Annotated in this window: 39 protein-coding genes and 2 pseudogenes; 23 read left to right on the forward strand and 18 right to left on the reverse strand. The window is 69.0% G+C overall.

What is annotated here, in order from left to right; translation table 11 throughout:
• The first annotated feature begins 53 nt into the window (after nt 1-53).
• From A5773_RS11050 to A5773_RS11060, 3 genes are all read left to right on the forward strand, one after another.
• Nucleotides 54-920, forward strand: coding sequence for a L,D-transpeptidase family protein (locus A5773_RS11050; RefSeq protein ID WP_067790929.1), 867 nt, complete (start codon nt 54-56; stop codon nt 918-920).
• 146 nt (nt 921-1066) lie between these two features.
• The gene (locus tag A5773_RS11055) at nt 1067-1648 is read left to right on the forward strand and encodes a TetR/AcrR family transcriptional regulator (RefSeq protein ID WP_067790907.1); all 582 of its coding nucleotides are present in this window, start codon (nt 1067-1069) and stop codon (nt 1646-1648) included.
• Nucleotides 1645-3891, forward strand: coding sequence for a molybdopterin-dependent oxidoreductase (locus tag A5773_RS11060; protein ID WP_067790909.1), 2247 nt, complete (start codon nt 1645-1647; stop codon nt 3889-3891). Before A5773_RS11055 ends, A5773_RS11060 begins: the two co-directional genes overlap by 4 nt.
• Here A5773_RS11060 and A5773_RS11065 read toward each other — a convergent pair.
• Entirely contained in the window at nt 3875-5860 is a 1986-nt protein-coding gene (locus A5773_RS11065) for a M13 family metallopeptidase (RefSeq protein WP_066947068.1), read from the reverse strand. The genes A5773_RS11060 and A5773_RS11065 overlap by 17 nt on opposite strands.
• A 41-nt stretch (nt 5861-5901) precedes the next feature.
• Between A5773_RS11065 and A5773_RS11070 the strand changes: the two genes are divergently transcribed.
• Complete coding sequence (locus A5773_RS11070) at nt 5902-6558, forward strand: hypothetical protein (RefSeq protein WP_066947072.1); 657 nt, start codon at nt 5902-5904, stop codon at nt 6556-6558.
• On the forward strand, nt 6555-7238 hold the full coding sequence (locus A5773_RS11075) for a hypothetical protein (protein ID WP_066947075.1): 684 nt from the start codon (nt 6555-6557) through the stop codon (nt 7236-7238). The genes A5773_RS11070 and A5773_RS11075 overlap by 4 nt, the downstream gene beginning before the upstream one ends.
• Here the strand turns inward: A5773_RS11075 and A5773_RS11080 are convergent, their stop codons facing one another.
• Nucleotides 7239-7727 carry a hypothetical protein gene (locus tag A5773_RS11080; RefSeq protein WP_066947078.1) on the reverse strand — a complete coding sequence of 163 codons (489 nt, stop codon included), beginning with the start codon at nt 7725-7727 and terminating at the stop codon, nt 7239-7241. It lies immediately after the preceding gene.
• Nucleotides 7728-7786: 59 nt separating this feature from the next.
• Nucleotides 7787-10831: an efflux RND transporter permease subunit gene (locus A5773_RS11085; RefSeq protein WP_066947082.1), complete on the reverse strand. Its 3045-nt coding sequence runs from the start codon at nt 10829-10831 to the stop codon at nt 7787-7789.
• A gap of 328 nt (nt 10832-11159) precedes the next feature.
• Between A5773_RS11085 and A5773_RS11090 the strand changes: the two genes are divergently transcribed.
• Nucleotides 11160-11696 (forward strand): hemophore, encoded by a 537-nt coding sequence (locus A5773_RS11090; protein ID WP_067790911.1) that lies wholly within the window; start codon nt 11160-11162, stop codon nt 11694-11696.
• On the opposite strand, the gene A5773_RS11095 is transcribed toward A5773_RS11090, so the two are convergent.
• Nucleotides 11693-12862 (reverse strand): TIGR00374 family protein, encoded by a 1170-nt coding sequence (locus tag A5773_RS11095; protein ID WP_067790913.1) that lies wholly within the window; start codon nt 12860-12862, stop codon nt 11693-11695. The genes A5773_RS11090 and A5773_RS11095 overlap by 4 nt on opposite strands.
• A gap of 168 nt (nt 12863-13030) precedes the next feature.
• Here A5773_RS11095 and A5773_RS11100 point away from each other — a divergent pair, with 168 nt between their 5' ends.
• Nucleotides 13031-14173 carry an AI-2E family transporter gene (locus tag A5773_RS11100; RefSeq protein ID WP_066947089.1) on the forward strand — a complete coding sequence of 381 codons (1143 nt, stop codon included), beginning with the start codon at nt 13031-13033 and terminating at the stop codon, nt 14171-14173.
• Nucleotides 14174-14176: 3 nt separating this feature from the next.
• Here the strand turns inward: A5773_RS11100 and A5773_RS11105 are convergent, their stop codons facing one another.
• Genes A5773_RS11105 through trmB form a run of 3 tightly spaced genes read right to left on the reverse strand, consistent with a single transcriptional unit; the run spans nt 14177 to nt 18650 of the window.
• On the reverse strand, nt 14177-17104 hold the full coding sequence (locus A5773_RS11105; RefSeq protein WP_066947092.1) for an MMPL family transporter: 2928 nt from the start codon (nt 17102-17104) through the stop codon (nt 14177-14179).
• A 49-nt stretch (nt 17105-17153) separates the two neighbouring features.
• The gene (locus tag A5773_RS11110; protein WP_066947642.1) at nt 17154-17858 is read right to left on the reverse strand and encodes an NYN domain-containing protein; all 705 of its coding nucleotides are present in this window, start codon (nt 17856-17858) and stop codon (nt 17154-17156) included.
• 9 nt (nt 17859-17867) lie between these two features.
• On the reverse strand, nt 17868-18650 hold the full coding sequence (gene trmB / locus A5773_RS11115; RefSeq protein ID WP_067790915.1) for a tRNA (guanosine(46)-N7)-methyltransferase TrmB: 783 nt from the start codon (nt 18648-18650) through the stop codon (nt 17868-17870).
• Nucleotides 18651-18820: 170 nt separating this feature from the next.
• Here trmB and A5773_RS11120 point away from each other — a divergent pair, with 170 nt between their 5' ends.
• The 5 genes from A5773_RS11120 (at nt 18821) to A5773_RS11140 (ending at nt 26024) form a co-directional block, all read left to right on the forward strand.
• Nucleotides 18821-19915 carry a hypothetical protein gene (locus tag A5773_RS11120; protein ID WP_067790917.1) on the forward strand — a complete coding sequence of 365 codons (1095 nt, stop codon included), beginning with the start codon at nt 18821-18823 and terminating at the stop codon, nt 19913-19915.
• On the forward strand, nt 19912-21489 hold the full coding sequence (locus A5773_RS11125) for a hypothetical protein (protein ID WP_067790931.1): 1578 nt from the start codon (nt 19912-19914) through the stop codon (nt 21487-21489). The genes A5773_RS11120 and A5773_RS11125 overlap by 4 nt, the downstream gene beginning before the upstream one ends.
• A 148-nt stretch (nt 21490-21637) precedes the next feature.
• Complete coding sequence (locus A5773_RS11130) at nt 21638-23467, forward strand: phosphoenolpyruvate carboxykinase (GTP) (RefSeq protein ID WP_066947108.1); 1830 nt, start codon at nt 21638-21640, stop codon at nt 23465-23467.
• 76 nt (nt 23468-23543) lie between these two features.
• A complete protein-coding gene (gene fadD4, locus A5773_RS11135; RefSeq protein ID WP_067790920.1) occupies nt 23544-25061 on the forward strand; it encodes a fatty-acid--CoA ligase FadD4 in 1518 nt (505 codons plus the stop codon).
• A 3-nt stretch (nt 25062-25064) separates the two neighbouring features.
• Entirely contained in the window at nt 25065-26024 is a 960-nt protein-coding gene (locus A5773_RS11140) for an enoyl-CoA hydratase/isomerase family protein (RefSeq protein ID WP_067790922.1), read from the forward strand.
• A 7-nt stretch (nt 26025-26031) separates the two neighbouring features.
• Here A5773_RS11140 and A5773_RS11145 read toward each other — a convergent pair whose 3' ends face one another.
• Entirely contained in the window at nt 26032-26478 is a 447-nt protein-coding gene (locus A5773_RS11145; RefSeq protein WP_066947122.1) for a CD225/dispanin family protein, read from the reverse strand.
• Between the two features lie 113 nt (nt 26479-26591).
• Complete coding sequence (locus A5773_RS11150; protein ID WP_066947124.1) at nt 26592-27752, reverse strand: acyl-CoA dehydrogenase family protein; 1161 nt, start codon at nt 27750-27752, stop codon at nt 26592-26594.
• Between the two features lie 168 nt (nt 27753-27920).
• Between A5773_RS11150 and A5773_RS11155 the strand changes: the two genes are divergently transcribed.
• Genes A5773_RS11155 through A5773_RS11165 form a run of 3 tightly spaced genes read left to right on the forward strand, consistent with a single transcriptional unit; the run spans nt 27921 to nt 31444 of the window.
• Nucleotides 27921-28937, forward strand: coding sequence for a MaoC family dehydratase (locus A5773_RS11155; RefSeq protein ID WP_067790924.1), 1017 nt, complete (start codon nt 27921-27923; stop codon nt 28935-28937).
• An 18-nt stretch (nt 28938-28955) separates the two neighbouring features.
• A complete protein-coding gene (locus A5773_RS11160; RefSeq protein WP_066947130.1) occupies nt 28956-30146 on the forward strand; it encodes a CoA transferase in 1191 nt (396 codons plus the stop codon).
• Entirely contained in the window at nt 30140-31444 is a 1305-nt protein-coding gene (locus A5773_RS11165) for an amidohydrolase family protein (protein ID WP_066947147.1), read from the forward strand. The genes A5773_RS11160 and A5773_RS11165 overlap by 7 nt, the downstream gene beginning before the upstream one ends.
• 7 nt (nt 31445-31451) lie before the next feature.
• On the opposite strand, the gene A5773_RS11170 is transcribed toward A5773_RS11165, so the two are convergent.
• On the reverse strand, nt 31452-32351 hold the full coding sequence (locus tag A5773_RS11170) for an alpha/beta hydrolase (RefSeq protein ID WP_066947152.1): 900 nt from the start codon (nt 32349-32351) through the stop codon (nt 31452-31454).
• A 349-nt stretch (nt 32352-32700) separates the two neighbouring features.
• Between A5773_RS11170 and A5773_RS11175 the strand changes: the two genes are divergently transcribed.
• The 6 genes from A5773_RS11175 (at nt 32701) to A5773_RS11200 (ending at nt 38940) form a co-directional block, all read left to right on the forward strand.
• A complete protein-coding gene (locus A5773_RS11175; RefSeq protein WP_066947155.1) occupies nt 32701-33369 on the forward strand; it encodes an SAM-dependent methyltransferase in 669 nt (222 codons plus the stop codon).
• A gap of 188 nt (nt 33370-33557) precedes the next feature.
• Nucleotides 33558-34739 (forward strand): alpha/beta hydrolase, encoded by a 1182-nt coding sequence (locus A5773_RS11180; RefSeq protein ID WP_066947158.1) that lies wholly within the window; start codon nt 33558-33560, stop codon nt 34737-34739.
• 44 nt (nt 34740-34783) lie between these two features.
• Nucleotides 34784-36193 (forward strand): wax ester/triacylglycerol synthase family O-acyltransferase, encoded by a 1410-nt coding sequence (locus A5773_RS11185; RefSeq protein ID WP_066947162.1) that lies wholly within the window; start codon nt 34784-34786, stop codon nt 36191-36193.
• A gap of 117 nt (nt 36194-36310) precedes the next feature.
• The gene (locus tag A5773_RS11190; RefSeq protein WP_066947648.1) at nt 36311-37087 is read left to right on the forward strand and encodes a crotonase/enoyl-CoA hydratase family protein; all 777 of its coding nucleotides are present in this window, start codon (nt 36311-36313) and stop codon (nt 37085-37087) included.
• 66 nt (nt 37088-37153) lie between these two features.
• Nucleotides 37154-38647, forward strand: a complete 1494-nt coding sequence (locus tag A5773_RS11195; protein WP_066947166.1) for a class I adenylate-forming enzyme family protein — start codon at nt 37154-37156, stop codon at nt 38645-38647.
• Complete coding sequence (locus tag A5773_RS11200) at nt 38644-38940, forward strand: hypothetical protein (protein ID WP_066947170.1); 297 nt, start codon at nt 38644-38646, stop codon at nt 38938-38940. The genes A5773_RS11195 and A5773_RS11200 overlap by 4 nt, the downstream gene beginning before the upstream one ends.
• Nucleotides 38941-38944: 4 nt before the next feature.
• Here the strand turns inward: A5773_RS11200 and A5773_RS11205 are convergent, their stop codons facing one another.
• The 4 genes from A5773_RS11205 to A5773_RS11215 form a co-directional block, all read right to left on the reverse strand.
• Complete coding sequence (locus A5773_RS11205) at nt 38945-39511, reverse strand: TetR/AcrR family transcriptional regulator (protein WP_066947651.1); 567 nt, start codon at nt 39509-39511, stop codon at nt 38945-38947.
• Between the two features lie 89 nt (nt 39512-39600).
• Nucleotides 39601-39732, reverse strand: a complete 132-nt coding sequence (locus tag A5773_RS26655) for a hypothetical protein (protein ID WP_255360740.1) — start codon at nt 39730-39732, stop codon at nt 39601-39603.
• A gap of 312 nt (nt 39733-40044) precedes the next feature.
• A complete protein-coding gene (locus A5773_RS11210) occupies nt 40045-41517 on the reverse strand; it encodes an aldehyde dehydrogenase (protein WP_066947175.1) in 1473 nt (490 codons plus the stop codon).
• A 94-nt stretch (nt 41518-41611) separates the two neighbouring features.
• Nucleotides 41612-42379, reverse strand: coding sequence for a class I SAM-dependent methyltransferase (locus A5773_RS11215; protein WP_066947181.1), 768 nt, complete (start codon nt 42377-42379; stop codon nt 41612-41614).
• Nucleotides 42380-42502: 123 nt separating this feature from the next.
• Here A5773_RS11215 and A5773_RS11220 point away from each other — a divergent pair, with 123 nt between their 5' ends.
• Entirely contained in the window at nt 42503-43657 is a 1155-nt protein-coding gene (locus A5773_RS11220; protein WP_067264325.1) for a glycosyltransferase family 4 protein, read from the forward strand.
• Between the two features lie 18 nt (nt 43658-43675).
• Here the strand turns inward: A5773_RS11220 and A5773_RS11225 are convergent, their stop codons facing one another.
• Both A5773_RS11225 and A5773_RS11230 read right to left on the reverse strand, forming a co-directional pair.
• Complete coding sequence (locus A5773_RS11225; protein WP_067790926.1) at nt 43676-45409, reverse strand: hypothetical protein; 1734 nt, start codon at nt 45407-45409, stop codon at nt 43676-43678.
• 8 nt (nt 45410-45417) lie between these two features.
• On the reverse strand, nt 45418-46695 hold the full coding sequence (locus A5773_RS11230) for a DUF3068 domain-containing protein (protein WP_197505447.1): 1278 nt from the start codon (nt 46693-46695) through the stop codon (nt 45418-45420).
• Between the two features lie 154 nt (nt 46696-46849).
• On the opposite strand from A5773_RS11230, the pseudogene A5773_RS11235 reads away from it, so the two are divergent.
• Nucleotides 46850-48053, forward strand: a pseudogene (locus A5773_RS11235) (acyltransferase family protein).
• Here A5773_RS11235 and A5773_RS11240 read toward each other — a convergent pair.
• Nucleotides 48050-48526 (reverse strand): YbjN domain-containing protein, encoded by a 477-nt coding sequence (locus A5773_RS11240; RefSeq protein WP_066947191.1) that lies wholly within the window; start codon nt 48524-48526, stop codon nt 48050-48052. The pseudogene A5773_RS11235 and the gene A5773_RS11240 sit on opposite strands and share 4 nt — an antisense overlap.
• Nucleotides 48527-48758: 232 nt before the next feature.
• Nucleotides 48759-49116: pseudogene (locus A5773_RS11245) on the reverse strand (hypothetical protein); the annotation flags it as partial.

Genomic DNA, 49116 nt, shown 5'->3' on the forward strand with positions numbered 1-49116 from the left:
CAAAGTTGACCTGGCGCCCGGGGCGCTCGGGTTCCGCTACGACACCGGGCTGTATCTGCAGTTCCGCGCCGCCACCCGACCCGTTCGCGCCCGCGCCTCCGCCCGACGGGCAGGCGCCGCCACCCCCTCCGCCGCCGTGGATGCCCCCGGTGGCACAGCCGGCCGCGGCCTCGGCCGACGGGCAGAATCCCGCCCCCTTCACCGGCACGCCGCCGTTCGGGCCGCCCTCGTTCGTCCCGAAAACCGGCTCGACGGTGGGTGTGGCCCAGCCGATCATCGTCAACTTCCCCGGAACGGTTGAGGACGCCGGCGCGGCCATCAACGCCGTGCACGTCTCGTCCGTGCCGCCGGTGCCGGGCAAGTTCTACTGGATGACGCCGACCCAGCTGCGCTGGCGTCCGCTGAGCTTCTGGCCCGCGCACACCGCGGTGACCGTCGACGCCGGCGGTACGGTGACCAACTTCCAGACCGGCGACACGCTGGTGGCGACGGCCGACGACGCCACCCACCAGCTGACCGTTACGCGCAACGGCACGGTGGAGAAGACCTTCCCGATGTCGATGGGCATGACGTCCGGTAATCACCAGACCCCCAATGGCACCTACTACGTGCAGGACAAGAAGGCGTCCGTGGTGATGGACTCCTCGACCTACGGGGTCCCGGTCAACTCGACCTACGGCTACAAGGTGACGGTGGAGGACGCGGTTCGCTTCGACAATGTCGGCGACTACGTGCACAGCGCGCCATGGTCGGTGGACGATCAGGGCAAGCGCGACGTCAGCCACGGCTGCATCAACATCAGCCCCACCAATGCCAAGTGGTTCTTCGACAATTTCGGCCCGGGTGATCCCATCATCGTGAAGAACTCCAGCGGCGGAAACTACAAGAAGAACGACGGCTCGGCCGACTGGATCAACTAGCCTTCAGCCCAGCAGACGCAAAATCGCCCATTCCGTCCCGGAACTGGGCGATTTTGCGTCTGTTCGCGAGTGCAAGCGGCTGGGGCTTTCGCCGGGCCGCGGATTATGTATAGCATCATACATAAGCCAGGCCCGAAGGAGCGGCGATGCGCAGTCCACGCGAGCGGATGGTGATCTCCGCCGCGCTGTTGATCAGGGAGCGGGGCGCGCACGCGACCGCGATCTCGGACGTCCTCGAGCACAGCGGCGCGCCGCGCGGATCGGCCTACCACTACTTCCCGGGCGGGCGAACCCAACTGCTTTGCGAGGCGGTGGATTTCGCCGGTGAGCACGTCGCCGCGATCATCGCCGAGGCCGAGAACGGGCCTGAGCTGATGGACACCCTGATCGAGAAGTATCGCCGCCAACTGCTCGACAGCGACTTCCGCGCGGGCTGCCCCGTGGTCGCGGTTTCCGTGGAGGCCGGCGAGGAAGAGCGGATGGCGCCCGTCGTCGAACGGGCGGCATCGGTGTTCGACCGCTGGACCGACCTGATCGCGCAGCGCTTCATCGCCGACGGCATCCCGCGCGCACGGGCTGCCGACCTGGCGATGCTGGCCACCAGCGCGCTGGAGGGCGCGATCGTGCTGGCCAGGGTGCGCCGCGACCTCACCCCCCTCGACGTCGTGCACCGCCAGCTACGTGACCTGCTGTCGGCCGAGGCGAACAGAAAGGGCGTCCCGCGATGACCGGTGAATGGAAGTCCACGGCGTGCATCCTGTGCGAGTGCAACTGCGGCATCGTCGTCCAAGTCGAAGATCGCCGGCTGGCCCGCATCAGGGGCGATAAGGCCCACCCGGCGTCGCAGGGTTACACCTGCAACAAAGCCTTGCGGCTGGACCACTATCAGAACAGCGGCGCCCGATTGACCTCTCCGCTGCGCCGGCGTGCCGACGGCACCTTCGAGGAGATCGGCTGGGACACCGCGATTGTCGAGATCGCCGAGGGTTTCAAGCACATCCGCGACGCTTACGGCGGGGACAAGATCTTCTACTACGGCGGCGGCGGCCAGGGCAATCACCTGGGCGGGGCCTACAGCGGCGCGTTCCTCAAAGCCCTCGGTTCGCGCTACCGGTCAAATGCCTTGGCGCAGGAGAAGACCGGTGAAGCCTGGATCGACGGTCAGCTGTACGGCGGCCACACGCGAGGCGAATTCGAGCACGCCGAAGTGTCGGTGTTCGTCGGGAAGAACCCGTGGATGTCGCAGAGCTTTCCCCGCGCCCGGGTGGTGCTCAACGAGATCGCCAAGGACCCGAAGCGGTCGATGATCGTCATCGATCCGGTCGTCACCGACACCGCCAAGATGTCCGACTTCCATCTACGAGTGCAACCCGGCACCGACGCGTGGTGTCTGGCCGCGCTGGCGGCCGTCCTCGTCCAGGAAAACCTCTGTGACGAAAAGTTTCTGGCCGAACACGTGCGCGGCGCCGAGTCCGTCCGCGCCGAGCTGCGCGAGGTGCCGGTGGCCGAGTACTCGCAACGGTGCGGGGTGGACGAGGAGTTGTTGCGCGCGGCGGCGCGGCGCATCGGCGCGGGGGCCAGCGTATCGGTGTTCGAGGACCTCGGTGTGCAGCAGGCGCCCAACAGCACGCTCTGCTCGTACCTGAACAAGCTGCTGTGGATCTTTACCGGCAACTTCGCGAAAAAGGGTGGCCAGCATCTACATTCGGCGTTCGGGCCGCTGTTCGGCCAGTTCTCCGGGCGCACGCCGGTGACCGGCGCCCCCATCATCTCCGGATTGGTGCCCAGCAACGTCGTGCCCGAGGAGATCCTGACCGATCACCCGGACCGGTTCCGGGCCATGATCGTGGAGAGCAGCAATCCCGCGCATTCGCTGGCCAACTCGGCCGCGTGCCGGGAGGCCTTTCAGGCGCTGGAACTGATGGTCGTCATCGACGTCGCGATGACCGAGACCGCCCGGCTCGCGCACTACGTGCTGCCCGCGGCCTCCCAGTTCGAGAAGCCGGAAGCCACGTTCTTCAATCTGGAGTTCCCGCACAACGCTTTTCAGCTGCGCCGGCCGTTGCTCGAACCGTTGCCGGGGACGCTGCCCGAGCCGGAGATCTGGGCGCGGCTGGTGCGCGCCCTGGGCATGGTCGACGACGCGGATCTGCGGCCATTGTCCGAAGCCGCCCGGCGCGGGCGAGCGGCCTACACCGAAGCCTTCCTCACCGCCACCGCAACCAACCCGACCGTCGCCAAGCTGCTTCCCTACGTCCTCTACGAGACGCTCGGGCCCACGCTGCCGGAAGGTCTGCGCGGCGCCGCCGCGCTGTGGGGGCTCGCCCAGAAGGCCGCCCTGACCTATCCCGAGGCGGTGCGCCGGGCCGGTCACGCCGACGGCAACGCGCTGTTCGACGCGATCCTCGACACCCCGTCCGGGGTGACGTTCACCGTCCACAACTACGAGGACGACTTCGCCTTGATCAGCCACGCCGACCACAAGATCGCGCTCGAAATTCCCGCCATGCTCGACGATTTGCGTGCGCTGACCGCGGCCCCGCCGCGGCTGACCACACCGGATTTCCCGATCGTGCTGTCGGTGGGCGAGCGCCGGGCCTACACCGCCAACGACATCTTCCGCGACCCCTCCTGGCGCAAGCGCGACGCGGACGGGGCGTTGCGCGTCAGCGTCGAGGACGCCCAGGCGCTCGGACTCGTCGACCGAGGCCGCGCCCGCATCAGCACCGCGGCCGGCAGTGCCGAGGCCACCGTCGAGATCACCGAGACCATGCTGGCCGGACATGCGGCCCTGCCCAACGGATTTGGGCTCGACTACGTCGACGGCGACGGGCATACCGTGGTCCCGGGCGTCGCCCCGAACGCACTCACCTCGACGGAATGGCGCGACCCCTACGCCGGCACGCCATGGCACAAGCACGTGCCCGCCCGGATCGAGCCGGCGGGAGTGCCCGTCAGTTCCAGATCCTGACCCGGCGCTGCGGCTCGAGGAACAAGCCGTCGTCCTCGGACACCTCGAAGGCGTCGTAGAACGCGTCCATGTTGCGGATGACGCCGTTGCAGCGGAACTCCGGCGGCGAGTGCGGATCGGTTGCCAACCGCCGGATCGCTTCCGCCTGACGGGATTTGGTGCGCCACACCTGGGCCCAGCCGTAAAACACCCGTTGCACTCCGGTGAGACCGTCGATGACGGGCGCGGGCCGGCCGTTCAGGGACAGCTGGTAGGCCAGCAGGGCGATCGACAACCCGCCCAGGTCACCGATGTTCTCGCCGACGGTGAATGCGCCGTTCACGTGGTGGCCGGCATCCAGCCCCCGGGGCGTGTACGCGTCGTACTGGTCGATGAGCGCTTTGGTGCGGGCGCCGAATTCGGCGCGGTCGGCGTCGGTCCACCAGTCCACCAGGTTGCCGTCCCCGTCGTACTTCGCGCCTTGGTCGTCGAAACCGTGCCCGATCTCGTGCCCGATCACCGAGCCGATCCCGCCGTAGTTGGCGGCGTCGTCGGCCTCGGCGTCGAAGAACGGCGGCTGCAAAATTGCTGCCGGGAAAACGATTTCGTTCATCCCCGGGTTGTAATAGGCGTTGACCGTCTGGGGAGTCATGAACCACTCGTCTTTGTCGACCGGGCCGCCCAGCTTGGCCAGTTCGCGGTCGTGGTTGACCGCGTAGCCGCGCTGGAAGTTGCCGTAGAGGTCGGTGCGGTCGATCACCACCTTGGAGTAGTCCCGCCACGTGGCCGGGTAGCCGACCTTGGCGACGAACTTGTCCAGCTTGGCCAGCGCACGCTCCCGGGTTTGCGGCGTCATCCAGTCCAGCTCGTTGATGGACAGCCGATACGCCGCCTTCAAGTTCTCCACCAACGCGTCGATGCGGGCCTTGGCGTCCGGCGGGAAATACCGCTGCACGTAGAGCTTTCCGACGGCATCGCCCATCAGGTGTTCCACCAGCGACACCGCCCGCTTCCAGCGTTCCCGGATCTGCTCTGCCCCGGTGAGCAGGCGGCCATAGAAGTCGAAATCCGCGGCGACCAGCTCGTCGGTCAGCCAGGACGCGCGGGCGCGGATCAACCGCCAACGGGCCCAATCCTTCCAGTCCGCCAGGTCGGCGCTGGACCACAGGGCGGCGAAGGCGGTGAGGTAATCGGGTTGGCGCAGAATGGTTTCCGCGAAGTCCTGCGGTGTGGCGCCCAGCGCGTTCACCCAGCCGGTCCAGTCGAAGCCCTTCCCTTCGGTCTGCAGCTCGGCGAAGGTGCGCAGGTTGTAGCTGAGCTCGGCGTCCCGCCGCTTGACCACGTCCCAGTGCGCGGCGGCCAGCTTGCCCTCCAGCGCCACGATGCGGGCCGCGGTCTCGGCGTGCGCGTCCGGGGTCCCGCCGTACACCAGGTGAAACATCCGCGCGATGTGACCGGGGTAGGCCGCCAGCACCTCGGCGTGCCGCTCTTCGCGGAAGTAGGACTCGTCGGGCAATCCGATGCCGGACTGGGTGACATGCACCAGATACCGGGCCGAGTTCTTGGCGTCGGTATCGATATACAGCGCGACGCCACCGCCCACTCCGGTGCGCTGCAGCGCACCCACCGCCGCGGCCAACGCGTCCGGGTCCGCGGCGTCGTCGATGGTGGCCAGCTCGTCGAGGAGCGGTTGCAGGCCGCGGCGCTTGACGGCCTCCTCGTCGAGGAAGCTCGCGTAGAGGTCGCCGATGCGTTGCTGATCGGTGCCCGGCGGGGCGCCCGTCTCGCTGGCCTCGATGATCAAGTCGCGCACCTGTTCTTCGGCGCGGTCGTAAAGGTGGCGGAACGCGCCGTCAGTCGCCCGGTCCGCCGGGATCTCGTAATCGGCCAGCCAGCGGCCGTTGACATGACCGAACAGGTCGTCTTGGGGGCGGGTGTTGGCGTCGACATGGCTCAGGTCGATCCCCGAGCGAATGGCCTCTACAGTCACCCCGCCATCCTTCCATCTTTGTCGGGTGCGACGATCGGGCCATGTCCGACGGCGAGCGCACCGAGCCAGCAATCCAGGAAACGGAAGAGGCAGACCTCGCCGAACCCGACGAAGCCCTCGACGACGAATCCGAGGTCGCCGACGGCCCGATGTTCTCCCCGTACGGCATCGCGTCGGCCGTCCTGGGCGTGCTGTCGGTGGCCGCGATCGTGTTCGGGTTCTTCCTCTGGTCCGGGCATCGCGACGACACGGGTGAACGCCGCTACCTCACCCGCGTCATGCAAACCGCCGCCGACTGGACGGGCGTGCTGATCAACATGAACAGCGGCAACGTCGACTCCAGCCTGCAACACCTGCACGACGGGACGGTCGGCGAACTCAACACCGACTTCGACGCCGCCATGCAGCCCTACCGGCAGGTGGTGGAGAAGCTGCAGTCCAAGAGCGCCGGGCGCATCGACGCGGTGGCGGTCGAGGCCGTGCGCCACGACCTGGACACCCAGCCCGGCGTTTCCCGGCCCGTGGTCACCACCAAGTTGCCGCCCTTCGCGAGCCGCCTGGATTCGGTCATGCTGGTCGCGACGTCGGTCAGCGAGAACGCCGGAGCGAAACCGCAGACGGTGCACTGGAACCTGCGGCTCGACGTCGTCAACGTGGACGGCAAGCTGATGATCTCGGGACTGGAATCGATCCGATGAGAAATTTGTGGCGCCTGCTCGCGTTCGACATCCTGGCCCCGGTGGCCGCGATCGCGGGGTTGCTGGCGATCGGCCTGATTCTGAGTTGGCCGCTGTGGTGGGTTTCGGCGTGCTCGGTGCTGGTGCTGTTGATCGTCGAGGGTGTATTGGTCAATTTTTGGCTGCTGCGCCGTGATTCGGTCAGCGTCGGTACCGATGACGACGCGCCGGGCCTGCGATTGGCCGTCGTCTTGCTCTGCACGGCCGCGCTGGTGGCCGCGGTGGTCACCGGATACACGCACTGGACGCGCTCGGACCGCGAGTTCAAGGACGACTCCCGCGACGTGGTTCGGGTCGCCACGGGCATGGCGGAGGCGATGGCGTCGTTCACCCCCGCCGACCCGAACAGCTCCATCGACCGCGCCACGGCGTTGATCGTCCCCGACCACGCCGCCGCGTTCAAAGAGCAGTACACGAAGACCAGCGCCGAGCTGGCCCAGCACAACGTCACCGCTCAGGCCGCGACGCTGGCGGCCGGGGTCGAGGCCCTCGGGCCATCGGCCGCCAGTGTGGCGGTGATCCTGCGGGTCACCCAGAACGCTCCGGGCCAGCCCGCCAGCCGGTCGGCGCCCGCGCTGCGGGTGGCGCTGACCAAGCACGGCGACGCGTGGCTGGTATCGGACGTGCTGCCGATCAGGTGATCAGTTGGAGTCCGCCGAGCGCGTCGACTTCACCTTGACGAACCGGTCCGACAGTCGGCGCATCCGGATCATCAGCGCGGCCGACGGGCTGGTGCTGCCGTCCAGGTAGGCGATGAGCTCCTCGGCGGTCACCCCGATGCGGGAGGCGAATTCCTGCTCGGCCAGGCCCGATCGGTCGATGAGCAGCCGCACGTGGCGGGCCACCTCGGCCCGTTCGTTGGCCTCCAGGTGGGTGCGGGCGCGTTCCAGCACTTCCCACAGCGCTTTGGAGATGCCGTAGGGGCGGGTGCCTTCGAGCACCTCTTCGACCTGGCGGGCGGTGCGCCCGAACGGATCGCGCTTCAAAGCCGCGGCGATACGCTTCCAGGTGGCGATGTCGCCGCCTTGCAGCGCGGCGCGAATGGCGGACGTCGGCCAGAACTCCACCGGCTGGTCGGCGTCTTGAACAGGTCCACTGCGAGATCCACCGCCGGCGCCGCCCTCGCGCATGTGCGGATCGGGGCCCGGCCGGTGGGACGGCAGTGTGGAGCGTCGGTCAGGTGCCAACGTCACCTCGCCTCCTCCAGCATCGCTACGGCCACCGACAGGCAGCGCTGCCTGATCTCCTCCCAGTCCGGGTGGGCGTCGGCCTCGGACGACCCCTGCTCGTCGTTTAAATCACAGGGATCCGGATCAGCGAGGCGACGCACCAACTGGGTGGCGATCCATTCCCGCCTGGGCGACTGACAACAGTAATACCTGTCCATGCCGGCCAGCACCACAGCGGCGGTCTCGGGCTCCAACGTTTCAACCATATCGGCAAAGTCGGCGTAATCGCGGCGACTGTTACGGCACATGATGAGGTACCCCTTCAGCCGCAGCGTCTCGGCGCCGGTCGGGACCAGCAGCCGGTCGCCGGTGGGCAGCTGAACGTGGGTGGTTTCCACCGGGCTGCGGCGTTCGTACACCGGCCGGTCCGCGGTGTCGGTCTCGCTCTCCAGTGCGTCGATGGCGACCGAAAGCCGCCCTCGCCACAACGTGACCGGGTGGACGGGCCGGTCCGACCCCACGATCGCCTTGGCGATGCCGTTGCGTGACGTCAGGCCACCGACGAGCTTCTTGGCCGTGCCGTTGGTGTGACCGTTGCTGCCGGTCCTGCGGTCGGCGGCGCCCACCGCGACGCCCGCCTTCTCGTCGTCGATGTTGACCTGGTGGGGAATCTGGCCGGGGTCACGGCCGCGATCCTGGTCCGGTCCCCGCAGCTGCGCGGCCTGCCGCTCCCTGGCGCTGCGCCCGCAGCCGGTGAACGCCAGCGGATCGGTCACGCAGATGGCGTCGGGCGCCAGGTGCTTGAGCTTGGCCGCCGACTTGAGCACCATCCGCAGGTCGGCGTTGGGCGCCGTCAGCGCCGATATGTCGTCGGGAATGACCACGACGTCGCCGAGATCGACCTCCGGCAGCGGCCGGTCGAAGTCGACCGACGGCAGCACGCGCGACAGCCACGGCGGGATCCACCAGTTCCACTGCGCGAACATCGCCATCAGCGCCGGCACCAAGACCAGCCGCACCACGGTCGCGTCCACGGCGATCGCCACCGCACACGCCACGCCGATCTCGGCCACCAGCGGCATGCCGGCGAACGCGAAGCCGATGAAGACGGCGATCATGATCAGCGCCGCGCTGGTGATGGTGCGGGCGCTGGTGCTCACGCCGTACGCGACGGCGTCGCGGGTGTTGCCGGAATGCAGGAAGCGTTCCCTGATGCGGGTCAGCAGGAAGATCTCGTAGTCCATCGACAACCCGAAGGTCATCGCGAGCACCAGCGGGGGGACCGTGCTGTCGATCGAGCTGATCTGGGCGAACCCGAGGTCCTTCAGCCAGCCCCACTGGAACACCATCACCAGGCTGCCGTAGGCGGCCGCGACCGACAGCAGGGTCATCAGCACGCCCTTGAGCGCCAGGAACACCGAGTGGACCGAGAGCAGCAGCATCACGAACGCGATGAGCGCCACGATGGCCAGCACCAGCGGCTCGGTCTTGGACACCTGGTCGTCGAAGTCCTTGATCAGCGCGGTCGGGCCGCCGACGTCCACTCGTGCGGTTCCCCGGTCGGGCACCTTGGGCAGCTGCGCGCGCATCCAGCCGACGGTCTCGCGGGCGCGCATGTCCTCGGGGTCGACCGACAACACCGCGGACAGCAGGGTGCTGCCGTTGTCCTCGGCGAATTGCGGCGGCGCCACCGAGACGATGTTCGGGGCCTGCGTCATCCGCTGCCGGATCGCGCTGATGGTCTGGCTGTGTTCGGGCGAGGCGGCCCCGCCGTCCGGGAAGGTGACGAGCACCCGAATCGGGCCGAGCGCGCCGGGGCCCAGGGCCTGGGCCGCCGCGCCCACCCCGGCGCGGATTTCGTGCGACGAGTCGAACTGGCGCAGCAGGCTGTTGCCCAACACCATCGAGGAGGCCGGTGCGGCCATGACGAGCAGGACCAGCGAGGCGGCCAGCGCCGATATCCACGGCCGGCGCATCACCCAGCCGATCCAGCGGTTCCAGAACCGGGATTGGGCACCCTCCGGCCCGCGCGACCAATGCAGGAATGCCGATCGCTTGGCGGCCGAGCGTCCGAACGTCGCCAGGGCCGCGGGGGTCAGCGTGGTCGACGTCAGCATCGCGACCGCGACGGCCAGAATGGCGCCGGTGGCCATCGACTTCAGCGCCGGGGTGTTGATCACGTAGATCCCGGTGAGCGAGGCGACGACGGTCATCCCGGACAGCACCACGGCCAGCCCCGAGGTGGCCATCGCGGCATCGACGGCCTCACGCGGCTCGCGGCCGGACCGCAGCTCCTCGCGGAAACGCATCAAGATGAACAGCGAATAGTCCACGGCGAGGGCGATGCCGAACATGGAGACCGTCGAGGTCACGAACACCGACATGGTCGTGTAGGCCGACAGCAGGTAGACCAGGCCCATGGTGACCACGACCGTGCAGACGCCGAGCGCAAGCGGGATGGCCGCGGCGGCCAGCGAGCCGAACACCGCGAGCAGGACGATGAGGATCACCGGCAGGTTCCAGCGCTCGGCGGCGGCGATGTCGTGCTTGGTGTTCTGCGCCGCGGCGGCGGAGAGCGCGCCCTGGCCGATCACGTACAGCCGCACCCGCCCGTCCGCGGTCTGGCCGGGCTGGTCGCCGTTGACGCCGACCTTCTTGCGCAGCTGTTTGGCGACGTCGCTGGTGTTCCGCGAATCCAGCCGCAGCGAAAGCACGTACGGTCGGTCGGGTTGCGGTGGCCGCTGGGTGGGGTTGGGCACCTCCGAGACGCCGGGAACCTCGGCGGCGGTTTGCCTCAGCAGCGCGACCGCGTCGTTGATGTCCGAGTAGCTGGCGTCCGGGCGCGGGGCCGCCACCAGGGCGAGCGACGACGACCCCTGGTCGTGGTACAGCTCCTCGAGCTGATCGTGGACGAGCAGCGACTGCGAGCCGGCCACCTCGAAACCGCCGCCGGTCAGATTCCCCGACTGCGTCAAGGCCAGATAGACCGCCGGAACCAAAGCCAGCAACCAGCCGGTGAAGACCAACCAGCGGTACTTACGCAGGCTGCGGCTGAGGCGCATCATTAACTGCTGGATTTCGTCACTCCCCGTGTATCGCGTAACGCGTGTTGGCGAGAATACCGCAGCGACCTGTGGATGATGTGAGCTTTCTAGTTCCTGAGCTGCAACGACGGCGTTGTTGCCAAGACGCTGCCAAGCCGTTGTGAGCCGGTGACCGGCGGGACTTTCCCCACAGGGCCGCGCTCGGGCTGGCAGGGGTGCCGCCGGCGATGGCAGGATGTCGGATGGCCCGCGGAGCCCTGGGGAGTTCCGCTATCGATGAGGCCGTCCATTGCAGCCGTTTGCGAGGTGTCGATGCTGCGTGCGACGTCGCAAACACTAAGGAGTTTCCATGACGAGAGGCACCGCGACCGGGCGCCGCAGAATCTTCGCCGGGCTGATCGCCGCCACCCTGCCGTGCGCCGCCCTCGCGGTCCTGGCGGGGCCGCCGGCCACGGGCGCTACCGACCCGTGCTCGGCCAGCGAAGTCGCCCGGACGATCGGTTCGGTCTCCAAGTCGATGGGGGACTACCTGGACTCGCATCCCGAGACCAACCAGAAGATGACCTCGATGCTGCAGCAGCAGGCGGGCCCGCAGTCGATGACCGGGCTGAAGTCCTACTTCGAGGCCAACCCCAAGGTGGCCGGCGACATGACGTCGATCGCCCAGCCCCTGACCAACCTGTCGCTGCAGTGCAAGTTGCCGATCTCGCCCACCCAGGCGATGGGCATGATGCAGCAGGCGCAGGGCGCCGCCGGCGGGCTGCCCGCCCTGCCGGGTAATGCGGCGGGGGCGTCACCGCTGGCCGGCACGCCGGCCACCGGCCCCGTCGCACCGGCGCCGGCCAACACGCTGTCGGGCCCGCCGCGCGGCAACACCGCCGGCTAGTTCCCGGTTTCCGGGCTGCGATCGGGCGGCAACGGGCCCTGCAGCGCGGTCTCGGTCGGATCGTTGGTGGGCTGGTTCTGCGGCGGGGTCGGTTCGGTGTCGGGCACGGGCTCCTCGTCGTCCGGGACGGCGACGTTCTCCGTGCGGAACACGAAGAAGAACACCACCCACCCGATTGCGGACATCAGCAACCAGCTGATCAGCCGGTAGATCAGCATGGCCGAGATCGCGTTGGGCAGCGACATGCCGCTGGACACCAGCCCGGGCACCAGCACCGCCTCCACCACCAACAACCCGCCCGGCATCAGCGGTATGGTGCCGACGGCGCGGGCGGCCGCGTAGGCCACCGTGAGCCCGGCGACCGACGCGTGGTCCCCGGCGGCGTACGCCGCGAAGCCGAGGCACGCCACGTCGGCGACCCAGTTGAACATCGACCAACCGAACGCCACCCCCATGTCGCGACGGCCCAGGCTCACCGATTCCAGCTGCATCAGGGTCTGGCGCCATCTGTCCAGGCCGGTGTCGGCGGGCCGCCCGCGGACGGAGTTGACCCAGGACAACACCCGGCAGCCGATGCCGTCGATCAGCTCCGGCCGTGACGCGACGGCCTGGGCGAGAATCAGCAACGCGACGAAGCCGCCGAGGGTGAACAGCAACGAGAACGGGTTGTTCTTCGCACCGAGAAAGAACGCCCCGCCCAGCCCCAGCAGCGCAAGACCGACGGCCTGCAGGACGCCACCCATCACCAGCTGCCACGACGCGATCACCGTCGAGGCGCCCCAAAGCCGTTGCTGCCGAAGCAAAAACGTGGCGGAAAGCACCGGCCCTCCGGGCAGCGTGGTGCTCAGCGAGTTGGCGGCATAAATGGCGGCTTCGGATCGCAATTGTTTGACGTGCACGCCGGCCGACCGCAGCAGGGTGCGCTGGATTTGCGCGAAGCTATGCATCGACGCGGCCGACGCCACCACCGCCGCCAGCAGCCACCACCAGTTCGCCTCGTAGAGGCTCATCCACGCCTTGGCCAGCTGATGCCAGCCCAGGGCGACCTCCGCGGCAAGCACGATGGCGACGATCCCGAGGATGACCCACCGCAGCCACCAGTACTTCCCGCGCGGGGCCTCTTCGCGCGGGAAGTCGAGATTGCGGGCGGGTGCGTCGTGCGACACGTGATTTAGGGTAACGGTGCAGGTGGCGCGGGGATCGCCGCGCGTCGCCGACCGTGTCGTGGAAGTTCCGGGGTCGTAACCGGATCGTGCCGGGGTGGCCGCGTCGGGCCCACGTTGCGGACGGGTCTGCCACGTTTGGCGGTGCCCCGCGCCGGATAGGCTCACCCAATGCCGGCAAACACCGACGACGCTTCGGTCGAACCGCTCGTCCGCAAGACCGCAGCCTGGGCCTGGCGTTTGCTGGTGATCCTCGTCGCGGTCGTCGCCCTGCTCTGGGTGGTGAAAAAGCTCGAGATCATCGTCGTGCCGGTGCTGGTGGCTTTGCTGGTCAGCGCGCTGCTGCTGCCGGTGGTGGACTGGCTGGATCGGCGGGGCCTGCCCCGCGGCGGCGCGGTGGCGATGGTGTTGCTGGGCGGCTTCGCGATACTGGGCGGCATCCTGGCGTTCGTCGTCATCCAGTTCATCGACGGTGTGCCCGGCCTGACCGAGCAGGTGACCCGCAGCATCGAGTCCACCCGGCGCTGGCTGATCCACGGGCCCGCGCACCTGCGCAGCGAACAGATCGACAACGCGGGCAACGCCGCGATCGAGGCGTTGCGCAACAACCAGGCCAAGCTGGAAAGCGGTGCCCTGTCGACCGCGGCCACCATCACCGAGCTGGTCACCGCGGCGGTGTTGGTGCTGTTCACGTTGATCTTCTTCCTCTACGGCGGCCGCAACATCTGGGCATACGTGGTCAAGATCTTCCCGGCCGACGTCCGGGACCGGGTGAGCGAGGCGGGCCGCGCCGGCTACGGATCGCTGACCGGGTATGTGCGGGCCACCTTTCTGGTGGCCCTGACCGACGCGGCCGGGGTGGGCACGGGCCTTGCGATCATGGGCATCCCGCTCGCGCTGCCGCTGGCGTCCCTGGTGTTCCTGGGGGCCTTCATCCCGCTCGTCGGTGCGTTGATCTCGGGTCTGCTGGCCGTGGTGGTCGCCCTGCTGGCCAAAGGCGTTGTGTACGCGCTGATTACCCTGGGTCTGCTGATCGCGGTGAACCAGCTCGAGGCCCATGTGCTGCAGCCGCTGGTGATGGGCCGCGCCGTCTCGATTCACCCGCTCGGGGTGGTGTTGGCCATCTCCGCCGGTGGCGTGCTCGCCGGGATCGTCGGTGCGCTGCTGGCCGTGCCGACGGTCGCGTTCCTCAACAACGCGATGCAGGTGCTGCTCGCCCCGGATCCGGCCGCCGAAGCCGAGAAGCAGACCGAAGAGGCCGACGAGGGCAGCATCCTGCAGGCCGAACCGGACGAACCCGCAAAGGCCGACTAAGGCCTACAGCCGACCCTCGCGGCGCAGCAGATCCTGGGCGGACAAGCCGCCGCCCGAACGCCGGCGCTGGCGCGCGTCGCCGTTATCGGCCTGTCCGCGGGGGTTCAGCTTCTCCGTGGCGGCGTCGGCTTCGTCGCCCTCCGGCCGCGCGGACGGGAAGGCGGTGGTGGGTTCGACGGCGTCGCCCGTGTCGTCAGAACGGTTGGGGGGCACCGGGATCGCCCGGGTTTCGCCGCCGGACGGTGGTGCCGGCGGCGCGGCCGGCCCAGGGGCGGGAGGTCGCGCCGGCGGGGCGGCGTTGGCCGGCCGCTCGTGGGCCGGGTGGTGCGCTGGGCTGGCGGGAGCGGCGTTGGGCACCGAGAGGCGCGTCGTCTTGGCCTCCGTCGGCGCACCCGGGCGGGTCTGCAGCCGCGTGGTGTTGGCGGCATCGGACGGGGGCGCCGCGGGGCGCATCGCCGCGCCCGCGGGCACTTCCGTGCCGGGCTTGGGTTCGGCCGGCCCCGGACGGGTTGCGCGTGACGGCTCGAGGGCCGCGGGGTGGGTGGGGTCGTGCGGCTGGCGCGGCGCGGCCGCGACCAGGCTAGCCGCCACCGGGGGTCGCGCGGGCCGCCCGTTGAGGGTCGGCCGCTTGCGCTCGTCGGGAAGGTCGATCTCGCCCAGCCCGATCTTGTTTTGCAGGCGCCTCGCCCAGCGCGGGGCCCACCAGCAGTCGTCGCCGAGCAGTTTCATCACCGACGGCACCAGGAACATCCGGACCACGGTGGCGTCCAGCAACAGCGCCGCCATCAGGCCGAACGCCAGGTATTTCATCAGCACCAGGTCGGAGAACACGAAGGAACCGGCGACCACCGCGAGCACGAGCGCGGCGGCCGTGATCAGGCGACCGGTCGTCGCGGTGCCGATCCGGATGGCCTCGGCGGTCGACATGCCACGTTCGCGCGCCTCGACCATGCGCGAGACCAGGAACACCTCGTAGTCGGTGGCCAGACCGAACCCGACGGCGACCACGAGCGCGATCACCACCACCATCAGCGGGGTCGGCGTGAAGTTCAGCACGCCCGATAGGTGCCCGTCGACGAAGATCCAGGTCAGGATGCCCATCGTGGATCCGAGCGTCAACGCGCTCATCACCGCGGCCTTGACCGGCAACACCACCGACCCGAACGCCAGGAACATCAACAGCATGGTCGCGCCCAGCAGCAGCACCAGCATCAGCGGAGCCTTATCGAACAGGCTGTGAATGCTGTCCTGTTCTAGGGCGGGCGTGCCGCCGACATAGAGGTTGAGCCCCTTCGGGGGGTTCACGGCCCGCAGTTCGGCGATCTTCTTGGCGGCATCGTTCTTGTTGAGCAGGCCGTTCTGGATCACCCGCACCGAGCCGTCCTTGGGCACGGTCGTCCCATTGGGGCCGGCGACGCAAGGGTTGCCGGCGATGGCCGGACACGGCCGCTCCTGCCACTGCTTGTCGGTGAACCCGCCGATCGAGGAAATCCGGTTGCGGATGTCGGCCACCTGCTGGTCGGTCACCTTGCTGCCATTGGTGCTCTGGATCACCATGGTCAACTGTTCGGTCCGGTAGCCGGGGAATTGCTTGTCGAAGTGTTCCTGCGCCAGGCGCACCGAATTGTTTGGCGGCAAATACTTTTCGCTCATGCCGCCGAACGACAGGTTGCCCAGCGGGATGACCAGCAAGATCATGCCGACGGCGATCGGGATGGCGAACGCCAGCGGTCGCTTCATCACCCAGTTGACCAGCTTGCCCCAGAAGCCGGCCTCGACCTCTTCGCGGGTCTTGGTCTTCTGCAGCCGGTCGGCGAGCCAGTTCAGGTAGGCGCGCGACCACTTCCAGTTCCGCAGGAACGGCACCCGGAACGCGGTCCGCACGCCGAGCGCGTCGACGTGGCGGCCCAGGATGCCCAGGCAGGCCGGCAGGAACGTGATCGATAGCAACGCGGCAAGGCCCACCGCGGCGAAGATCGCATAGGTCAGCGAATGCACGAAGCCCTGCGGCAGCACCAGCAGGCTGGCGCTGGACGCGATGATCAGCACCGCCGAGAACGTCACGGTGCGCCCGGCCGTCATCACGGTTCTTCGCACCGCGGCCTCGGTGTCGTAGCCCTCGGCGATCTCCTCTCGGAACCGGCTCACCACGAAGAGTCCGTAGTCGATGGCGATACCCAGGCCGATCAGGGACACCACCGGTTGCGCGAAGAAGTGCACCGGGCCGAACACGGCGACCAGGCGCAGGATCCCGAGCGAGCCGGCGATGCTCAGGCCGCCGACGATGGCCGGTAGTCCGGCCGCGATGGCGCCGCCGAACACCAGGAACAGCACGACGGCCACCAGCGGCACCGCAAGGACCTCCATGCGACGCTGGTCGGTCGCGATGGTGCCGGTCAGGGCGTTGGCGATCGGCTCCAGGCCGGCGAGTTCCACCGCGCCGCCGTTGAGCTTCTGCAGACCCGGCGCGATGGCCTTGTAATTATTGAGAATGCTGTCGTCGTCGTCGCCCTTGAGCGGGATGGACACGAAGGTGTGCTTCTTGTCATCGCTGACCATTCCCTTGATGACCGGGTTCGTGCTGTCCGGTGCCGCCAGCCAGCCGGCCCAGCCGACGACCTGGTCGGGATGGTCGGTCTTGAACTTGTTGAGCTCGCCGACGACCTTGTCCCGCCACGCCGTGTCATCGACCGTCTGGCCGTTGGGAGCCGTAAAGGTGGCCACCACGTGGCTGGTCCGGTCCCGGCCGTAGGTCTTGTCGCCCAGCACCGAGGCCTTGACCGATTGGCTGCCGTCGTCGTAGAAGCCGCTCTGGGTGACATGCTTGCCGAGGCTGACCCCGAAGACGCCGCCGAGGAGGCACAGAGCTACCGTGACCCCGATAACGATGTACCGGTAGCGGTACACAGTTCGACCCCACCAGGCGAACACGCAAGCTCCTTACTGGATCGTTAACGACCCGCGCATCGGTTTTCCAGTGTCACACACGCGCGGTCAACAGAGCGGACAGCGGCCGGAACGGCTGCAGCCATGCTCCCTGGTCAGGCAGCGAATCTAGGCCGATTCGCGGCAAGGGCTCCCGGAACACACCGCTGATGTCTTCCAGGTCGACAAAGTCCAAGGTATCCGACGCTAGCGCCCAACTCGCATGTTCGCGAAATCCGATGACTTGAACCGTGACCCCGGAGCGTGCTATCTCCTCCAGCGGTTGACGAAAGGCCTGGCCGTCGGCGGAAGCCACCACCAGCGCCGCCAGCCCTTCGCTGCGTCGCAGTTCGATGTGGGCGAGCATGTCGCGGTCGACGTCGCTGTCCTCGTCGATCTTCGGTTTGGCGAACACCGCGAATCCCACGTTGCGCAGGGCGTCCACCCAGGGCCGCACGACCTCGGCGCTGGCGGGCGCGATGTTGGTGAAGACGGTGGCCTCGGGTTCGACCACGACGCCCGGGCGGCCGGCACTGATCTCTGCCGTGCGGCCCAGCAACCAACGCCCGAGGGCGTCGAACCGCGGACGCTCCAGGGCGGTGGGGCGTCGCCCCAGGATCGACCCGAGTCCCATGTCGAGGTTGGGCGCGTCCCAGACCAGCAAAACGCGTCCGCCCGGCGGTGAGAAGCTTCCGAGCGCATCATCGGGCAACGCCGGCAAAGGTTCAGCTGCCGCGGTCTGTTCTTCCGCCAGGCTCATGGTCATCGCCTACTCATGTCGTAGCCAGATGAATTCGGTCACGGCGCTGCCCGCCTCGTGGGCCTTCGTCTCGTATTTCGTGGTGGGCCGCGCCACCGAGATCGGCAGCCGGCTGCCGGCATCGGCGCGACGCAGCCGCGGCTCGGCGTCGCCGAGCGCGCCGATATGTTCGGCGTACCCGGGATGGTCCGTCGCGGCGTGCAGGACACCACCAGGGAGTAACCGGTCGGCGATGAGGCCAACCGTGCCCGGTTGCAGAAACCGGCGCTTGTGGTGACGGGCCTTGGGCCAGGGATCGGGAAAGAACACGCGCACCCCGGTCAGCGAACCGGACGGGATCAGCCGCTGCAGCACCTCGACCCCGTTGCCGCGGATCAAGCGGATGTTGCCGACCCCGTCGCGGTCGATCGCGCACAGCAGTTGCGCGAGCCCGCGTTTGTAAATTTCCACCGCGATCACATCGACATCCGGCTCATCCTTGGCCATCGCCAGCGTGGATATGCCGCTGCCGCAACCGATTTCGAGCACCAGCGGCGCCTGGCGGCCAAACCATGCGCGGGTGTCCAGCCGCGGATCCCCGCCGCCCTCGCCCGGGGCGTCCAGGGATAGGCCAAGCTCCGGCCACAGCCGCTCCCAGGTTTGCCGCTGGGCGTCGGAAAGGGCGGATCGTCGGGAGCGAAAGCTCGATGCCGGAAGGTAGCGCTGGCCGCGACGGTCGTCCGACTCCTCCTCAGGCGCGTCGGGGAAAGCTCCCGCCCGGGGTTGCGCATGCATTTGTCCATGGTGGCCCATAACCGAGTGATGTAGCCGCCCCTGGTCCAGATTGATACCCAACAGTTGCCTTCGGCTGGTAACAGTCAAACGGTGGCTCGCATCAAAGTGACGCAAGTGCCACCATTCGGTGGGACCCGACCGGCCCCCGGGTCGGATCCATCGAACCGAACGCAGGACATGAGGGGACGATGAGCGGACAAGGACACCAAGATTTCGTCGACGAGCTGGCGCGATTCGCCGCCGGCCACGCCGACCCTCGCGTGACGGCCATCGCCGAGCGAACGGCCGCGCCCCTGCGCGCGCTGGTCCGGGGACGCCGTGGCGTCGGGTGCGTCACGGTGGCGCGGGCGCTGGACCGCGCCGGAGCCGCCGCGGGGATCTCGGTGACGACCGCCGGCGGTCGCGAAGTCGACGTCGTCGTGTACGTGACCACCGAGGTCGTCAAACCGGAAGACATCGACGCGATCGGCGCCGCCGGGCGCCCGGTGTTGGCGGTGCTGAACAAAGCCGACCTGGCCGGGTCCCTCGCCCGCGGGGACGGGCCGATCGCGGCAGCGCGAACGCGGTGCGCGGAGCTTGCCGAACTCGCGGGCGTGCCCACGGTGCCGATGGCCGGCCTGCTCGCCGTCGCCGAGGTCGACGACCTGGACGCCCCGCTGTGGGCGGCGCTGCGGACGCTGGCCGCGCACCCCGGGGTGGCCACCTCCCTCGACGGCTCGTTCGCCGGGTTCATGTCGGCGGACAATCCGGTGCCGGCCGACGTGCGGCTGCGCCTGCTCAACACCCTGGACCTATTCGGCATCGCGCTCGGCGTTGCCGCGGTCCGGCAGGGCAGGACGGCCGCGCAGGTGCGGGCCCTGCTGCGCCGGACGAGCGGTGTCGACGCCGTGCTGTCCCAGATTGCGATCGCCGGCGCCGAAGTGCGCTACCAGCGGGTGCTGGACGCCGTCGCGGAATTGGAGGCGCTGGCGGTCGGCTTGGACGAATCCGCGGAGACGATTAGCGGATTCCTGTCGCACGACGACACGGTGGTGGCCCGGATGGCGGCCGCCGTCGACCTGGCGGAGTCGGCCGGGCTGGGCCCGGACCACGGGGAACCGGCTGACTGGGACCGCGACCCGTCCGCGCACCTGCCCCGCGCGGTGCGGTGGCAGCGCTACAGCCGGGCGTCGGCGAGCGAGCTGCACCGCGCTTGCGGGGCCGACATCGCCAGGGGATCGATGCGGCTGTGGTCGCAGGCGTGCGGGTCGCTGCCCGGGGAGCCGCAGGCGGAGTGGCGATGAGCGCCGACAAGCACGACGATCCGGTCGCTCGAGTCGACGCGCTGGTGGCGAGCATCGGTCCGGAGCTGAATGCGCCCGCCATCCACCGCCGTGACGTGGTGCTGGTGACCGGGCCGTGGATGGCCGGGGTGACCGCGGTGGCCGCGGCGCTGCGCGAGCGGCTGCCGGAGCACAAGTTCGTCGAGTCGGTGGACCTGGGCCCGGGCGAGGCGCCGACGGCTGTGGTGTTCGTCGTCTCGGCCGCGGCCCACCTCACGCAGTCCGACTGTGCGCTGCTGGACGCCGCCGCCGCGCACACCGATGTGGTGGTCGGAGTGGTGTCCAAGGTCGACGTGCATCGCGCCTGGCGCGACGTGCTGGCCGCCAACCGCGAAACGTTGGCCGCGCACGCGCCGCGTTACCGCGGCGTGCCCTGGGTGGGAGCGGCCGCCTTGCCCGACCTCGGCGAGCAGGACGTCGACGATTTGGTGCAGACACTGTCGACGCGATTGGCCGACTCCGAGCTCGCGCGCCGAAACCGGCTGCGGGCGTGGGAGTTCCGGCTCAAGACCGTCGTGCAGCGGTTCGACCGCGACGCCGACGGCGCCGGGCGGCGGGCACGGGTCGACGCGTTGCGCGACGAGCGCAGCACGGCGCTGCGGCAGCGGCGCGAGGCGAAGACCGAGCGCACCATCACGTTGCGCGGTCAGATTCAGCAGGCGCGGGTGCAGCTGTCCCACTTCGCGCGCAATCGTTGCTCGTCGGTGCGCCGCGAGCTGCAGGAAGACGCCGCGGGATTGTCCCGGCGCCACATGCCCGGCTTCGAGGCGCACACGCGTGGCCGGCTGGACGAGGTGGTCGCCGAAGTGAACGAGGGCACCGCCAGCCACCTCGCTGATGTCGCGCACGTGGTGGGGGTCGCGACGACCCTGCCGGCAGTCGAGGAGCTGCCGACGGTCGATATCCCTCCGCCCCCGCTGAAATCGCGGCGGCACGAGACCTGGCTGATGATGCTGCTGGGCGCCGGGTTCGGCCTGGGCGTGGCGCTGACCCTGAGCCGGTTGCTGAGCGGGCCGGCCGCTCGGCTCAGTCCCGCGCTGTCCGTCGTCGCGGCGGTGACGTGCGTGGCGATCGGGCTGGCGGTCACCCTCCTGGTGGTCAATATCCGTAGCCTGCTGCGCGACCGGGCGCTGCTGGACCGCTGGGCGGGCGAGGTGACCTCCTCGCTGCGATCGGTGGCGGAGGAGCTGGTGGCGACCCGCGTCCTGGTGGCCGAGTCGGTACTCAGCAAGGCGGTCCTGGCCCAGGACGAGGTGGAGAACGCCGAGGTGAGCGACCAGGTCAGCGCCATCGACCGCGAGCTGCGCGCGCATGCCATGGCCGCGTCGCGGGCCGCCGCCGCCCGGGAGCGGGAGCTGCCGACGGTGTTGGCGGCCCTGGACGTCATACGTGCGGAACTGGGTGAAGCGGGTATATCTCCAGCCGCCGATGAAGCGTCCGAGGGCAAATCGGGCGAAGAAATCGAGGCAACCGAAAAACCGGCTTCTAGGAGCGGCGATGGAGATTCTGACGGATCTTCTGAATCGTTGTTGTGAGAAGGCTTATACCTGCCCGAGACTTCCCCGACAAGGTGCTCACGATAACCTGTAGTTAACGCCACCATGTCAACCGTTGTGTGGGCGACCGCATATGCGATAGGCACCAAAAGCAGCCCGAGTACGCAGAAGAATTCAGGAGACTTCGATGACCTCAGCGACCATTCCCGGATTGGACACCGCACCCACGAAGCATCAGGGGCTGCTGTCGTGGGTACGGGAGGTCGCCGAGCTGACGCAGCCCGAGCGCGTGGTGTTCACCGACGGGTCCGCCGAAGAGTTCGATCGGCTCGCCGGTCAGCTGGTCGAGGCGGGCACGTTCACGAAGCTGAACGAGAAGAAGCACCCGAATTCCTACCTGGCGTTGTCCGACCCGTCCGACGTGGCACGGGTGGAGTCGCGGACCTTCATCTGCTCCGAGCGCGAGATCGACGCCGGCCCCACCAACAACTGGATGGAACCGGCCGAGATGCGGGCCCTGATGACCGACCTGTACCGCGGCTGCATGCGCGGCCGCACCATGTACGTGGTGCCGTTCTGCATGGGCCCGCTCGGCGCGGAGGACCCCAAGCTGGGCGTGGAGATCACCGACTCCGAGTACGTCGTCGTGTCCATGCGCACGATGACCCGGATGGGCAAGGCGGCCCTGGAAAAGATCGGCGACGACGGGTTCTTCGTCAAGGCGCTGCACTCGGTGGGTGCGCCGCTGGAGCCCGGCCAGCAGGACGTGCCGTGGCCCTGCAATGACACCAAGTACATCACCCACTTCCCGGAGACCCGCGAGATCTGGAGCTACGGCTCCGGCTACGGCGGCAACGCGCTGCTGGGTAAGAAGTGCTACTCGCTGCGCATCGCGTCGGCGATGGCCCACGACGAGGGCTGGCTGGCCGAGCACATGCTGATCCTCAAGCTGATCTCCCCGGAGAACAAGGCGTACTACTTCGCCGCGGCCTTCCCGTCGGCGTGCGGCAAGACCAACCTCGCGATGCTGCAGCCCACCATCCCGGGCTGGCGCGCCGAGACCCTGGGCGACGACATCGCCTGGATGCGGTTCGGCAAGGACGGCCGGCTGTACGCGGTCAACCCCGAGTTCGGTTTCTTCGGGGTGGCGCCGGGCACCAACTGGAAGTCCAACCCCAACGCCATGCGCACCATCGCCGCGGGCAACACCGTCTTCACCAACGTCGCGCTCACCGACGACGATGAGGTGTGGTGGGAAGGCCTGGAGGGCGAGCCGGATCACCTGATCGACTGGAAGGGCAACGACTGGTACATCCGCGAGACGGAAACCAAAGCCGCCCACCCGAACTCGCGCTACTGCACGCCGATGTCGCAATGCCCCATCCTCGCGCCGGAGTGGGACGACCCGCAGGGCGTGCCGATCTCGGGCATTCTGTTCGGCGCTCGTCGCAAGACCACGGTGCCACTGGTGACGCAGGCCCGCGACTGGCAGCACGGCGTGTTCATGGGCGCCACCATGGGCAGCGAGCAGACCGCCGCCGCCGAAGGCAAGGTCGGCACGGTGCGCCGCGACCCGATGGCCATGCTGCCGTTCCTCGGCTACCACGTCGGTGACTACTTCCAGCACTGGCTCGACCTCGGCAAGAACTCCGACGAGTCCAAGATGCCGAAGGTGTTCTTCGTCAACTGGTTCCGCCGCGGCGACCAGGGCGAGTTCCTGTGGCCGGGCTTCGGCGAGAACAGCCGCGTGCTGAAGTGGATCGTCGACCGCATCGAACACCAGGCCGGCGGCCAGGACACCGCGATCGGCATCGTGCCGACCGCCGCGGACCTGGACCTGGACGGCCTCGACGTCGAGCCCGAAGACGTCGCCAAGGCGCTCGCGGTCAACACCGACGAGTGGCGCCAGGAGCTTCCGCTGATCGAAGAGTGGTTCGAGTTTGTCGGCGACAAGCTGCCCACCGGCGTCAAGGACGAGTTCGAGGCGCTCAAGCAGCGCCTGGCCGACGCCGACTAGGCGCCGATCGGGTCGATCGGACCGTCGGCCATGACCACTTGACACCCGTCAAGTTTTTCGGCGGTACAGTCTGCCCATGCAGATTCGCGAGCACCTCGGCGCCGGCAAGCCCGCCGTCATTCTCCACCCGTCCGGGACGGTCATCACCTTCGACGAGCTGGAGGCGCGGGCCAACCGGCTGGCGCACTTTTTCCGGCGGGCCGGCCTCGTCGAGGGCGACGCCGTCGCGATCCTGATGGAGAACAACGAACACATGCACGCGGTCATGTGGGCGGCGCGGCGCAGCGGTCTCTACTACGTCCCGATCAATACCCACCTGACCGCCGCCGAGGCCGCCTACATCGTCGACAACAGCGCCGCCAAGGCGATCATCGGCTCGGCGGCGCTGCGGAAGACGTGCGAGAACCTGGCCGAGCATTTGCCGGCCGGCCTGCCCGGGTTGCTGCTGATCGCGGATGACGATCTCGAGGGCTGGCAGCGTTACCCCGAATGCGTTGCGGGCGAGCCGGACACCCCGATCGACGACGAACGCGAAGGCGACCTGCTGCAGTATTCGTCGGGCACCACCGGCCGGCCTAAGGGCATCAAACGCGAACTGCCACACGTGCCGCCGTCCGAGGCGCCCGGCATGATGTCGGCCCTGGTCAGCTTCTGGATGAACCCGGATTCGATCTATCTGAGCCCGGCGCCGCTCTATCACACCGCGCCGTCGGTGTGGTCGATGAGCGCGCAGGCGGGCGGGGTCACCACCGTGGTGCTGGAGAAATTCGATCCCGAAGGCTGCCTCGACGCCATTCAGCGGCACCGTGTCACGCACGGGCAGTTCGTCCCGGCGATGTTCACCCGGATGCTGAAACTGCCCGAGGCGGTGCGTAATTCGTACGACCTGTCCAGCCTGCAGCGGGTCATGCACGCGGCGGCGCCGTGCCCGGTGGAGATCAAGAAGCGGATGATGGACTGGTGGGGGCCGATCATCGACGAGTACTACGCCTCCTCCGAGGCGATCGGGTCGACGCTGATCAGCGCCGAGGAATGGCTGGCGCATCCGGGCTCGGTCGGCAAGCCGATGGCGTGCGAGATCCACATTCTGGACGAGAACGGCAACGAGCTGCCGCCGGGCCATCCGGGCGAGATCTACTTCGCGGGCGGCTACAGCTTCGAATATCTCAACGACGACGCGAAAACCGCTGCGTCCCGGGACAAGCGCGGGTGGACGACGGTCGGCGACATCGGTTACGTCGACGACGAGGGCTATCTCTACCTCACCGATCGGCGCCACCACATGATCATCTCGGGCGGGGTGAACATCTACCCGCAGGAAACCGAGAATCTTTTAGTCACCCACCCGAAGGTGTTGGACGCGGCGGTGTTCGGCGTTCCCGACGACGAGATGGGGCAACGGGTGTTGGCGGCCGTGCAGACCGTCGACCCGGCGGACGCCACGGACGAATTCGCCGACGAGCTGTTGGCATGGTTGCGAGATCGCCTGGCGCACTACAAGTGTCCGCGCTCGATCGCGTTCGAGGCGCAGCTGCCGCGCACCGACACCGGCAAGCTCTACAAGAACGGGCTGATCGAGAAATACTCGGTGTGACCCATGCTCCGGGTGCTGGACCTGTCGAGCCCCCCGGATGCCGGCCCCGAACCCGGCACCGCGGCCCCTCCGGGGGTGATCCTGGCGCATGGCGCGGCCGCCGACCTCGCCTGCCACGAATCATGGCTTCAGGCGGCGACTTTCACGCTGACCGAAGACCGCTGCGACGATCGCCGGGTGGTCACCGTCGACTCGGTGCCCGCCGCGCTGGCCGAGCTGACCGCGCGCTGCCAGCACTGGCCGCAGGCCAGCAATGTCTGTGACGACGTGTTGCGCGGGGTCGACCCGGGTGGGCCCGCGCTGTCGGCGGTGGTTACCGAGTCGCTTGCCTATTCGACCCTGCAGGCGGGTCCCGAGTTCGCGCGCTGGCTGCACGCACGCGGTCCGGCCGAGCTGCCCGACATCGCCGAGCCGGTGCGGACCCGCCGCGACGGCGACACGCTGCGCATCGCGTTCAACCGCCCGCAACGCCACAACGCCTTTTCCACCGACGCCCGGGCCGCGCTGCTGGAGGCGCTGACCGTCGCGCAACTCGATCCGTCGGTGACCGGGATCGTGTTGAGCGGCAACGGACCGTCGTTCTGCAGCGGTGGTGACCTCGCCGAATTCGGTACCTTCGCCGACCCGGCGAGCGCGCACCTGGCCCGCACCCGGCACAGCCCTGCCCTGGCACTCGATGCGCTGACCGCCCGGCTCGGCCGCGCCTGCAGGGCGGAGGTGCACGGCCGCGTGCTGGGCAGCGGGCTGGAGATGGCGGCGTTCTGTGGATGGGTGACCGCGCACGAGGATTCGGTGTTCGGGCTACCCGAACTTCAGCTGGGGCTGATCCCCGGCGCCGGCGGGACGCTCAGCGTCACCCGCCGGATCGGCCGGTGGCGCACCGCCTATCTCGTGCTGTCCGGCCGCACCATCGACGCCGGCACCGCGCTGGCCTGGGGTTTGGTCGACGCTATTGACGCCTAAAGCGTTGTCAGAAGCCCGAATACGTGGTGGTCGTGGTCGACGGCAGGTTCGAGACGGCGATCACGCCGATGGCGACGTACAGGATCACCATGATCACGGCGAACACCGCACCGACCACGGCGCCGATGATGGCCCACTTCTTGGCGTTGTTGGCCGCCTCCTGCGCCTCGGCGTACCGGCCCTGGGCCCATAGCCCGGACACCTTGGTGGAGTACACGATCGACACGATTCCGATCGGCAGGCAGCACAGCACGGTGCACAGGATGGCCCAGACGAGGTAGTTCTCCGGCTCAGGCTGGCCCTGCCAGCCCGGCTGCGGTGGCTGCCAACCCGGTTGCTGGGCCGGCCAACCCGGCTGCTGGCCCTGCCAAGGCGGCGGCTGTCCCTGCCATTCCGGCTGCTGGCCCTGCCATTCCGGGGAGCCTTCGCCGTAGGGCCCTGGGGGATAACTCATGGCAGCCGACTTTCTTTCGTTGCAGTAACTTTTAATTCCGTGCAGCTTTGCTGAGAAGTCAGGCAAGAATACAGCACGCCCCGACGTCAAGCCCGCACATTCGGGCGCGGGGCTCAGATGCCGCCCCGCGCCACCAACTGCCCGGCGATCACGTTGCGCTGAATCTCGTTGGTGCCCTCGCCGACGATCATCAGGGGCGCGTCGCGGAAGTAGCGTTCCACGTCGTATTCGCACGAGTAACCGTAGCCACCGTGAATCCGGACGGCGTTCAGGGCGATCTCCATTGCCACTTCGGAGGCGAACAGCTTGGCCATCCCGGCTTCCATGTCGCAGCGCTCGCCGCTGTCGTAGCGCTCGGCGGCGTAGCGGGTGAGCTGACGGGCGGCCGTCAGTTTCGTCGCCATGTCGGCCAGGTAATTGCCCACCGACTGATGCTTCCAGATGGGCCGGCCGAAGCTCTCCCGTTGCTGCGCATAGGCCAGCGCGTCCTCGAGCGCCGCGGTGCCGACACCCAGCGCCCGGGCGGCCACCTGGATGCGGCCCGTCTCGAGTCCCTTCATCATCTGCGAAAAGCCTTCGCCCATCTGGCCGCCCAGCACCGCCGACTCGGGTGCCACGAAGTTGTCGAAGGAGAGCTCGCACGACTCGACGCCCTTGTAGCCCAGCTTGGGCAGGTCCCGCGACACAGTGAGGCCGGGCCCGTGCTGGACGAGCACGATCGAGATGCCGCGGTGGCGGGGCGTGGCATTCGGATCGGTCTTGCACAGCAGCGCGATCAGTCCGGACCGCCGCGCATTGCTGATCCAGGTCTTGGAGCCGTTGATCCGCAGGCCGCCAGGGGCGCCGTCCGCGCCGTCGAAAGGCAGGGCGGTCGTCGTCATGTTCTGCAAGTCCGACCCGCCGCCCGGTTCCGTCAACGCCATCGTGGCCCGCAGCTCGCCGGACGCCATCGCCGGCAGGTAGGCCCGCTTTTGTTCCTCGGTCCCGAACAGGACCAGCAGCTTGGCCACCACGGTGTGCCCGCCCATCGCCCCGGCCAGGCTCATCCAGCCGCGGGCCAGCTCTTCGGTGACCCTTACGTAACAGGGCATGGACACCGGCGATCCGCCGTATTCCTCCGGAATAGCCAGGCCGTAAATGCCGATCCGCTTCATCTGCTCGATCCACGCCTCGGGATAGGTGTTGGCGTGCTCGACCTCGCGGACGGTCGGCTTGACGTCGCGGTCGATGAACGCCCGCACCGTGGCCACCAGCATGTCCTCTTCGTCATTCACCTGCTGTCGCCCTCCAGCGTTGATGGTGACGACCCGCTTCGCACGGCTTCGCCGCGCTCGCGATCGCCACGAGGTTGTTCGGTGGCGACCCGCTTCGCCCGGCTTCGCCGCGCTCGCGATCGCCACGAGGTTGACCCTCTATTCCACACCCTGCCAGCATGTGGCGTTGTGACTAGTGACGGGTATGCCCGGACCCGCCCCGGCGGGCCGTACTTCGACGACCTCTCGGTCGGCCAGGTCTTCGACTGGGCGCCCGCGGTCACGCTGTCCTCGGGGCTGGCCGCGGCCCACCAGGCGATCGTGGGTGACCGGCTGCGCTTGGCGTGCGATGCCGTGCTGTGCACCGCCGTGACCGGCGTGCCGGGACCGCTGGCGCACCCGGCGCTGGTGTGTGACGTCGCGATCGGCCAGTCGACACTGGCCACCCAGCGCGTCAAGGCCAACCTGTTCTACCGCGGCCTTACGTTTCACCGGTTCCCCGTCATCGGCGACACCATCTACACCCGCACCGAAGTGGTTGGGCTACGGGCCAATTCGCCGAAGCCTGGCCGGGCGCCGACGGGGCTGGCGGCGCTTCGGATGATCACGATCGACCAGGCCGATCGACTGGTCCTCGACTTCTACCGGTGCGCGATGCTGCCGGCCGGCCCGGACTCGAATCCCCCTGCTGCGCCCGGCGACGACCTGTCCGGAATCGGCGCCGGCGCGCCCGGCCCGGCCACCGACCCCGTCGCACACTGGGACGGCGAGGTGTTCCGAACCAAGGTGCCCGGTCCGCACTTTCACTCAAGCCTGGCCGGCGCGGTGCTGTGCAGCACGGCTGACGTGGTGAGCAGCGCGCCCGAGCTGGCCCGGCTCACTTTGAACATCGCTGCCACCCACCATGATTCGCGGGTTAGTGGGCGCCGACTGGTCTACGGCGGCCATACCATCGGGCTGGCGCTCGCGCAGGCGAGCAGGCTACTGCCCAACCTCGCGACGGTGCTGGGCTGGCAGTCCTGCGATCACACCGGGCCCGTCCACGAGGGCGACACCCTCTACAGCGAGTTGCACGTCGAGTCCGCCGAGCCGACCGACCACGGGGGCGTCCTGGGGCTGCGGTCACTGGTTTACGCCATCAGCGACGTCGCGGGTGAACCCGACCGCGCTGTGCTGGACTGGCGATTCAGCGCGCTGCAGTTCTAGGCGCGCACCACGAGCACAATGGGGAACGTGAGCTCGGCTACGTCGATGTGGGGGAGCAGCGGGCTGGCCTATCTGACCGGCCTGCCGGATGGGCCGCCCGACTTCTCCCGCGCGAACGTGCTGACCCACGCCCGGCGGGTGGCCGCGGCCGTGGCCGAGCGCTGGGGCATCACCGTCGATGTCGCGGGCCTGCTGGCCGGGCGGGCCGCCTTGCTGGGCCTGACCCGCGGCGGCCGGGTGTCCGCCGGTGGCGCCACCCGGTTGTTGGGCGCCGCCGACGGCTGGTGTGCGATCACGCTGTCGCGCCCGGACGACGTCGCCGCCGTTCCCGCGCTGGTGCAGACCGATGAGGCTGCCTGCGACCCCTGGCCGACGTTGCGGCGCTGGGCGGCAACGCAACCCCTTTGCGCGATCGTGGAGCGCGCAACGCTGCTCGACATCCCCGCGGCGGGTCTGGGCGAAGCCGCGGCCGCCCCGCCGCGAACACGGCCACGGGGCGGCCGCGGACCGGCGCGCGACATCACGGGGCTGCTGGTCGCCGACCTGTCCTCGATGTGGGCGGGCCCGCTGTGCGGACAGCTGCTGGCCAGTGCCGGGGCGACCGTCGTGAAGGTCGAGCGCCCGGACCGCCCGGACGGTACCCGCGGCGGCAACCGGGCGTTCTTCGACTGGGTGAACGGTCAAAAGCTTTCGTACTGTGTCGATTTCGACGGGCAGGCCGACGAGTTGCGCGAGTTGCTCACCGCCGCCGACGTGGTCATCGAGGGCTCGCGCCCCGCGGCGCTGGCGCGGCGCCGGCTCGGGCCGGACGATGTTCAGCCGGGTCGAGGCCGAATCTGGTTGCGCATCAACGGATATGACGACGCCAGGCCGGCGTTCGGCGATGACGCGGCGGTGGGTGGCGGCCTCGTCGGCGTCGCCGCCGACGGACCGGTGTTCTGCGGTGACGCCATCGCCGATCCGCTGACGGGGCTGGAGGCCATGCGGGCGGTCGCCGAATCACTGGGCCGCGGTGGCGGCGAGCTCATCGAGGTCTCCATGGCCGCCGTCGCCGCCGGTTACGCGGCGCTGCCGACCCAAGCGTCGCTCTCGGACCTGCTCGCCCCGCCCCCGCCGGTTCCGCCGCCGGGCCGCCCGGCGGCGCGGCTGGGCGCCGACAACGCGGCGGTGCGCACAATGGTGGCCGAACGAGGCTGCCCGCCATGCTGATTCGGCGCGCCACGCTGCTGGACGGGACGACCACCGACGTCCGGGTCGGCGAGCAGATCGACGAAATCGGCGATGGCCTGGTCGCCGAGCGCGGCGAGGGCGTGCTCTACGCCGGTGGCGGGGTCGTGCTGCCCGGCCTCCACGACCACCACGTGCACCTGCGATCGGCGGCCTCCGCGCTGGATTCGTTCTTCGTCGGGCCGCCCGGGGTCAGCACCAAAGCCGAACTGACACAGCTGCTGTCGAATGCGACGCCGGGCCCCGACGGGTGGATTCGCGCCGTCGGTTACCACGAGTCGGTGGCCGGCGACCTGAACCGGACCGCCCTCGACGCGATGGTTCGCAGCGTCCCGGTGCGCATCCAGCACCGCAGTGGGGCGCTATGGATCCTCAACTCCGAGGCGCTGGGCCGGGTCGGGCTGGCCGAACATCCCGACGGGCGCCTGCGCAGCGCGGACCACGGCTGGTCGGACCTGCTGACGCGGCGCGAAAGCGACCTCGCGGAACTGAGCCGGCGAATCACCGCGACCGGCGTCACCGGCGTCACCGACGCCACCCCGGACCTCGACGCCGAGGACATGGTGTCGCTGATGGTGGCCCACCGGCGCGGGGAGTTCCGGCCACGGCCGAGTTTCCTGTGTCCGGGCAAGAAGATCCTGCACGACGACCGCCTCGACCTGGACGGGCTGACGGACTGGATCGCCGGTCAGCACGACGCGGGCCGGCCGGTCGCCGTGCACTGCGTGACCGCGGCCCAACTAGTGGTCACCATCGCGGCCCTGCGGGCGGCCGGCAGCCATCCGAGGGATCGCATCGAGCACGCGGCCGTCGTGCCCGACGACAACCTGGCCGACCTCGCCGACCTGGGGGTCACGGTGGTGACGCAGCCCAACTTCGTCGCCGAGCGCGGCGATCACTACCTCGCCGACGTCCCCGCCGCCGAGCATCCTCAGCTGTGGCGGGTCGCCTCTCTCGTGGAGGCGACGGTGCCGGTGGCGCTGTCCACCGACATGCCCTTCGGTCACGGCGACCCCTGGACGGCGATGCGCGCCGCGGTCTACCGCACCACCCTCAGCGGCACCGTCCTCAACGCCAACGAATGTGTCTCTGCCCGAGAGGCTTTGACGATGTTCCTGGGGGAGCCGGAGCGACCGGGACGGGCGCGAACCGTCGCGGTCGGACAGCCGGCCGACCTCTGTGTGCTGAGCGAGCCGCCGGCGACGGCGTTGGCCGAGCTGGACGCCGGCATGGTGGCGGCCACCATCATCGGCGGCGAACTCGTTTACTTCGCGATGTGACCGGCGATCACGGCGCGGCGGCGAGCGCGGAACGCAGAATGCCGCACTGGCTGTCGAAAAACCGCTGCGACACTTGCGCTTTGGGCACGGCCAGGTCGAAGCCGTGGAAGGCGCCCGGAACGGTCTCGACGTGGCACGGCACCCCGGCGGCCGTCAGGCGCTCGGCGTAGGCCAGGTCCTCGTCGTGGAACAAGTCGTGCGTGCCCACCCCGATCCAGGCCGGCGGCAGCCCGCCCAGGTCATCGCGGCGCCCCGGCACGGCCACCTGAGGGTCGGCGTCGCCGAGGTACGCCGCCCAACCGAACTCGTTGCTGCGGTTGTCCCAGAGCCGATAGTGGGACTTGCGGGCGGTGGCCGAGCTGCGGTCGTCGAGCATGGGATAGCTCAGCAGCTGAAATGCCGGGCTCACCTCGGCGCGGTCGCGGGCCAGCAGGGCCAGGGCTGCGGCCAGGCCGCCACCGGCGCTCGCGCCGCCGATGGCCACCCGGTAGCGGTCCACGGAAGGCAAGCCGGCCAGCCACGTCAACGCCGAATAGCAGTCTTCCAACGGGGCGGGATACGGATGTTCGGGCGCCAGGCGGTATTCCACCGACGCGACGGTGGCGCCGAGTCGCCGGCTGAACGCTCTGCAGAGCCGGTCGTCCTGCTCGGCGGTGCCGATCACGTAACCGCCGCCGTGGATCCACAGCAGCGCCGGGGTCGGCTCGACCACGCCGACCGGCCGGAACAGCCGGACGCCGGCCCCAGAACCGAGCGTGATCACCTCGACGTCGCGGGCGGGCTTACCAAGTCGCCCGCGCAAGGCCGTCGCCGCCCGCATGAGCCGCAGGGTCCGGGGGCCGACGAGTCGGCGCGGGGTGAAACGGGCGATCCGCTGCAGGTCAGGGTGAACGTCGGTGTTCGGCACCGCATCAGTATCACCGACGCGGAACGCTCGAGTGGCCTGGTATCAGTGGGATGCGGTGATCCAGATTTCGGGAGGCAACGTGCCAGGAAATGCTTCGCGGTTCGTCGACACCGTGCTCGGCAAGGCCTGTGTGCAGGTCAGCCGCGGGGGGCCGGCCTTCAGCGAAGCGATCGCGGATGAACCATTCCGCGCCCGGGTGCGTTCCCCAGGGCGGTGGATTAGCCGAAGAAATATCGGGGTATCGGTGGAATGCTGGCGAGGGCGGTACGCGCCAGCGTTTCGTCGTCGCAACGTCCCTCACCGGGACCGAGCGTGGACCGCCCGGCCGGGCAGGACGCGAGGGACGTGAATGCTGGGGCATCTCTACGATCGGGCGCTCGGCGGCGAGCGATGTTGGATTCGCCATGACGACGGCGAGCTGCGACCGCTGCCGGCCCACCGCTGGCTGGGCGTGCGATGTCCCGATGACGTGTGTCCCGGTGATGGTTCTGGTGACGCCTTCGACGAAGTCTTCGACGAAGCCGTCACGCAGATGTGCACCGGGCCGACCATCGAATTGGGATGCGGGCCCGGCCGGTTGGTGGCCCGGCTGATTCAGCGGGGGATACCGGCCCTGGGCATCGATCGCTCGGTGGCCGCGATCCGGTTGGCGGGCCGCGGCGGCGCGCCCGTCCTGCTGGGCGACGTGTTCGACCCGCTGCCCGCGATGGGTCTGTGGCAGACGGTATTGCTGGTCGACGGCAACGTCGGCCTCGGCGGCGACCCGCGCCGCATCCTGGGCCGGGCCGCCGAGCTGCTGGCCCGCGGTGGGCACTGCGTGGCCGAGTTCGACGCCGAGAACATCGGCATCCGTTCGCGCTGGGTCCGGCTGGAGTCCGCACGCGAGATCGGGCCCTGGTTTCGGTGGGCGTCGGTCGGCGCGGACAGCGCCGCCGCGCTCGCCGCGCAGGTCGGTCTGACGCTGACCGGTGTCCGCCTGATCGGCGGGCGGGTCATCGCCTGCCTGGCGGCGATGTGAGCGTGTCGCAACAGGCCTCGGACCACCCCGATAGCAAACGCCACGGCGGCCGATAGCAGCCCGTATTTGCGCAGGGCAATCGCACGCCAGGTGTCTTTCAGATCTCGGATGTCGCGTCGACGCAAACGTCAGTTTCGGACCCGGGGCCGGGGGTACGCTGCCCTAACACGACGGCAAGGAGGCCGAGTATGACATCGTGCGCGAAAAAGTTGCTGCGGGCGCGTCCGGGCGACTACGCGCTGGCCTTGAGCGCCGCGGGTGCTTCGCTGCCGGTGGTCGGCAAGCACCTCGAACCGCTCGGTGGCCTCGCCGCGATGGGCATCTGGGGCGCACGGCACGCCCCGGACTTCTTCTCCGGCATGACCAAGCCTCGGCAGCCGTCGGACAGCGAGGAGATTCGCCGCCGGGATCGGGAGAGCACTCGGGACGTGTCCCTGGCGGCCCTCCGGGGGATCGTGTCGGCCGCCGACCTCGAGCTGGAATGGCCCGCGGCGCTACGAACCCCGCCGATTTGGGACGCGATGCGTCAGCGCCGCTACCTCCACCGTCGCGCGGTCCACTACGGGGACCACCCCGCGCAAGTGCTCGACGTCTGGCGCCGCAAGGACCTGCCCGCCCAGCCCGCGCCGGTGCTGATCTTCGTCCCGGGCGGCGCCTGGGTGCACGGCAGGTGCATGGGACAGGGCTCCGCGCTGATGTCCCGGCTGGCCGAGCAGGGTTGGGTCTGCCTGGCGATCGACTACCGCGTCGCCCCGCATCACCGGTGGCCGCGGCACATCATCGACGTCAAGACGGCCATCGCGTGGGCGCGCGCCAACGTCGACAAGTTCGGCGGCGACCGCGATTTCGTCGCGGTGGCGGGTTGTTCGGCCGGCGGGCACCTGTCCGCACTGGCCGGCCTCACCCCCGATGACCCGGGTTACCACGCAAAGCTGCCCGAAGGCGCCAACACCTCGGTGGACGCCGTGGTCGGCATCTACGGTCGCTATGACTGGGAGGACCGCTCGACTCCCGAGCGGGACCGGTTCGTCGACTTCCTGGAGCGGGTCGTGGTCAAACGCAGGATCGACCGTCACCCCGAGGTGTTCCGCGACGCGTCGCCGATGGCGAGGGTGCACCGAAATGCCCCGCCGTTCTTGGTGATTCACGGCAGCAAGGACAGCGTCATCCCCGTCGAACAGGCGCGCAGCTTCGTCGAACGGATGCGGGCGGTCTCGCATTCGATGGTCGGCTACCTGGAGTTGCCCGGGGCGGGCCACGGGTACGACCTCATCGACGGGGAGCGGGCGGGAGCGGCGGCGCACGCGACTTCGCTGTTCCTCAACCAGGTTTATCGCACCAAGACAAACGCGGCCAAAGAGGTTATCTGAACTGCCGCTGCTGAGTATGGTCCCTTTATGGGTAAGGGGCAGCGGTGAAACGGCTGAGCGGGTGGGACGCGGTTCTGCTTTACAGCGAAACGCCGAACGTGCACATGCACACCATCAAAGCCGCTGTGATCGAACTCGATTCAGATCGGCTTGACTTCGGCGTCGAGGCGTTTCGCGAAGTCATCCGCGGCCGGCTGGGCAAGCTCGAGCCATTCTGCTACCAGTTGGTCGAGATTCCCTTCCAGCTTCACCACCCGATGTGGCGGGAGCACTGCGAGGTCGACCTCGACTACCACATTCGCCCGATGCGGTTGCCCGCGCCCGGCGGCCGGCGCGAGCTGGACGACGCCATCGGGCGCATCGCCAGCACTGCGTTGGACCGCAGCCGCCCCCTCTGGGAGATGTACTTCATCGAAGGGCTGGCGAACAACCGGATCGCCGTGGTCGGCAAGATCCACCACGCGCTCGCCGACGGCGTCGCCTCGGCCAACCTGATGGCCCGCGGCATGGACCTGCAGCCCGGGCCGGAGGGCGGCCCGTACATGTCCGACCCGGCGCCCACCGCCCGGCAGCTGATGGGTTCGGCGTTCGCGGATCACCTGCGGCACGTCGGGCGAATCCCCGCGACGGTCCGCTACACCGCGCAGGGGCTGGGCCGGGTCCGGCGCAGCTCACGCAAGTTGTCACCGGAGTTGAGCCGGCCGTTCGAACCGCCACCGACTTTCATGAACCACAAGATCACCGCGGAGCGCCGGTTCGCCACCGCCACCCTGGCGCTGGCCGACGTCAAGGAGACCGGCAAGCGGCTCGGGGCGACGATCAATGACATGGTCCTGGCCATGGCCACCGGTGCCCTGCGCACCTTGTTGCTGCGCTACGACGGCACGGCCGTGCCCCTGCTGGCGTCGGTGCCGATGAGTTTCGACTTCTCGCCCGAGCGGATCTCCGGCAATCGCTTCACCGGCGTGCTGGTGGGCCTGCCGACCGACTCCGACGATCCGCTGGAGCGGGTGCGGTGCACCCACGAGAACGCCATCGCCGCCAAGGAAAGCAACCAGCTGATGGGTCCCGAGCTGGTCAGCCGCTGGGCGGCCTACATGCCGCCCGCGCCGACCCAGGCTTTCTTCCGGTGGGCGTCCGGCCGCGACGGGCACAACAAGATCCTCAACCTGAACATCTCCAACGTGCCCGGCCCACGCGAACGCGGGCGGGTCGGCGGGGCGCTGGTCACCGAGATCTATTCGGTGGGCCCGCTGACCGCCGGTAGCGGCCTCAACATCACCGTGTGGAGCTACGTCGACCAGCTCAACATCTCGGTGCTGTCCGACGGTGCGACGCTCAAGGACCCGCACGAGGTGACCGAGGCCATGGTCGCGGACTTCATCGAAATACGAAGGGCCGCAGGGCTTTCCGAGGAACTCACCGTCGTCGAAGCCGCGATGGCGCCCGCCTGAGGACTGTCCCGGAAACGGGACTCTCGGCTGGTGCCAATGCCGTTTCCGCCGACCGTTACCATCGGTCGGATAAGCAGCCATCCCTACCCTTAAGGAGCTGTGCGGCACGTGAGCACCGTGAGCGAAGAACCCAGCGAACCCGAGGTCCTGGTCGAACAGCGGGATCGGATCCTGATCATCACGATCAACCGGCCGAAGGCCAAGAACGCTGTCAACGCCGCGGTGGCCAACGGCCTGGCCGAGGCCGTCGACCGGCTCGACGGCGACCCGGGTCTTTCGGTGGGCATCCTTACCGGCGCCGGCGGATCGTTCTGCGCGGGCATGGACCTCAAGGCCTTCGCGCGCGGCGAACTCCCCATCGTTCAGGGGCGCGGCATGGGCTTCACCGAACGCCCACCCATCAAACCGCTGATCGCGGCGGTCGAGGGCTACGCCCTGGCCGGCGGCACCGAGTTGGCGCTGGCCACCGACCTGATCGTCGCGTCCAGGGATTCGGCCTTCGGCATCCCCGAGGTCAAGCGCGGGCTGGTCGCAGGTGGCGGCGGTCTGCTGCGCCTGCCGCAGCGCATCCCGTCCGCCATCGCCATGGAGCTTGCGCTCACCGGCGACAACCTGCCGGCCGAGCGCGCCCACAAGCTGGGGCTGGTCAACGTGCTGGCCGAGCCGGGCAAGGCGCTCGACGAGGCCATCGCGCTGGCCGAGAAGATCGCCGCCAACGGGCCGCTCGCGGTGGCCGCCACCAAGCGGATCATCGTCGAGTCGCGCGGCTGGAGCCCCGAGAACATGTTCGCCGAGCAGAACACGATCCTGGGTCCGGTGTTCGCGTCCAACGACGCCAAAGAGGGCGCCATCGCGTTCGCCGAGAAGCGCCCACCGCGCTGGACGGGCAGCTGACGTCGGCCGGACGGGTTACACTGTGACTAAGTTTTGTAAAGGCGTGGGGATCCAGGAAGACCGAGGATGAGCATTTCTTTGCTTCTGGAGATGGCCGCGTCGAGCAATCCCGATCGGACCGCGGTGGTCTCCGGCGACACTCGGCTGACGACGCAGCAGCTCAGCGATCTCGCCGACGGCGGCGCCGGGGTGATCGCTGGGTCGAATGCCCGGCACGTCGCCTACGTGGGCACCGGCGGCGCGATGCTGCCGGTGCTGATCTTCGCCGCCGCGCGCGCCGGGTTGCCGTTCACGCCGATCAATTACCGGCTCTCCGCCGACGGCATCCAGGCGCTCATCGAGCGCCTGCCCGAGCCCGTGGTGATCGTCGACAGCCGCTACCGGGACATGGTCGGCGACGCCGCGGCGCGGCTGATGACCACCGACGAATTCCTGGCGGCCGCCCGCGACAACGAGCCGGCCGCGGAGTTCCCCGACCCGGACTCGGTCGCGATCGTGCTGTTCACCTCGGGCACCACGTCGCAGCCCAAGGCCGTCGAACTGTCGCACAACAACCTGACCAGCTACGTGACCGGCACGGTTGAATTCGAGTCGGCCGCCGAGAGCGACGCCGCACTGATCTGCGTGCCGCCGTATCACATCGCGGGGGTGGGCGCCGCGCTGTCGAACCTGTATGCCGGGCGCAAGATGGTCTATCTGCCGAATTTCGATGCGCAGGAATGGGTTCGGCTGATCAACGCCGAGAACGTGACCACCGCGACCGTGGTGCCCACCATGCTGGATCGCATCGTTGCCGCGCTGGAGGCCGAGGGCCACGAGCTGCCGTCGCTGCGCAACCTGGCCTACGGCGGGTCCAAGGTGGGGCTGCCGCTCGTCCGCCGGGCCCTCGAACTTCTGCCGGGCGTCGGCTTCGTCAACGCCTACGGCCTGACCGAGACGAGCTCGACCATCGCCGTACTCACCCCGGACGACCACCGGGCCGCGCAGGCCGCGGAGGCACCGGAGGTCGCCAGGCGGCTGGCGTCGGTCGGTCAGCCGGTGCCCGGCATCGAGATCGAGATTCGCGACGAGGACGGCAACGTGCTGGGGCCGGGCGAGACCGGCGAGCTGTTCGTCCGCGGCGAGCAGGTCTCCGGACGCTACACCGGGATCGGTTCGGTGCTCGACGAAAACGGCTGGTTCCCAACCAAAGACATCGCCATGCTCGACGAGGACGGCTACCTGTTCATCGGCGGCCGCAGCGACGACACCATCATCCGCGGTGGTGAGAACATCGCGCCCGCCGAGCTCGAAGAGGTGTTGGTGGAGCACCCGCACGTGCGGGACGTCGTCGTGGTCGGTGTCGAGGATCCGCAGTGGGGCCAGGCGATCGTCGCGGTGGTGGTGCCCCGCCCCGGTGCGGAACCGGATCCCGAGGAATTGCGCGAGCATGTCCGGAAAAGCTTGCGCGGGTCGCGAACCCCGGACCGGGTAGTGTTTCGCGACGAGCTGCCCACGACCCCCACCGGCAAGGTACTTCGCCGGGAGATCATCGAGATGCTAGAAGGGCTGAAGGCATGATCAAGAACGGAACCCGCTTGGCCAGCCAGGTGTGTGACACACAGGTGATCGTCGTCAGGAGTGCCGACAGCCTCGACGACTTGCGTTGTGGCGGTGCGCCTATGGTGCCGATTGGCGGCGAGCGTTCGGGCGAATTGGACCCGGCCTTTGCCGACGGCACCGTGATGGGCAAGCGCTACGTCGACGAGACCGGTGCCGAGGTGCTGGTGACCAAGCCGGGCGCCGGGAGCCTAAGCGTCGGAGCGACCGCGCTGCAGCTGAAAGAGGTCAAGCCGCTTCCGGCCAGCGACTGAGGAGTTACTCCCCGATATTATTGCGAAGCACGAATTCCCTTGCCTTGATCAGGAATTCGAGCTGGTCGCCAACCTGACGCAACGGGTCGATGCTGCCGGTCGACCGGGACAGCACGATGGCGCCCTCGAGCGCGGCGATCGACATCACCGCCAGCGAGGCGGCGCACGGCTCGTCGAAGCCGTCGTGGGTGAAGGCCCGGGTCAGCGACGCGCACCAGCGGCCCAGGATGGCGCCGGCCTCGGCGGAAAGCCGGGCATCGTCGTCGTCCGAGCCGATCGCCGCGGCCACCACCGGGCAGCCGGCGGTGAAGCCGCCCTCGGTCAACAGACGCTCCCAGAATTCGACGAACCTGCCCAGCAGCACCCGGGCGCCCTGCTCGGCGGCGTCGTCGATCATCGCGGTGATGGAATCACCGGAATACCGCAGCGCCTCGATCAGAATCTGATTGCGGCCGTCGGGGAAGTGGTAGTAGACCGATCCGCGCGGCGCGCCGCTGCGGGCGAGCACCGCATCGATGGTCACTCCCGCGGCGCCTCGTTCACGCATCACCTCGGCGGCGCTGGCCAGCATTTTTCTGCGCGTGCCGCCGCGCTTCGTCGGGGTGAGCTCCTGCACTGTTTCGCTCGTGGTCGCCACTCTCGTGCCTCCCGTGGCTAACGTCATGCAGCGTGTGAATGCCGCAGTACCGGCCAATGCATGCTGCGTGGGCTGAAGCGGAAATTCCGGCGCTTGAGGTCGGGCATCTCGCGGGTGAATTGATAGCCGCCGATGTTCAGCTCGATGATCCACATGATTCTCTCCCGGCCTGAGTGCAGCCCATGATTATGCTTAGAAGCATATAAGACAGCGGTTTAGTAAGCAAATCTATTCCCTATGTAAGCGCCGAACCACGGGAAATGTCGCCACGCGCCATCGTAAATCGTGTTTGACGTGGGCGTAACAATCAGGTTTCTATGCTATTTTGCATAATTCTGGGGCTGTGGCCCCGGCGCCGGCACCTTCACCGCCACCTTCACCCAGGGCCTGAAACGCCGAACGTGCACCCACCGCGAGGTCGTTTCTCATTCGTCGCGGTGCGTGCACGCTCGCTGCGTACCGGGCGGTCAGCCCTCGATCGTGTGGCCCATCGGCATGAGCACGCTCTTCTGCTGGGTGAAGTGCTCCACACCTTCGGGGCCGTTCTCGCGGCCGATGCCGGAGTTCTTGTAACCCCCGAACGGACAGCAGGGGTCGAACGCATACCAGTTGATCGCGTAGGTGCCGGTACGGATCTTCTCCGAAACCGCGATGCCACGCTCCACGTCGGTGGTCCACACGCTGCCGGCCAGGCCGTACACCGAGTCGTTGGCGATCTTGATCGCGTCCTCCTCGGTGTCGTAGGGAATGATGCTCAGCACGGGCCCGAAGATCTCCTCCTGGGCGATCGTCATCTTGTTGTCGACGTCGGCGAACACCGTGGGCTGCACGAAGAAGCCGCTGTCCAGGCCCTCGGGGCGGCCGCCGCCGCACACCAGCCGCGCGCCCTCCTCGATGCCCTTGGCGATGTAGCCCTCGACCCGCGCGCGCTGCTTCTCCGAGATCAGCGAACCGATCTGGGCGGCCGGGTCCGACGGCAGGCCCACCGGCAGCGCCTGCACGAAAGCGCTTACCGCATCCACGATTTCGTCGTAGCGCGAGCGCGGGGCCAGGATCCGGGTCTGGGCCACGCAGGCCTGCCCGGTGTTCATGATCCCGGAGAACACCAGCATGGGGACCGCGGCCGCCAGGTCGACGTCCTCGAGGACGATGGCCGCAGACTTGCCGCCGAGCTCCAGCGTGCACGGCTTGAGCATGTCCGCGGCGCGCCGGCCGATCTCCTTGCCGACGGCCGAGCTGCCGGTGAATGAGAAGAGGTCGACTCCCGGGTTGGAGGTCAGCGCCTGGCCGGTCTCGATCCCGCCGGGCACCACCGACAGCACCCCCTCGGGCAGCCCCGCCTCGGCGAAGGCCTCCGCCAAAGCGTTTGCGCTCAGCGGCGTTTCGGCGGCCGGCTTGAGCACCACGGTGCAGCCGGCCAGCAGCGCCGGGCCCAGCTTGTTGACCGCCAGGAACAGCGGCACGTTCCACGCGACGATCGCGCCCACCACGCCGATGGGCTCGCGGTAGACGATGCTCTGCCCGTAGCCGCCGGTGCGGACCTCTTTCCACTTGACCTGGTCGGCGGCGGGGCCGGCGAAGAAGTTCAGCGCCCCGATGGAGCTCATCCAGTGCATCGTTTCGACACCCATCGGCGGCTGGCCGGTCTCGGCCGCCAGCAGCTGGGTGAACAGGTCCTTGCGCTCCTCCATCAACTTGAGCGCGTTGGCGATCACGGCCGCGCGCTCCTTGGGCGGCGTCGTGGGCCAGGGTCCGTTGTCGAAGGCGGCGCGGGCAGCGGCCACCGCGGCGTCGACGTCGGCGGGCGCCGCCATCGGCACCTTGCCGACATACTCGCCGGTGGCCGGGCAGCGCACCTCGATCACCTCGTCGGTCGACGGCTCAGTCCACTTACCGCCGATGAAAAGCTTGTCGTATTCCGTCGTTTGGCTCTCGGGCATCTGCGCCGCTCCTCCTCATTGCTTCGCGCCGCATCGTCGCCGGCGCGCATGGCGCCACCCTACCCAAGCGGACGCAAAACGAGAACATGTTTCATTATCGGGGCCGCAGCACCAGCACCAGATTGCTGACCGCGAACTCCCGGAGCAGCGGCACCGAGGTCATCCACCACGCCCATCGGGGGTGGTAGCGGGGGAATGCGGCCACCGCGGCCCCGGTGCTGGCCGCCCACTGCAGGCCGTCGGCCGCCGACACCGCGAACAACGACGACCCGTAGTTGTTTTTCGCCGGATGCCCGTGTTTGCGGGCGTAGCGGGCGGCGGCCCGGGCGCCCCCGAGGTAATGGGTCAGGCCCATCTCGTGCCCCCCGAACGGGCCCAGCCAGACGGTGTAGGAGAGCACGGCCAGCCCTCCCGGCTTGGTCACCCGCAGCATCTCGGCGCCCAGCTGCCACGGCCGCGGCACGTGTTCGGCGACGTTGGACGACAGGCAGATGTCCACCGAGTCGTCGGCGAACGGGAGCGCCATGCCCGAGGCGCGGACGAAGTTCCCGTCCCCGCCTGCGGGCAGGGGTCCCGCCGCGTGCATCTCGCTTGGGTCGGGTTCGACGCCGACGTAGCGGATCCCGGCGTCGGCGAACGCGGCCGAGAAATAGCCGGGACCGCCACCGACGTCGAGCAGGGTGCGGCCGGCGGGGGTCTCGCCGGTCGCGGCCAGCCACAGGTCGCCCACCATCGCCGCGGTATCGGCCGCCAGCGCGCCATAGAACCGGGCCGGCTCCGACTGTTCGAAGCGGAATTCGGACAGCAGCCGCAGCGCGCGGGCCAGGGTCGCCCGCCGCGCGAAGACGTCGGTCACGGCCACCGGCCAACCCTACGCAGCATGGGTGCATCGAGCGGTCCAGGTCAGTGCGGCGAGTGACCGAATAGCCGCCGCCCGCGACGCGCATCGTTGCCGGGCTGGGTCACCGGGATAGGCTGACCGGTGATGTCTGGTCTGCGCTCCGTGCTCCTGCTGTGCTGGCGCGATACCGGACACCCGCAGGGCGGCGGCAGCGAGGCCTACTTGCAGCGCATCGGCGCGCAGCTGGCCGCGTCCGGCATCGATGTCACCCTGCGCACCGCCCGCTACCCCGGGGCCCCTCGCCGCGAAGTGGTCGACGGCGTGCGCATCGACCGCGCCGGCGGCCGGTATTCCGTCTACGTCTGGGCACTACTCGCGATGGCTGCCGCGCGGCTGGGCCTCGGACCCCTGCGGCGGGTACGCCCCGACGTGGTCGTCGACACCCAGAACGGCCTGCCGTTCCTCGCCCGCCTGGTGTACGGCCGGCGGGTCGTCGTGCTGGTGCACCACTGCCACCGCGAGCAGTGGCCGGTGGCCGGCCCAGCGCTCGGCCGGCTCGGCTGGTTCGTCGAGTCGACGCTGTCGCCATGGCTGAACCGGCGCAACCAGTACGTGACGGTGTCGCTGCCGTCGGCGCGCGACCTGGTGGCGCTCGGCGTCGACCACGCGCAGATCGCGGTGGTGCGCAACGGCCTCGACGAAGCCCCCGCGCGCACGCTGTCCGGCCCGCGCGCCGCCACGCCCCGGGTGGTGGTGCTGTCGCGGCTGGTTCCGCACAAGCAGATCGAAGACGCTCTCGAGGCCGTCGCGCAGCTCCGGCCGCGGATACCGGGTCTGCACCTCGACATCGTCGGCGACGGCTGGTGGCGACAGCGGCTCGTCGACCACGTCCATCGGCTCGGCATCTCCGATGCGGTGACGTTTCACGGCCACGTCGACGATGTGACCAAACACCATGTGCTGCAAAGCTCTTGGGTGCAGCTGCTGCCGTCGCGCAAGGAGGGCTGGGGCCTGGCGGTCGTCGAGGCGGCCCAGCATCGGGTCCCGACCATCGGCTACCGGTCCTCGGGCGGCCTGTCGGATTCGATCGTCGACGAGGTGACCGGGATCTTGGTGGACTCCCACGCCGAACTGGTGGATCGTCTCGAACAGGTGCTCTCCGACCCCGTTCTGCGCGACCAACTCGGCGCCAAGGCGCACACCCGAAGCGGTGAATTCTCTTGGCGGCAAAGCGCCGACGCCATGCGCGCGGTCCTGGAGGCCATGCGGGCCGGCCACCCGGTCAGCGGCGTGGTGTAAGCCCCGGCGCCGCGAGGCTCAATCCATGGCGGGGTTTGTCGGCGTGGCGCCGCCGTTGTTCAGCGGAGCGGCCGCCGCGCGGCGGCGCCAGGCGCCGACAGCCGCGCCGGCGCCGCCCACCATCAGCGCCGCCAGCCACGCCAGATGGGCGATCAGCGTCGCCGTGCGAGCGGTGGCGGACACCCCGGCGGTGTGGCCGCCCATGCGATAGAGCGCAAGGTTGTCGTCGCGGTAGACCGGCGTCAGCGCATCCAGGGTGCGGGCGGATGCCCCCATGTCGCCGGCGGTGTCCGATTCCACGACCAGCCAACCCACCCCGGCCGGGGCCAGGGCGGACGGATCGGGCCCGTCCAGCAGCAACTGCTGCACCGCGCGGGCCCGGGCGCCCTCGCCCGGGATGACGGTCCCCGAGATGACCAGGTCGCCCGTGCTCAGGACGTCGGCGCGCACCCAGCGGGGCAACGGATCCAGCACCGGCGCCCGACCCGACCAGGAGTACAGCCGCATGGTGCCGGCCGGCATCACCGCCACCGTCGCGGGCTGGCCGTTGATCGCGGCGGCCACCGCAGTCCACCCGCGCGGGTACTGCACCGGCGACACCTGGCCCCATACCCCCCAGGCGAGGTCGGGCAGCGCGAAGATCAGCGCGAGACAGCAGACCGGGGCCGTCAGGGCCGGCCACACCCACCGGCTCAGCGCCAACACCGCGCCCGCACCCGACAGCGCGTAGCCCGGCACGGCCAGCGCCACCCACTTCTGCCCGTCGCGCAGGACGCCGAATCCGGGCGCGGCGTCAACCACTGCGCCCAGCAAATGCAGTCCCGGGCCGGTCGCCAGCCCGGCCGGAACCAGCACGGCCACCGCCGCCAACACGAGCAGCGGTCGCACCGCGGGGCGGCGAACCACCGTCGGCATTCCGACCGCCACCACGCCCAGCAACACCATGGCCGACGCCACGGCGAACAGGGTGGTCCGCGAGATCGGCACCGCCTCGCCGTTCCAGATCCCGCCCAGGCTGGCCAGGCTGGCGAGTGTGCCCAGACCCGGCTCGGCGCGCGGCGCGAACGCGGCCACCCCCAACGTGTTCGCCGCCGTGTGGGAGGTCAGCGACGAGCCCAGTACCGACGCGGTCAGCCAGGGCAGCGCCGCCACCAGCGCGGCGCCCAGCGTCGCCGCGGCGCACACCCGGCGGGACCGGCCCGCGCCGGGTACGGCTACGCACACCAGCCCGACCGTCGCGGCGAGCAGCAGACCGGTCGGCGTCAGCCCGGCCAGCGCGATCCAAAAGGCCAACCCGAACAACGAACCGGAGGCCGTCCGCAGCTTTAGCATCGCCGCCGCAACCCAGGGCAAACAGCCGTAGCCGACCAGGAGGCTCCAGTGGCCCTGAAGTAGCCGCTCGGCGACATACGGGTTCCAGATCGCCAGCGTGGTGGCGACGAGCTGGCCGGCCACGCCCGCGTCGGGCAGCGCCGTCGCGACCAGTTGGGCCGCGCCCCATCCCGCGAGCCAGAGCCCCAGAACGAGGAGCGCCTTCACCACGACGCCGCCGTCCAGCACGTGCGAGGCCAGCGCCACCGCGAAGTCTTGCGGTGTCGCCCGCGGCGCCGACGTCAAGCCCAGCGCGGTGTCGGACACATACGAGCGCGGCGTGGACACCGCGTCGCGCAGCAGCAGGTAACCGGGCTTGAGCAGCGGCCCGACCACCAGCAGCGCCAAGACCAACGCGTATCCGGGTCGGGTCCAGCGCACCTGGCGGGCTACTCCCGTTCGGGCGGACTGGCGGGCTCGGGCGGCCCCGAGTCGGGCGGCTCATCGGAGCCGAGGGTGGGCGCGTCCGCGCCGGGATCGTCGCGCGAGCCGGGGCGCTGCGTGGGCAGCTTCTCGGTCTCGGCCTCGGCGCCGGGCACCGGCTCCTCGAGCCCGGTGCGGCCGAAGAAGTCCTGGTCACCCCGGTCCAGGCCGGGATCGGTCAACGCGCTCTCGGTCCGCAGGCTGAACGAGGCGAGCAGGCCGCCACCGACCAGCGCGATCAAACCGACCGCGGTGAAGGTGATCGGCAGCACCCGCGACCACAGCGACAGCCGGTCGCGCTCGTCGCGGGCGGCGTTGACCTGCGATTCGACGGTGTCCTGGTTGGAGGTGACCTTGTAGTCGGCCAGCGTCAGCTCCGGCTTGAGCGGGTCGCGGGCGAAGTAGTGGTTGGCGTGCTCGGTCTCCTTGACGATGGTGCCCGACACGGGGTCCACCCAGAAGGTCCGCTGCGCCGCGTAGTAGCGCGTCATGGTGATCTGCTCGTTCGGATCACCGCCCTGCACGCCCCACATCGACGCGGAGGTGGTCTGCTTGGCGTCCTCGTTGCCGGCCAACAGCGATGGGTACGCCACGGGCGCCACCAGCTTGCCGTCGCCGTTGTAGCCGATGTTCTGAGTGAACTTGTAGGTGGTCAGGCCGTTGACGTCTTCTTGGGTGTCGTAGTTGACGTCGAACGGCTTCTGCGCGATCGGATCGAAGTAGGGGTACGTCTTCTTCTCGGTGTGGAAGGGGAACCGGTAGGACAACCCGTCGTGCCGCAGGGGCATCGCGGTGGGTGGGTTCTCGTCGTTGACGGCGCGCGGCTTCTGGACCGAGCCGCCTGTGTGGGCGTCGTCGGAGACGGCCATCGCGGTCTTGCGGTTGAGGGTGACGGTGTCGACGATCGCCAGCAGCAGCCCGCTGTCCTTCTGCTTGTCGGTGCGCCGCACCGAGGTTCCGACCTGCAGCGTGACCACGTCGGCGTTGGCGGGCGACTCGACGCTGACCTGCTGCTGGGAAACCAGGGGGACGTTCTGGTTGACGACGACGTGATCGGTCGACAGGGATGCGGAGTCCAGCGCGGTTCCGGTGCCGTCGCTGATCAGCGTGGTGTCGATGTTGAGCGGGACCTTAGTGATCCTGCTGGTGGTGTACGTCGATAACAGCAGCGCGGCGATCAGCAGGGCGGCCCCGAGACCGATGATCCCGCATGCGGCGAACCGCAACATGACTGCTCGGTTCACGTTGCTGTGCCCTCCTAGTGCTCTCTTGCGCCGTCAGCCGCGACCCACCCCGACCTGAGCAAGCACCGAGGCAAACCCGTTTGACCCTAACAGCAGAACGTAAGGCCCCGGCTTACGAACCTGTCGCTATCGCGCGGGTGCTTCGGGTGTACCCATTCGTTCTCCCAACCCATCAGATGCAGACTGTGGGGGTGACCGATGGCCGGCAGGTGGGCGGGACGCGCAGCTTCCTGCCCGCCGTGGAGGGGATGCGCGCCTGCGCGGCCATGGGCGTGGTCGTCACGCACGTCGCGTTCCAGACCGGGCACTCCAGCGGTGTCACCGGGCGGCTGTTCGGCCGCTTCGATCTGGCCGTCGCGGTGTTCTTCGCATTGTCGGGCTTCCTGTTGTGGCGCGGCCACGCCGCGGCGGCACGCGGCCTGAGACCGAGCCCCCGCACCGGCCACTATCTGCGCTCTCGCGTGGTTCGCATCATGCCCGCCTATTTGGCGGCGGTCGTCGTGATTTTGTCGCTGCTGCCCGACGCGGACCACGCCAGCCCGACCGTGTGGCTGGCCAACCTGACCCTCTTCCAGATCTATGTGCCGCTCACCCTGACCGGCGGGCTGACCCAGATGTGGAGCCTTTCGGTCGAGGTCAGCTTCTATCTGGCGTTGCCGATTCTGGCGTTGCTGGCCCGGCGGCTGCCGGTCGGCGCGCGGGTGCCGGCGATCGCTGCGCTGGCGGCGCTGAGCTGGGCCTGGGGTTGGGTGCCTTTCCATTCCGGGGCCGGCACCAACCCGCTCAACTGGCCGCCGGCGTTCTTCTCCTGGTTCGCCGCGGGCATGCTGCTGGCCGAATGGGTCCACAGCCCGGTCGGCCTGCCGCACCGGTGGGCACGCCGGCGGGTGCCGATGGCCGTCGTCGCCGTGCTGGCCTACCTGCTTGCGGCCTCCCCGCTGGCCGGCCCGGAGGGCCTTATTCCGGGCACCGCCACCCAGTTCGCGGTCAAGACGGCGGCGGGCGCAGTCGTGGCGTTCGCGCTCGTCGCCCCGCTGGTGCTGGACCGGGTCGACACCGGTCACCGACTGCTCGGCAGCACAGTCATGGTGACGCTGGGACGGTGGTCCTACGGCCTGTTCGTGTGGCACCTGGCCGCGCTGGCCATGGTGTTCCCGGTGCTGGGGACGTTCGCGTTCACCGGCCGGATGCCCTCGGTGCTGGTGCTGACGCTGATCTTCGGGTGGGCGATCGCGGCGGTCAGCTACGGGCTGGTCGAGTCGCCCTGCCGGGAAGCGTTGCGGCGCTGGGAGAAACGTGAGAGGCCGGCCGAAACCGACGAAGTCGCCGACGCCGAGGCGGACGCTATCGCGCCCTAGCCGGTGCGGTCCATCCACTCCTCGAGCGTGTCCGCCGACGGCAGGCAGATGGCCCGCTCGATCTTTTGGAACAGATCGGCCCCGTACTCGACGGTCGATCGGATGAGATTGCCCAACCCCTCGACGTGGATGCCGTCGGTCAGCAGGTACGCGTTCTCCCCGACCACGCTCACCTGGCTCGGCTGGGCGGTCTCGCGCACAAACGCCTTGGGCCAATGGGTTTCGCGATTCCAGTCGTTGACCAGTTCCATCAGCCGCGGTCGCTCGGTCGCGGCATAGTGCCCGGCGGGGCTGATCGAGATCTCGAAGATGTCCCGCCGCAGACCGTTGATCCGCAGGTTCACGTGCAACCTGCCGCGCTCGTAGCTGGGCAGCATCATGAACTCCTCGCCGTCACCGCTGCGGAAGAAGCGCAACTCACGCGATCGCAGGTAACGGTCGATCAGCTCCGTGCTCAGCGGTTCGATCTGCATCGCCCGATGATGGGGCCGCGTGCTTGGAGGATTCTTGGTGTGCGTCAGGCCGGCTCGCCGGCCTGCAGGTCTGCGTGGACGGACTCGAGGGTATGGGGCACCTTGTAGCCCGCCACGGGTCATGCAGAACGCCTGCACGCCAACCGGATCCAGGACCGAGCCGTCGGCCGTGTGCCCCAGCGTGTTCGCGATCTCGGCGAGGTAGACGTAGCAGCTGCTGACCCGACGGTCCTCAAAAAGCAGAATTGGCGGGCGGGGGGTATACGGCTTCGGGAGGTAGAAGTTCCAGGGGGTACTCGTTTCGCGAGAGGACGAGCATGTCTGCAGGCTTGGAGATATCTACATAGTGGTGGCCTTCGGGAATTCCAGAACCGATCATCGAGTCCAGCAATACCGTGATTTCTTCCGCCTTGGTGGCATCGAGCCGCCAGACCACGAGACCTTCATGGAACTCAACCTCAGCTGCGCCGGGTTCGATGAAAAACTGGTGAATCGTCGCACCGTGGTCCAGTTGAGCCGAACCATGCTGCGCCGCCTGGGTCACAGCGGCCCGCACTTCACTTACCCCGGCGTCGTCCATGGCCAACAAC

This window comes from Mycobacterium sp. 852014-52450_SCH5900713 (genome assembly GCF_001667075.1).
Lineage (GTDB): Bacteria > Actinomycetota > Actinomycetes > Mycobacteriales > Mycobacteriaceae > Mycobacterium.

What these genes read in the sequence shown, in the direction of transcription:
- A5773_RS11055 (WP_067790907.1), top strand. Translation starts at nt 1,067, where the DNA reads ATGCGCAGTCCACGCGAGCGGATGGTGATCTCCGCCGCGCTGTTGATC.
- A5773_RS11060 (WP_067790909.1), top strand. Translation starts at nt 1,645, where the DNA reads ATGACCGGTGAATGGAAGTCCACGGCGTGCATCCTGTGCGAGTGCAAC.
- A5773_RS11070 (WP_066947072.1), top strand. Translation starts at nt 5,902, where the DNA reads ATGTCCGACGGCGAGCGCACCGAGCCAGCAATCCAGGAAACGGAAGAG.
- A5773_RS11075 (WP_066947075.1), top strand. Translation starts at nt 6,555, where the DNA reads ATGAGAAATTTGTGGCGCCTGCTCGCGTTCGACATCCTGGCCCCGGTG.
- A5773_RS11080 (WP_066947078.1), bottom strand. Translation starts at nt 7,727, where the DNA reads ATGCGCGAGGGCGGCGCCGGCGGTGGATCTCGCAGTGGACCTGTTCAA.
- A5773_RS11085 (WP_066947082.1), bottom strand. Translation starts at nt 10,831, where the DNA reads ATGATGCGCCTCAGCCGCAGCCTGCGTAAGTACCGCTGGTTGGTCTTC.
- A5773_RS11090 (WP_067790911.1), top strand. Translation starts at nt 11,160, where the DNA reads ATGACGAGAGGCACCGCGACCGGGCGCCGCAGAATCTTCGCCGGGCTG.
- A5773_RS11100 (WP_066947089.1), top strand. Translation starts at nt 13,031, where the DNA reads ATGCCGGCAAACACCGACGACGCTTCGGTCGAACCGCTCGTCCGCAAG.
- A5773_RS11110 (WP_066947642.1), bottom strand. Translation starts at nt 17,858, where the DNA reads ATGAGCCTGGCGGAAGAACAGACCGCGGCAGCTGAACCTTTGCCGGCG.
- trmB (WP_067790915.1), bottom strand. Translation starts at nt 18,650, where the DNA reads ATGGGCCACCATGGACAAATGCATGCGCAACCCCGGGCGGGAGCTTTC.
- A5773_RS11120 (WP_067790917.1), top strand. Translation starts at nt 18,821, where the DNA reads ATGAGCGGACAAGGACACCAAGATTTCGTCGACGAGCTGGCGCGATTC.
- A5773_RS11125 (WP_067790931.1), top strand. Translation starts at nt 19,912, where the DNA reads ATGAGCGCCGACAAGCACGACGATCCGGTCGCTCGAGTCGACGCGCTG.
- A5773_RS11130 (WP_066947108.1), top strand. Translation starts at nt 21,638, where the DNA reads ATGACCTCAGCGACCATTCCCGGATTGGACACCGCACCCACGAAGCAT.
- fadD4 (WP_067790920.1), top strand. Translation starts at nt 23,544, where the DNA reads ATGCAGATTCGCGAGCACCTCGGCGCCGGCAAGCCCGCCGTCATTCTC.
- A5773_RS11140 (WP_067790922.1), top strand. Translation starts at nt 25,065, where the DNA reads ATGCTCCGGGTGCTGGACCTGTCGAGCCCCCCGGATGCCGGCCCCGAA.
- A5773_RS11145 (WP_066947122.1), bottom strand. Translation starts at nt 26,478, where the DNA reads ATGAGTTATCCCCCAGGGCCCTACGGCGAAGGCTCCCCGGAATGGCAG.
- A5773_RS11160 (WP_066947130.1), top strand. Translation starts at nt 28,956, where the DNA reads ATGGGGAACGTGAGCTCGGCTACGTCGATGTGGGGGAGCAGCGGGCTG.
- A5773_RS11165 (WP_066947147.1), top strand. Translation starts at nt 30,140, where the DNA reads ATGCTGATTCGGCGCGCCACGCTGCTGGACGGGACGACCACCGACGTC.
- A5773_RS11175 (WP_066947155.1), top strand. Translation starts at nt 32,701, where the DNA reads ATGCTGGGGCATCTCTACGATCGGGCGCTCGGCGGCGAGCGATGTTGG.
- A5773_RS11180 (WP_066947158.1), top strand. Translation starts at nt 33,558, where the DNA reads ATGACATCGTGCGCGAAAAAGTTGCTGCGGGCGCGTCCGGGCGACTAC.
- A5773_RS11195 (WP_066947166.1), top strand. Translation starts at nt 37,154, where the DNA reads ATGAGCATTTCTTTGCTTCTGGAGATGGCCGCGTCGAGCAATCCCGAT.
- A5773_RS11200 (WP_066947170.1), top strand. Translation starts at nt 38,644, where the DNA reads ATGATCAAGAACGGAACCCGCTTGGCCAGCCAGGTGTGTGACACACAG.
- A5773_RS11205 (WP_066947651.1), bottom strand. Translation starts at nt 39,511, where the DNA reads ATGCTGGCCAGCGCCGCCGAGGTGATGCGTGAACGAGGCGCCGCGGGA.
- A5773_RS26655 (WP_255360740.1), bottom strand. Translation starts at nt 39,732, where the DNA reads ATGTGGATCATCGAGCTGAACATCGGCGGCTATCAATTCACCCGCGAG.
- A5773_RS11210 (WP_066947175.1), bottom strand. Translation starts at nt 41,517, where the DNA reads ATGCCCGAGAGCCAAACGACGGAATACGACAAGCTTTTCATCGGCGGT.
- A5773_RS11220 (WP_067264325.1), top strand. Translation starts at nt 42,503, where the DNA reads ATGTCTGGTCTGCGCTCCGTGCTCCTGCTGTGCTGGCGCGATACCGGA.
- A5773_RS11240 (WP_066947191.1), bottom strand. Translation starts at nt 48,526, where the DNA reads ATGCAGATCGAACCGCTGAGCACGGAGCTGATCGACCGTTACCTGCGA.